The 43,884-nt window shown below is 52.5% G+C and carries 48 protein-coding genes, 1 other RNA gene and 1 other annotated feature (1 of these 50 cut by a window edge); of the genes, 27 read left to right on the forward strand and 22 right to left on the reverse strand.

Annotated features, from left to right (window positions below; all coding sequences use genetic code 11):
* The 8 genes from E0L16_RS18230 to E0L16_RS18265 all read left to right on the forward strand — a co-directional run.
* Positions 1 to 403: the final stretch of a methyl-accepting chemotaxis protein gene (locus tag E0L16_RS18230; protein ID WP_063865270.1), read on the forward strand. It extends 1,226 nt beyond the left edge of the window; 403 of the gene's 1,629 nt are visible here — the last part of the coding sequence; its start codon lies beyond the left edge, outside the window; its stop codon occupies positions 401 to 403.
* 169 nt (positions 404 to 572) lie between these two features.
* Positions 573 to 1,301 carry an RNA polymerase sigma factor FliA gene (fliA, locus tag E0L16_RS18235; RefSeq protein WP_063865326.1) on the forward strand — a complete coding sequence of 243 codons (729 nt, stop codon included), beginning with the start codon at positions 573 to 575 and terminating at the stop codon, positions 1,299 to 1,301.
* A gap of 356 nt (positions 1,302 to 1,657) precedes the next feature.
* Positions 1,658 to 2,008, forward strand: a complete 351-nt coding sequence (flhD, locus tag E0L16_RS18240) for a flagellar transcriptional regulator FlhD (protein ID WP_023295279.1) — start codon at positions 1,658 to 1,660, stop codon at positions 2,006 to 2,008.
* Between the two features lies 1 nt (position 2,009).
* On the forward strand, positions 2,010 to 2,582 hold the full coding sequence (gene flhC / locus E0L16_RS18245) for a flagellar transcriptional regulator FlhC (protein WP_063865269.1): 573 nt from the start codon (positions 2,010 to 2,012) through the stop codon (positions 2,580 to 2,582).
* Positions 2,583 to 2,666: 84 nt separating this feature from the next.
* Positions 2,667 to 3,563 carry a flagellar motor stator protein MotA gene (gene motA / locus E0L16_RS18250; RefSeq protein WP_063865268.1) on the forward strand — a complete coding sequence of 299 codons (897 nt, stop codon included), beginning with the start codon at positions 2,667 to 2,669 and terminating at the stop codon, positions 3,561 to 3,563.
* Positions 3,560 to 4,465, forward strand: a complete 906-nt coding sequence (gene motB / locus E0L16_RS18255) for a flagellar motor protein MotB (RefSeq protein ID WP_063865267.1) — start codon at positions 3,560 to 3,562, stop codon at positions 4,463 to 4,465. The genes motA and motB overlap by 4 nt, the downstream gene beginning before the upstream one ends.
* Positions 4,452 to 6,440, forward strand: a complete 1,989-nt coding sequence (cheA, locus tag E0L16_RS18260) for a chemotaxis protein CheA (RefSeq protein WP_131637704.1) — start codon at positions 4,452 to 4,454, stop codon at positions 6,438 to 6,440. The genes motB and cheA overlap by 14 nt, the downstream gene beginning before the upstream one ends.
* Entirely contained in the window at positions 6,437 to 6,940 is a 504-nt protein-coding gene (locus E0L16_RS18265) for a chemotaxis protein CheW (protein ID WP_063865265.1), read from the forward strand. The genes cheA and E0L16_RS18265 overlap by 4 nt, the downstream gene beginning before the upstream one ends.
* A 686-nt stretch (positions 6,941 to 7,626) precedes the next feature.
* On the opposite strand, the gene E0L16_RS18280 is transcribed toward E0L16_RS18265, so the two are convergent.
* From E0L16_RS18280 to E0L16_RS18300, 5 genes are read right to left on the reverse strand one after another with little or no spacing between them, the layout of a single operon-like run.
* A complete protein-coding gene (locus E0L16_RS18280) occupies positions 7,627 to 9,960 on the reverse strand; it encodes a primase-helicase zinc-binding domain-containing protein (protein ID WP_131637706.1) in 2,334 nt (777 codons plus the stop codon).
* Between the two features lie 14 nt (positions 9,961 to 9,974).
* Positions 9,975 to 10,295: a DUF5375 domain-containing protein gene (locus E0L16_RS18285; RefSeq protein ID WP_131637708.1), complete on the reverse strand. Its 321-nt coding sequence runs from the start codon at positions 10,293 to 10,295 to the stop codon at positions 9,975 to 9,977.
* Positions 10,292 to 10,519, reverse strand: a complete 228-nt coding sequence (locus E0L16_RS18290; protein ID WP_131637710.1) for a hypothetical protein — start codon at positions 10,517 to 10,519, stop codon at positions 10,292 to 10,294. Before E0L16_RS18290 ends, E0L16_RS18285 begins: the two co-directional genes overlap by 4 nt.
* The gene (locus E0L16_RS18295) at positions 10,516 to 11,064 is read right to left on the reverse strand and encodes a host cell division inhibitor Icd-like protein (RefSeq protein WP_131637712.1); all 549 of its coding nucleotides are present in this window, start codon (positions 11,062 to 11,064) and stop codon (positions 10,516 to 10,518) included. Before E0L16_RS18295 ends, E0L16_RS18290 begins: the two co-directional genes overlap by 4 nt.
* Positions 11,061 to 11,327, reverse strand: a complete 267-nt coding sequence (locus E0L16_RS18300; RefSeq protein ID WP_023304275.1) for a helix-turn-helix transcriptional regulator — start codon at positions 11,325 to 11,327, stop codon at positions 11,061 to 11,063. The genes E0L16_RS18295 and E0L16_RS18300 overlap by 4 nt, the downstream gene beginning before the upstream one ends.
* A 551-nt stretch (positions 11,328 to 11,878) precedes the next feature.
* Between E0L16_RS18300 and E0L16_RS18310 the strand changes: the two genes are divergently transcribed.
* Genes E0L16_RS18310 through E0L16_RS18320 form a run of 3 tightly spaced genes read left to right on the forward strand, consistent with a single transcriptional unit; the run spans position 11,879 to position 13,435 of the window.
* The gene (locus E0L16_RS18310; protein WP_131637716.1) at positions 11,879 to 12,622 is read left to right on the forward strand and encodes a capsid protein; all 744 of its coding nucleotides are present in this window, start codon (positions 11,879 to 11,881) and stop codon (positions 12,620 to 12,622) included.
* A gap of 2 nt (positions 12,623 to 12,624) precedes the next feature.
* The gene (locus E0L16_RS18315) at positions 12,625 to 12,843 is read left to right on the forward strand and encodes an ogr/Delta-like zinc finger family protein (RefSeq protein ID WP_023304273.1); all 219 of its coding nucleotides are present in this window, start codon (positions 12,625 to 12,627) and stop codon (positions 12,841 to 12,843) included.
* 28 nt (positions 12,844 to 12,871) lie between these two features.
* On the forward strand, positions 12,872 to 13,435 hold the full coding sequence (locus E0L16_RS18320; protein WP_131637718.1) for a phage polarity suppression protein: 564 nt from the start codon (positions 12,872 to 12,874) through the stop codon (positions 13,433 to 13,435).
* A gap of 371 nt (positions 13,436 to 13,806) precedes the next feature.
* Here E0L16_RS18320 and E0L16_RS18330 read toward each other — a convergent pair whose 3' ends face one another.
* The 5 genes from E0L16_RS18330 to smpB all read right to left on the reverse strand — a co-directional run bounded on the left by E0L16_RS18330 (position 13,807) and on the right by smpB (position 18,073).
* Positions 13,807 to 14,676 (reverse strand): SIR2 family protein, encoded by an 870-nt coding sequence (locus tag E0L16_RS18330; RefSeq protein ID WP_131637720.1) that lies wholly within the window; start codon positions 14,674 to 14,676, stop codon positions 13,807 to 13,809.
* A complete protein-coding gene (locus E0L16_RS18335) occupies positions 14,673 to 15,665 on the reverse strand; it encodes a ParA family protein (RefSeq protein ID WP_131637722.1) in 993 nt (330 codons plus the stop codon). The genes E0L16_RS18330 and E0L16_RS18335 overlap by 4 nt, the downstream gene beginning before the upstream one ends.
* An 87-nt stretch (positions 15,666 to 15,752) precedes the next feature.
* Positions 15,753 to 16,955 carry an integrase domain-containing protein gene (locus E0L16_RS18340; RefSeq protein ID WP_131637724.1) on the reverse strand — a complete coding sequence of 401 codons (1,203 nt, stop codon included), beginning with the start codon at positions 16,953 to 16,955 and terminating at the stop codon, positions 15,753 to 15,755.
* Between the two features lie 182 nt (positions 16,956 to 17,137).
* Positions 17,138 to 17,501: a transfer-messenger RNA gene (ssrA, locus tag E0L16_RS18345) on the reverse strand.
* Between the two features lie 89 nt (positions 17,502 to 17,590).
* On the reverse strand, positions 17,591 to 18,073 hold the full coding sequence (gene smpB, locus E0L16_RS18350; RefSeq protein WP_003863115.1) for an SsrA-binding protein SmpB: 483 nt from the start codon (positions 18,071 to 18,073) through the stop codon (positions 17,591 to 17,593).
* A gap of 156 nt (positions 18,074 to 18,229) precedes the next feature.
* Between smpB and E0L16_RS18355 the strand changes: the two genes are divergently transcribed.
* Positions 18,230 to 18,667 carry a type II toxin-antitoxin system RatA family toxin gene (locus E0L16_RS18355; protein WP_003863117.1) on the forward strand — a complete coding sequence of 146 codons (438 nt, stop codon included), beginning with the start codon at positions 18,230 to 18,232 and terminating at the stop codon, positions 18,665 to 18,667.
* Positions 18,657 to 18,944 (forward strand): RnfH family protein, encoded by a 288-nt coding sequence (locus tag E0L16_RS18360; RefSeq protein ID WP_131637726.1) that lies wholly within the window; start codon positions 18,657 to 18,659, stop codon positions 18,942 to 18,944. Before E0L16_RS18355 ends, E0L16_RS18360 begins: the two co-directional genes overlap by 11 nt.
* 60 nt (positions 18,945 to 19,004) lie before the next feature.
* Here E0L16_RS18360 and bamE read toward each other — a convergent pair whose 3' ends face one another.
* The 3 genes from bamE to nadK all read right to left on the reverse strand — a co-directional run bounded on the left by bamE (position 19,005) and on the right by nadK (position 22,107).
* The gene (bamE, locus tag E0L16_RS18365; RefSeq protein ID WP_063450054.1) at positions 19,005 to 19,343 is read right to left on the reverse strand and encodes an outer membrane protein assembly factor BamE; all 339 of its coding nucleotides are present in this window, start codon (positions 19,341 to 19,343) and stop codon (positions 19,005 to 19,007) included.
* Between the two features lie 138 nt (positions 19,344 to 19,481).
* Positions 19,482 to 21,143, reverse strand: coding sequence for a DNA repair protein RecN (recN, locus tag E0L16_RS18375; RefSeq protein WP_063450053.1), 1,662 nt, complete (start codon positions 21,141 to 21,143; stop codon positions 19,482 to 19,484).
* Between the two features lie 85 nt (positions 21,144 to 21,228).
* Complete coding sequence (nadK, locus tag E0L16_RS18380; protein WP_131637728.1) at positions 21,229 to 22,107, reverse strand: NAD(+) kinase; 879 nt, start codon at positions 22,105 to 22,107, stop codon at positions 21,229 to 21,231.
* Positions 22,108 to 22,229: 122 nt separating this feature from the next.
* Here nadK and grpE point away from each other — a divergent pair, with 122 nt between their 5' ends.
* Entirely contained in the window at positions 22,230 to 22,823 is a 594-nt protein-coding gene (gene grpE, locus E0L16_RS18385) for a nucleotide exchange factor GrpE (RefSeq protein ID WP_063450051.1), read from the forward strand.
* 51 nt (positions 22,824 to 22,874) lie between these two features.
* Here grpE and E0L16_RS18390 read toward each other — a convergent pair whose 3' ends face one another.
* On the reverse strand, positions 22,875 to 24,161 hold the full coding sequence (locus E0L16_RS18390; RefSeq protein ID WP_063450050.1) for an HlyC/CorC family transporter: 1,287 nt from the start codon (positions 24,159 to 24,161) through the stop codon (positions 22,875 to 22,877).
* A 19-nt stretch (positions 24,162 to 24,180) separates the two neighbouring features.
* Positions 24,181 to 24,972 (reverse strand): cytochrome C assembly family protein, encoded by a 792-nt coding sequence (locus tag E0L16_RS18395; protein WP_063865323.1) that lies wholly within the window; start codon positions 24,970 to 24,972, stop codon positions 24,181 to 24,183.
* 166 nt (positions 24,973 to 25,138) lie between these two features.
* On the opposite strand from E0L16_RS18395, the gene ffh reads away from it, so the two are divergent.
* From ffh to E0L16_RS18430, 7 genes are all read left to right on the forward strand, one after another.
* The gene (ffh, locus tag E0L16_RS18400) at positions 25,139 to 26,500 is read left to right on the forward strand and encodes a signal recognition particle protein (RefSeq protein WP_003863132.1); all 1,362 of its coding nucleotides are present in this window, start codon (positions 25,139 to 25,141) and stop codon (positions 26,498 to 26,500) included.
* Between the two features lie 137 nt (positions 26,501 to 26,637).
* Positions 26,638 to 26,886, forward strand: a complete 249-nt coding sequence (gene rpsP / locus E0L16_RS18405; RefSeq protein ID WP_022649067.1) for a 30S ribosomal protein S16 — start codon at positions 26,638 to 26,640, stop codon at positions 26,884 to 26,886.
* 15 nt (positions 26,887 to 26,901) lie between these two features.
* Complete coding sequence (gene rimM, locus E0L16_RS18410) at positions 26,902 to 27,441, forward strand: ribosome maturation factor RimM (RefSeq protein WP_006811638.1); 540 nt, start codon at positions 26,902 to 26,904, stop codon at positions 27,439 to 27,441.
* Between the two features lie 30 nt (positions 27,442 to 27,471).
* Positions 27,472 to 28,239, forward strand: a complete 768-nt coding sequence (trmD, locus tag E0L16_RS18415) for a tRNA (guanosine(37)-N1)-methyltransferase TrmD (RefSeq protein ID WP_014832949.1) — start codon at positions 27,472 to 27,474, stop codon at positions 28,237 to 28,239.
* A gap of 43 nt (positions 28,240 to 28,282) precedes the next feature.
* Complete coding sequence (rplS, locus tag E0L16_RS18420; RefSeq protein ID WP_002914145.1) at positions 28,283 to 28,630, forward strand: 50S ribosomal protein L19; 348 nt, start codon at positions 28,283 to 28,285, stop codon at positions 28,628 to 28,630.
* A gap of 132 nt (positions 28,631 to 28,762) precedes the next feature.
* Complete coding sequence (locus E0L16_RS18425) at positions 28,763 to 29,167, forward strand: DUF2946 domain-containing protein (RefSeq protein ID WP_131637729.1); 405 nt, start codon at positions 28,763 to 28,765, stop codon at positions 29,165 to 29,167.
* 38 nt (positions 29,168 to 29,205) lie between these two features.
* Positions 29,206 to 30,576, forward strand: a complete 1,371-nt coding sequence (locus tag E0L16_RS18430) for a PepSY-associated TM helix domain-containing protein (protein ID WP_131637731.1) — start codon at positions 29,206 to 29,208, stop codon at positions 30,574 to 30,576.
* A gap of 2 nt (positions 30,577 to 30,578) precedes the next feature.
* Here E0L16_RS18430 and E0L16_RS18435 read toward each other — a convergent pair whose 3' ends face one another.
* Genes E0L16_RS18435 through yfiR form a run of 3 tightly spaced genes read right to left on the reverse strand, consistent with a single transcriptional unit; the run spans position 30,579 to position 32,823 of the window.
* A complete protein-coding gene (locus E0L16_RS18435; RefSeq protein WP_131637733.1) occupies positions 30,579 to 31,061 on the reverse strand; it encodes an OmpA family protein in 483 nt (160 codons plus the stop codon).
* Positions 31,062 to 31,073: 12 nt separating this feature from the next.
* Entirely contained in the window at positions 31,074 to 32,294 is a 1,221-nt protein-coding gene (gene dgcN, locus E0L16_RS18440) for a diguanylate cyclase DgcN/YfiN (protein WP_063865220.1), read from the reverse strand.
* Positions 32,287 to 32,823, reverse strand: coding sequence for a regulatory sequestration protein YfiR (gene yfiR / locus E0L16_RS18445; RefSeq protein ID WP_131637735.1), 537 nt, complete (start codon positions 32,821 to 32,823; stop codon positions 32,287 to 32,289). Before yfiR ends, dgcN begins: the two co-directional genes overlap by 8 nt.
* Positions 32,824 to 33,302: 479 nt before the next feature.
* Between yfiR and aroF the strand changes: the two genes are divergently transcribed.
* The 3 genes from aroF to E0L16_RS18460 are packed head-to-tail and all read left to right on the forward strand — an operon-like array spanning position 33,303 to position 36,438.
* Positions 33,303 to 34,373 carry a 3-deoxy-7-phosphoheptulonate synthase AroF gene (aroF, locus tag E0L16_RS18450; protein ID WP_063450045.1) on the forward strand — a complete coding sequence of 357 codons (1,071 nt, stop codon included), beginning with the start codon at positions 33,303 to 33,305 and terminating at the stop codon, positions 34,371 to 34,373.
* Between the two features lie 10 nt (positions 34,374 to 34,383).
* The gene (gene tyrA, locus E0L16_RS18455; protein ID WP_063450044.1) at positions 34,384 to 35,505 is read left to right on the forward strand and encodes a bifunctional chorismate mutase/prephenate dehydrogenase; all 1,122 of its coding nucleotides are present in this window, start codon (positions 34,384 to 34,386) and stop codon (positions 35,503 to 35,505) included.
* Between the two features lie 60 nt (positions 35,506 to 35,565).
* Positions 35,566 to 36,438 (forward strand): SMP-30/gluconolactonase/LRE family protein, encoded by an 873-nt coding sequence (locus E0L16_RS18460; RefSeq protein ID WP_131637737.1) that lies wholly within the window; start codon positions 35,566 to 35,568, stop codon positions 36,436 to 36,438.
* Here the strand turns inward: E0L16_RS18460 and pheA are convergent.
* The 4 genes from pheA to bamD form a co-directional block, all read right to left on the reverse strand.
* A complete protein-coding gene (gene pheA / locus E0L16_RS18465) occupies positions 36,435 to 37,595 on the reverse strand; it encodes a bifunctional chorismate mutase/prephenate dehydratase (RefSeq protein WP_131637739.1) in 1,161 nt (386 codons plus the stop codon). The two genes, E0L16_RS18460 and pheA, sit on opposite strands and share 4 nt — an antisense overlap.
* A 30-nt stretch (positions 37,596 to 37,625) precedes the next feature.
* Positions 37,626 to 37,751, reverse strand: a sequence feature (Phe leader region).
* Positions 37,703 to 37,750 carry a pheA operon leader peptide PheL gene (pheL, locus tag E0L16_RS18470; RefSeq protein ID WP_100229775.1) on the reverse strand — a complete coding sequence of 16 codons (48 nt, stop codon included), beginning with the start codon at positions 37,748 to 37,750 and terminating at the stop codon, positions 37,703 to 37,705. It overlaps the preceding feature by 48 nt.
* Before the next feature lie 104 nt (positions 37,752 to 37,855).
* Entirely contained in the window at positions 37,856 to 38,197 is a 342-nt protein-coding gene (raiA, locus tag E0L16_RS18475; RefSeq protein ID WP_008502470.1) for a ribosome-associated translation inhibitor RaiA, read from the reverse strand.
* A 267-nt stretch (positions 38,198 to 38,464) separates the two neighbouring features.
* Positions 38,465 to 39,202 (reverse strand): outer membrane protein assembly factor BamD, encoded by a 738-nt coding sequence (gene bamD, locus E0L16_RS18480; RefSeq protein ID WP_063450041.1) that lies wholly within the window; start codon positions 39,200 to 39,202, stop codon positions 38,465 to 38,467.
* Between the two features lie 131 nt (positions 39,203 to 39,333).
* On the opposite strand from bamD, the gene rluD reads away from it, so the two are divergent.
* From rluD to clpB, 3 genes are all read left to right on the forward strand, one after another.
* Positions 39,334 to 40,314, forward strand: coding sequence for a 23S rRNA pseudouridine(1911/1915/1917) synthase RluD (gene rluD / locus E0L16_RS18485; RefSeq protein WP_063450040.1), 981 nt, complete (start codon positions 39,334 to 39,336; stop codon positions 40,312 to 40,314).
* The gene (gene yfiH, locus E0L16_RS18490) at positions 40,311 to 41,042 is read left to right on the forward strand and encodes a purine nucleoside phosphorylase YfiH (protein ID WP_063450039.1); all 732 of its coding nucleotides are present in this window, start codon (positions 40,311 to 40,313) and stop codon (positions 41,040 to 41,042) included. Before rluD ends, yfiH begins: the two co-directional genes overlap by 4 nt.
* A gap of 129 nt (positions 41,043 to 41,171) precedes the next feature.
* Positions 41,172 to 43,745: an ATP-dependent chaperone ClpB gene (clpB, locus tag E0L16_RS18495; protein WP_107533546.1), complete on the forward strand. Its 2,574-nt coding sequence runs from the start codon at positions 41,172 to 41,174 to the stop codon at positions 43,743 to 43,745.
* Positions 43,746 to 43,884 lie beyond the last annotated feature (139 nt).

The raw sequence follows: 43,884 nt of genomic DNA on the forward strand, positions 1-43,884 counted from the left end.
AGAGATTAATCAGCTGATTAATACCAGCGTGAGCAATATTGATACAGGTTCGCGTCAGGTAAGCCAGGCGAGCGGCGTCATGCAGGACATTGTGACGTCGGTTGCGGAAGTAACGCAGATTATGGGCGAAATCAGCTCAGCCTCTGACGAGCAAAGTGCGGGTATCAATCAGATATCGCAGGCCGTGAACGAGATGGATCTGGTGACTCAGCAGAACGCGGCGATGGTGGAAGAAGCGGCCATGGCGGCAGGCAAGCTGGAATCTCAGTCGGACGAGCTTGAGCAGCTTGTTGCCCAGTTTACCCTGCGAGATGAAAAAGTAGAAAAACGCCATACGCCCGCGCCGGAAAAAATGACGTTGCGTCACGTTGAAAATGATAATGCACAGTGGGAAACGTTCTGACACTTGCTGAAGGAGAATAATTGGCGTCAGGAGTGCCGCCAATTATTCTTATCAAGCTGCGAGATGATTAAATTAACAGTATGCGCATTTTTATAAAAGCTTATCGCACTTTTTGATTATGTGGTTTCAACTGATAATTGAGAATGTGAAGATTAGGTGGATGAAATGCGTGGACGGTATATACACAGCTGAAGGGCTGGAGAATAAAACGGCATTGTGGTCAAAATACCATTTTATCGTCAGGCAAGAAGCGCTGCGTTTGCATAAGAGACTGCCTGCCAATGTCGAATTAGACGATCTCATACAGGCGGGTTCCATGGGTTTTTTAAGTGCCATTGATAGCTTTGACCCTAAAAAAGGGGTGGCACTTAATGCCTGGATCTCACAGCGTGTGAAATGGGCATTAATGGATGAGCTTCGTGAAAGTGATTGGGTTCCACGGCGCGTGCGATCGCATTCGCGAGAAATTGTGTCACTCATTCAGCAGATCGAACAGGAAAAGGGAGGGGAAGCGACCGAAGCTGATATTGCTGAACGGATGGGCGTTTCGCTAAAGGAGTTTCAGCAGATGCTGGCTGATAATAATAGCAGCCAGATGTATTCCATGGATGAGCTTCAGGAGAACTATTCTGACAGTTGGGAGAGTAATGACGGCGAAAATGCACAGCTTAATCCGTTAAATGAGGCCATTCAGGAAAACTTGATAGCTAACATTGCTGAGCATATCCGAATGATCCCCAAGCGTGAACAGATGATATTGCAGTTTTATTATCAGCAGGATCTGAACATGAAAGAGATTGGATTAATTCTGGGGGTGACGGAAACGCGCGTTAGCCAATTGCACAGTTTAGCGATAAAACGCTTACGAAGCAGAATGGATTTGTTAGGAAATGAATAACATAGCGATAACATTAACAAGATTAACAATATTTCCTGAGTAAAGTTAATTACGTTACGTGATAATTAAGAATCTTTAATAATGTGTTTTTTGATAATAAAATCATCATGTTACGATGATTTTTTGCTGCGCGCCGTTTTCTTAAAGCTTGTTAGGAAAATTCTTAATGAATATGATTTCGTCAGATTTGTGATGTAGCCATCCTTTGGCATTGAAAAGTTTTTCGATAATTTATTGAATCAGCTTGGCTGTATTCAGCGATTATCAATGCCAAAAGACTCTCTGCATCGACCGGGTAAACATTTTGCCTTAACTATTTAGCCTTGTTTGTGGTTGAAAAACAGTGGGAGCTTTTTGTGTCCAATTTTGACGAGTATCTGCAAAACATTCACGATATTAACCTTTCTTATTTATTACTGGCTCAGCAGCTGATCAGACAGGATAAGTTTGCTGCCAGCTTTCGTCTCGGCTTATCCGAAGGCACGATTGATAATTTAAAAGAGTTGTCTTTACCACAGTTGATGAAACTGGCTGCGACCAATCAGTTGATTTGTCGTTTACGTGTTGATGACGAAGTGGTCATCGAAAATTTGACGAAAGATTCGCGTATTGAAGCTCTTCAGCAAATTCATACCGGCATCATTTTATCGACAAACTTACTTAATTCGTTAAGCGAGTCCGATGCTGCTGTGACGGGAGAAGCATAAAATGTGCGAGAAAAGTTTATTGCAAGAAATTGAAGAGGTAAATATTGCCATGGGGTTAATAAACCTCGGGGCAAGAATGCAGGTTCTGGAATCTGAAACCTCGTTAAGTCGTCGGCGTTTACTGCGCTTGTATAAAGAGTTACGCGGCTGTCCACCTCCAAAAGGGATGCTCCCTTTTTCTGAGGACTGGTTCATGTCATGGGAGCAGAATATTCACTCTTCCATGTTCTATAACATTTACCTTTATCTTCAGAAAACCGGGGGCGGGCGTCCAATTGAAATATTGATGAAAACCTACCGTCTTTATCTGGAGCAGTGTGGTTCCTGCTGCGACGATAAACCTGTTCTGGGGCTCACGCGTGCCTGGACATTATTACGCTTTATCGACTGCGGCATTATTTCCCGTAAGGCCTGTAGCGTGTGTTCCGGCGGTTTTATCGTCACGACGGAATTCATCAAAAACCCGTTCACCTGTAGTTTGTGCAGCCCTCCGTCGCGGGCATTTAAGAAATCGCAGGTCAACCTCAGCGGAATTGCAGGCAATTATGCCACGCCGGAAATTATGACAGCCTGACGGATGTTCGATGGCAATGCACAGGATGGCGTTTATTCGATGCCACGGCACTCGACATCGGTCAGCGAGTAAAAAGGAGAGAGTGTGTTAGTTATCTTTGGCTATCTTGTTGTTATTGCTACTGTATTTGGTGGGTTCGTGCTGTCTGGTGGTAATCTGCTCGCGCTGTTCCAGCCTTTGGAGTTGTTAATTATCGGCGGTGCCGGGGTCGGCGCTTTTATTGTTGGTAATAACATCAAATCCCTTAAGGCGACGGGTAAAGCCATCGTGAAGCTGTTCGTGGGGAAACGCTACAACAAAACGGTTTATATGGACCTGATGGCGCTTATGTTTTTGCTGCTGTCAAAAAGCCGTGTTCAGGGATTAATGTCACTTGAAAAGGACATTGAAGATCCGGCGGGCAGCGAAATTTTCAGCGCTTATCCTCGTCTGATGAACGATCCGATGTTAAGCAACTTTATCCTCGATTACTTCCGCCTCATGATCGGCGGGAGTATGAACTCGCATGAAATCGAAGCGTTAATGGACGAAGAGATTGAAACCTGCGAAGAGGAGCTTGAGGTTCCGGCCCACAGTCTCAATACCGTCGGCGATGCCTTTCCGGCCTTTGGTATTGTGGCTGCCGTCATGGGGGTAGTGAACGCGCTCGGTGCAGCAGACCGACCAGCAGCCGAGCTCGGAATGCTGATTGGCCACGCGCTGGTGGGCACGTTCCTCGGAATTTTGATTGCCTACGGGTTTGTTTTACCGCTCGCCACCCTGCTGCGTCAGATGAGTTCCGACCAGGTCAAAATCCTTCAGTGCATAAAAGTCACGCTGCTCTCCAGTTTAAATGGCTATGCGCCACAAATTGCCGTGGAGTTTGGCCGTAAAACCATTTTCACCAGCGAACGGCCTTCCTTTGAGGAGCTTGAAGAGCATGTGCGGGAAGTGAAGTCCAGCGCCAGCCTTAAGTCTAAGTCTGCGGATGCCGCCGCATGAAAAACGATTCTCCAATCATCATTTCGCGCAAGCGAAAGAAGAAAAAGCATGCCCATCACGGGGGTACGTGGAAAATCGCTTACGCCGATTTTATGACCGCCATGATGGCGTTCTTCCTGGTGATGTGGCTGATCTCTCAGTCCAGTACGGTGCAGCGGGAGATGATCGCCGATTACTTCCGCATGCCGCTTAAGCCATCTATGGCCAATGGAGACAAAACCAGCCTGAGTGACAGCGTCATCCCCGGCGGCGGTGACGATCTGATGAAGCAGGACGGAGAAGTGGCGAATCATAAGCGGGCGCAGGGCGAGCGGCAGCGCTGGATGGAGAGCCTGAAAAAGGCCAGAGATAAATTGCAGCAGATGATCGAAACCGATCCGCGGCTCAATAACTTTAAATCCAACATTATGCTGCGTCTTACCAACGACGGGTTGCTCATCCAGATCACCGACAGTCAGGATCGCCCGATGTTTAGGGTAGGCAGCGAGCTGCCGGAATCCTATATGAACGGCATCTTACAGGCACTTGTGCCGCTGTTGCAGGAGTTGCCCAACAAGATCAGTCTTACCGGCCACACCGACTCGCTTCCCTATGCGGGCGGCACCTCCGGGTACAGTAACTGGGAACTCTCTTCCGGACGCGCCAACGCTGCGCGCCGCGTGCTGGTTAAAGCAGGTCTCGACGATGAGCGTTTTCTTCGCGTGATCGGCACCGGAAGCCGTATGCCTCTGGAGAACAGCGATCCCTCAAGCCCGGCGAATCGCCGTATTAGCATTTTGGTATTAAGTAAAACCAAAGAACAGGATATCCGTCTGGAGGACACGCGCATGCATCGCCCAGAAAACGTCCTGAACGACACTACGCAGCAGGAGGTAAGAGGGTATACCGATGGACATGAATGATTTCACCGAGATCTTTTTTACCGAAGCGGAAGAGCTGCTGGCCGAGATGGAGAAGCATTTGCTGGAGATTGATGTCGCATCGCCGAACCCTGAACAGGTAAATGCTATTTTTCGCGCAGCGCATTCTTTAAAAGGCGGGGCAGGAACCTTCGGCTTTAATGCGTTGCAGGAGACCACGCATCTTCTTGAGAACCTGTTTGATCAGGTGCGAGCCGGAGAGCGCTCGCTTAACCGCACAACCGTTAATCTATTTCTGGAATGTAAAGACATTATGCAAGCGCAACTGGAAGCCTATCAGTCTTCGCAGGAACCTGATGAAGCGAGCTATCGCTATATTTGTGAAGCCCTGCGCAAGATTGCTCTGGAAGACAAACATGCCCAGATGGCAGTCGAGTTGCAAGAGCACGCCGCGACGCAGCAGGGTGCTGCTGAGAGTGAGTCTTTACTCTGCGTGACGTTGAAAAAAATTCCTGAAAGCGAGCGGGCAATGCTTCAGGAAGAGTTATCCCACATGGGAGAGATTGTCGCGACCGAGAAGGCTGATGATGGCCTGGTGGTTCAGCTGCGCACGAGTGCCTCTGCCGACGATATCTCCGCGGTGCTGTGCTTTGTGCTTGAAGAGTCGCAAATCCTTATCGAACATGTCGGTCATCCAGCGTCCGTTGAACCGACTCCTCCTGTTGCGCAGAAAGCCCCTGTAGAAGCGGAGCGGTCAGAACCTGCGGCGCGACCTGCCGCACCGGCACCAGCCCGCAGTAATAGCCAGGAATCAGGCAGCATTCGCGTGGCGGTCAGTAAAGTCGACCAGATCATTAACCAGGTGGGTGAGCTGATTATCACCCAGGCGATGCTATCTCAGCTTTCCAAAAAACTTGATCCAGCAAGCTACGATATGCTCTCCAGCTGCGTGGCGCAAATGGAGCGCAATACGCGCGAGCTTCAGTCCTCAGTCATGTCGATTCGAATGATGCCAATGGATTACGTGTTTAGCCGCTTCCCGCGGCTGGTGCACGATCTGGGTTCACGCCTGAACAAAGAGGTTGAGCTAACCCTCCGCGGCGGTTCGGCCGAGCTGGATAAGAGCCTGATCGAACGAATTATCGATCCGCTGACCCATCTGGTCCGTAACAGTCTCGATCACGGCATTGAGCAGAAAGAAGAACGCGCCCTCAAGGGGAAGCCGGTGGTGGGCAATCTTATCCTCTCAGCGGAACATCATGGCGGCAATATCATCATTGAGGTGACGGATGATGGCGCCGGACTGAACCGGGAAAAAATCCTCGCCAAAGCCCGCTCCCAGGGAATGAATATCAGCGACACCATCAGTGATGAGGATGTATGGATGCTGATCTTCGCCGCTGGATTTTCTACCGCTGAAAGCGTGACGGATGTTTCCGGGCGCGGCGTGGGTATGGATGTGGTTCGTCGTAACATTATGGCCATGGGCGGCCATGTCGAAGTCCTTTCAAAGCCGGGAGAGGGCACGACGATACGCATTATTCTGCCGCTGACGCTGGCAATCCTTGATGGCATGCTGGTGAAAGTTGGACAGGAGATCTATGTTCTGCCGCTCGGCGCGGTAATGGAATCGCTAAGGCCCGGCGAGGATATGCTCTGCCGCTTCGTTGGGCAGGAGCGCCTGCTGCAAATTCGTGGCGAATATCTTCCGCTGGTGATGCTGCGTCAGCGGCTATCGGTGCCCGGCGAGACCACACCTGAAGATGGCATTGTGGTGATCGTCCAAAGTGCTGGATGCCGCTACGCCCTGTGGGTCGACCAGCTTATTGGTCAACAACAGGTTGTGGTTAAAAACCTTGAACAGAATTATCGCAAAGTACCGGGCGTTTCGGCCGCGACCATTCTCGGTGATGGCAGCGTTGCGCTAATCCTCGACGTGGTTGAACTGTCGACGATGAACGGACAACAGGAAAACCATGTCAGGCCGACGTTCGGCAAACAAGGAGTAACAGCATGACCCAAACAACGACAAAGCCTGCTGGCGCGGACGCCATTGCGCAGGAGTACCTGGTTTTTCGTCTCGGTAACGAAGAATATGGGATCGACATTCTGAAGGTGCAGGAAATACGTGGATGCGATAGCGTTACCCGCATCCCGAACGCGCCAGGTTTTATCACCGGCGTGACCAACCTGCGCGGTGTGATAGTGCCAATAGTTGATCTCCGTGTGCGCTTCAGTCTGCCTGACGTTCAGCAGGATGACAGTACGGTGGTGATCATTCTTAACCTCAATAATCGCGTTGTGGGAATTGTGGTAGACGGTGTGGTTGACGTGCTGTCGATGGAAATGGACCAGATTAAACCGACGCCGGACTTCGCATCCATGCTATCAAGCCGTTATCTTCTTGGGCTTGGTGTGATGGAAAACAGAATGATCATCCTGGTCAATATCGAAATGCTGCTTAGTCGTGAGGAGATGGATATGGTGGATTCGATGCTGGAAACTAGCATGGCCTAGCCAGACGTTTAGCCACCGCCATCATAGAGAAGGGTATCCGCTTGCCTTGCGTGAGCGGATTTCAGCGTCAAGGGATTTATTGAAGACACAAAAAAGCCCGCAGGGCTTGCGCCGTGCGGGCTTTCAGGACTTCATCGGATGACTCTGGTAATCACCGATGGAGAATTTTGGTGGGCTGGCGGAGTCTGAATAAATTTCTCAATGTATTAAATATAAAGGACTTTTTCGTATTCAACTTTCAGTTGTGTACCTAAACGTGTACCAATTATGAAATGTCATAGTAATACGATCCCTCTTTAGAAATGTGTCACCTTTTTCATGTGGTCTTTTTTTTAAACAATAAGCACAGAAAAAAAAGTTTTTTTGCATTTAACTGTTCACACTGTTCACCTTGATTATTTTTCATTTAATATCAATTTGTTAGGTGGTGATGGGTTGGTGAAGAGTGAACAGTCGACTCTTCACCTTTGTGATTTTTGCTCGTTCTGGATCCGTCCGCTCAGGCGATGCGCAGGGTAATAAAAAGTTTTTTCAGGTTTTATTGTTCACACTGTTCACCTTTGGTTTTTTTTCAATGATTTCATGTTGATACAGGGTGAATATACGGTGAAGGGGGAACAGTGGATTGTTCACCTTGTGGCAATGGCCAGAAAGGAAAAGACCGGCTGTTGCCGGTCTGAGTGAGGTTATGTTGCTGCGGGTTCGTCGCACTTCGGCAGCCAGTCGCCGTAGCTTTCCTCTTTCAACGATAGATTGGTTTGTATCCCCTGCTTTGTGTGTCGCTTCTCATAATTCAGGCCGTACTCTTTCAGCATCATGGGCAGCCCCAGCCCGAACATTTTCAGGCTGAGTACGTTCCTGTACCCGTTAGCCTCCATATAGGCCAGATACGCGTGATAGAGATATTTACGGTAATTACGCGGGATGATGCTGGCATTCCCCATAAACATCCCGTTGCTCTGCGGGAGCATTTCCAGATAGCCGCAAAAATCAAACGTCGGGTCAGCATCGCGCTTAATGCTGAGTGCCTCGTCGGAGTTCTGCTGCGACTGGAGCAGTGCGCGTGCAGTCATCGGGTCGCTGAATTTCTGCATAAGCTGGCGCACAATCACGGCCAGCTCGCGGGCGATTTTATCCCTGAGCTGCGGGTCGCGTTCCTCCGGGGCAATCTGCTCCGGGAAGTGAATAATTACCCGGCGGCGCGACACACCGCCGCTGCGGTCTGTGAAGCGCATAGGGTTGTTGTTCACGGCCAGAATCACCGCCGGAATATGTGTTGAGTACGGGTTCTGGTATTTCGGGTCAACCGAGACCGCATCACCGCCGGTGATGGCCTTGAGTCCTGCCCCGTCACCGCTCCATTTTTCCTGGTCTGGCAGACGGATAAGCGAGAAGCCAATCAGGGATGCACGCTTGCGCGGGTCTTCCAGTGTGTCGATATCGGCTGACGTGGCGTTATCTTCCCCGGCGAGCAGGGTCGCGATTTCAGCCAGAATACTTTTACCGCTCCCGCCGGGACCGGTGACTTCGAGAAAGAGCTGCCAGTCGTAACGGTTCGCCAGTACCATAAACAGCGCAGCCAGAATCACGTCGCGTTTTTGGGGATTTTTACCGGCCGCCCGGTCGAGCCAGCGCCAGAAGTTCGGCGCGTGCGTCTCCAGCGTTTCCCCCTCCACCGGTGGGGTAAAATCCACGTCGCACAGTGTGCGCAGCCAGTGCGATTTACTGTGCGGGCTGAACAGGCCACTTTGGGTATCGAGTACGCCGTTTCGAAAACCAATCAGACGGCGTGCCGGTGTATCCTGCTGCGGAATAATCAGTTTCAGGGTCTCCACCACCGAGGCAATTTTCCCGGACGAGAACGGGGCGCGCAGACGCTGGAATAAATCAGCCACATTCCGTGAAAAAGTGGCGGCAGGGATATTTTTCCAGATGCCGTTTTCATAGCGGGACAGGAGCTGGCCGTTCGCATCCACCGCCAGCGCTTCGCCGTAATGCTCATGGACCCGCAAAGCCTTGTCGCTGGCGCTCATGGCGGTAAATTCCGCCTCGCTCATGGTGTCGAACGGACTTTGCGCCGGTGGCCGGATAGCGTCATAAATGGCTTTCCGGGTGGCTTCTTCACCTTTCTGCATAAACGCATCATTCCAGTCACCGAACACCGGCGGCAGGGCAACAATACCCTCACAGGCATCTGCGGCCGCAGCGGCTTTACTCTGGCCGTCGCCGTTCAGGTCACGGTCGGCGGCGAGGACAATCTGACAGGCCGGGGACTTCTGACGGGCAAGGCTCGCCAGAGAAAGGAGGTTCACGGAGGACAGCGCCACCATGACGGTTTCGCCGGTCAGGTGATGCACGGTGAGTGCGGTCGCATAACCCTCCGCAATCCACAGGCGTTTTCCGGCCTGTTTTTTCCCTTCGATGATATGACATGACCCTTTGACCTGACCGCCTTTCAGGGTGCGTTTGAGACCGTCTGCATTGATAAGCTGAAGGTTAACCAGTGCGCCGCTATCGTCATACAGCGGGACAACCACATCACCGGCGCGGAACGTCACGCCGCCGGTTTTATGCATGACGGTGAGTGTCAGACATTCCAGAGCGGGGAAACCCTTGCGGGTGAGGTAGGCATGGCCGGTGGCCGGTCGGGTTTTCTCCATGATCCTGACGGCCAGCGCGGCCGCCGCTTTGCGGTCGGCCTCCGTTTCAGCCTCTGCGGCCGCAATCACTTCCGGGGCAACCGGTGGCAGGTTGCCGGTCACGGCGTTCACCTTCCCGGCGGCCTCAGAGGCTGATACACCGAACACCTTCTCGACCAGTTTCAGTCCGTCACCCGCGCCGCACTGATTGCAGAACCACGTCCCGCGCCCCTCTTTATCGTCAAAGCGGAAACGGTCAGAGCCGCCGCACACCGGACAGGCCTGATGCCGGTTTTTAATCACTTTCACACCCAGCGCAGGGAGAATGCGCGGCCAGTGGCCGCATGCCTGTTTTACCGTTTCTGTTACGTTCATTTTCATCGTTGTTTTCTCCCTCAGTGCAGTACCGGTGCGGTGATATGACGTGCGCAAAGCTCATCCATCACGGCCAGCCCGAGAAAAGACAGTGACGGGGCGGCTTTGAGTGGTCCGGCTTCCATTAAATCTTCCAGCAGGGCACAGGCAATCTGGCGGCCTTTTTCCTCGCCGTGCTGGCGCAGGTAGAAGCCCTCCAGCTCGGCGGCAATGGTGCTTTCCAGCGCGTCGAGGGTGAGGTGCGGGTAGCGGTGCTGGCGTTCGCACAGGGTCAGCCAGGCACATGCGACCGCACGGCGATAGAGCGCGGCGCGTAATACAGGCGGTAATGGATTTTTCATACGTTACCCTCCCCGGTCAGCCAGTGCTGATTGCAGCGTTCTACCACGCCGTCGAGCTGGGCAGTCATGAGATAAATCACGGAGGTGAGCTGTAACTGCTGCGCCGGGTCACGCCTAACGGTCGCGCAGTCCTGCTCCTGAATCAGGTCGCCTATGAGCTGGCCGACATTGCGCATATGCTCCAGACATTCGAGGTCACGGGCGGTAATGGTGGTGTGTCTCATGCGCACACCTCCGCAACCGGCAGACGGCCAGCGAACGAGAGAACGTAATCGCGAACGAGAGAAAGGCGAGCGGCGTGCTCATCACCGGCAACGGTGCGGAGCATACAAATACGGGGGGTACGGTCTGCGCGACGAACAGCGGCAAACACAAAGACAAACTGCGGGTGTGACGGGGTGAGGGTCGTAGCCATAGTGGCAACCTCCATAGTTAGCTGATTACAGCTACCACCGAAGTTCTCACGCAATGGTGGTAGCCCAGACGGGGGTGAGAAACCGGCAACTATGGAAACCGGCCAGCCCGAAAGCTGCCCCGCCTGAGCCACCATTATTTTGACGGCGCAACAGACAAAGAACCGTTGCCCGATAAATGGGTGTGCAAAAGCATAGACACAAAAAAAGACGCATGGCGCGTCCGGTGTCGCCACAGTTAAACTCGGGTTCTCACGCCCGGCTGCCGATTTTGCGACAGCGGGAAAACTATACCTGGAAACGGCGAAAAGAAGCAAGCCAGAAAAAGGGGGTGTTTGCTGAACGGTCATCATCATGCGTCATAGCCCCGGTTACGTTCGGCAATGCGATCCGCCATCCATGCAGTGATTTCAGACTGCGCCCACGCCACATTTTTTCCGCCGAGGGAGATTTGTTTCGGGAATGCTTCCCGGCTGATGAGGTCGTAAATGGTCGAGCGGGACAGGCCGCACAGATGCATCACTTCGGGCAGACGGATAAAGCGCTCCTGAACGACATCAGAGACCGGCATCAGCGGCGCGGCAGGGGCAGAAGACGGGGAAGAAAAAGCGGTGTGCATCGGGCTACCTCACAAAGTCCATACAGTGCCGGTCGTGTCCATCCGGCTTCGGGTAGCTCTCTATTTTGTGAATATTTTCCCTCAGGGCAACAAGTCATTTTGTAATGGCTCACCACACTACAGGCTAATTTTTATACAGCAGCAAACATTGGCAATGTTTTGGTACAACGTGGACATTTTGTGGCACATTCTGGCTCATTCACATATATCTGTTACATCTAATCCCACAGTTTAAATATAAATAAAAAGTCTAAGCAAGCAGCCCAGTCAAAATCAGAAGGGTGAACAGTGGTGAACAGACGGTGAACAGTCAGACCCTCAACTGTTCACCCTTTATCTTACTGTATTACTTATCTTTTTATTTAAGGTGAACAGTGGTGAATAGTTATAAGTAAAAAAACAAACGGTGAGTAAGGTTTTGCTGAGACCTTTCTCTGGCAAGCCGGGTTTTAAGTGGTGTTTGTGCCAGAACTGCCACAACTGCAATGAATCGAGATGTTGTGTGATGAAGAGCAGAATCATTTCATGTTGAATAAACGGAGAGCCTGAACATGAAACCCGAAACACTCATCACCGCCCTGCAAGATGTTGCCGCCAAGCAGTCCGCAGAGAACAGCCAGCACATCACCAACAAGCTGAGCGCATTCACTGCGGCCAGAGACACCCACGCGGCCAGCATGCAGGTACTGAAAGAGATTGATAAGTCCATTGAACGCTGTAAGCAGGAGCGACAGACCGCCCTCAATGAGAGCGCAGAGGCTGAGCAGGACTGGCGCAGCCGCTTTCGCACCCTGCGCGGCAGTCTCACCCCTGAAATGAAAGCTGAGCACAGCAGGCGTATCGCCAGTCGCGAGCTGGCCGACGAGTTCACCGGTCTGATAGCGGAGCTGGAGAACGACCGGACACGCGCCATGCTGAATGCCTGCTCCACCGGCAATAAATACCTTTCAGCGCATGAAGATGCCTTTACCGCTTACGCCGGTGCGGAATGGGCTCAGGCTGTCAATGCGGTTCCTGTCGCCCTCATCCGCGCTTTCCTGCTGCGCATTCGTGCCCTCGAAATGAAGGGAGAAAGCGCCCCGCAGTCCGTGGCCACTGGCGAACTGCGCGATGCGCTGAGCCGTCAGGGCAGCCTGTATCACTTCGATATTACGCAGGAGCCGGTGTTGTCCGTGACGGGCATGCACCGGCCGCAGATTACTGACGTTGATACGGAGCTGTTACGCAGCCCTGCGAAGAGAATGATGCTCGCCAAAAAACTGGCTGAAAATGGCGAGGCAAAAGCGGAGGAGTAAGCATGTTTCACTGTCCGTTCTGCAAAACCAGCGCACATTCCCGCACAAGTCGGTATCTGTCCGATAACGTCAAACAGCGCTATCACCAGTGCATGAACATCGAATGCTCGGCCACGTTCCGCACGCTTGAATCCATCGACGGGGTTATTCGTTCACCGGCAACAGAGCCGGTTATCCCTGTACCCGCACCGGCGGCCATCGTTAACCGTGCCGGTGCGTAAGCACGGCCAGTCATCAGGAGAAACATACGTGACCACACTGACGCTACAGAAAGCCTTTGAGGCCTGTCAGGCAAACAAATCCGCCTGGCTGCAACACAGGGAAGAACTGACGCAGGCCGAGCAGGCATACCGCGAACAGCTTGCCGGCAGCGGCCACAGCGGCCGGAGCCTGCAAACGCTGCGCGAGATTATCGACGTGAAAAAGTGGGAAATTAATCAGGCTGCCGGTCGCTATATCCGTTCGCATGAGGAGGTGCAGCGCATCAGCATCCTCGACCGTTTAAATGATTTTATGCAGGTACACGGCGCGGAGCTGGCCGCCGCCCTTGCCCCTGAACTGATGAATTATTCCGGGCAACACTCCGCCGTTCAGCGCTGCGCCATGCAGCACTCACTCGACTATCTGCGTGAGGCGCTACAGCTCTGGCTGGTCGCCGGTGAAAAAATTAATTATTCGGCGCAGGATAATGACATTTTAACGGCCATCGGATTCAGACCTGACGCGGCTTCGTGCGATGATAGTCGTGAAAAATTCACGCCTGCACAGAACCTGAATTACACCCGCCGCCGTGCAGAACTGGCCGTGCAGTAGTCCGCTTAAAAATCCCCGAAAATCCCGCCATTTTTACGTATAAAAGCCATGCATGCATAGGTGCATGGTTTTGCATGCGTTTTACAGACACTGAATCCCCCGCCAGCGCCAGCACTGGCGCGCCCTGAGGCCGGTCATGCACCTGCATTAAAAGCGCCCCCTTAAGCGGGCAGGCGTGGCGGGGAGAGCATTGCGCGCTGACGTTAGTTCCAAATTTATTTAATTTTAGAAAGCTCAGTGAATATGTTGAAATATAATTGTCGTTCAAGGGGGGTAGCATAGATGGGATGTGTTAGGTTTACGGGGTAATAATTAATTTAATCATAGGAGGCATGAAAAGCCTCCTGAATATATGGCTTTGGTATTGTGCTTTACCAGTTTTGCGACTCTTTTAAGTTTTCTATCCTATGCTCTTCAACCTTTTCAACCAAAAGTCTCAATGATTCAGTTAACTCTGAATGACCATTATCAGGTGAATAGGGTAAGAATTTTATTCTCATAGACTTTGATGCAATATCCAATAAATCATCATGTACTTCCCCATTTGGAAGCGTCATGTAATGATAAGGCATTCTGCCATGGGCAAATTGAATATCTTCGAATAACATTCGGATGTCAGGGTCGTCCGTACCACAACCAAGGAATAAAAAAGTATGGGTCAATGCTAATGCTTTTATTATTTCATAAAATAAAACATGTTTTGTTCTGGCTTCAGCATAGTCGCGACGAGTAAATATTATATTTTGAGGGTCATTTGCAGAACCATGAGTTTTGAGTAGCAGTCTTGTGTCACCACCATGCAAATAGTTGGCTGTATCTATGCTAGTATGATCTTTTATTATTAGAGTACCATCTGAGACGACACGGGCATAGGAATCATAAATAGTGTCAAAATTCGGGCTGGCGACTATCGATGCGTCAAGATTATATATGTGCTCATGGATTTCAGCATGCCTGTAACCTGCTCTTTGATACTCTGTTTGAACCTTGTCGATAAACACGTCTCTTGTGAGTTTTTCTTTAATTATCTCACACGCACTTAAATAGTCTTTTTGATCTAATAATTGAGTGATACAACCTTGATCTTGAATCTCATCTAAACATGTCCTGAGAAACTCTTCCCAAGTTGCAGGTCTTTTCCCAGTATTATTGGCTGAGTTTTTTGAAACTCCAGCACCTATCATAATCACGCTGCGGCGTCGCGCTATAGTGTCAATCAAAGACTCTGGCCATGAAATCATTTTTCGAAACGCTCCAGGAGATTAGATGCAATATTATGGAAGAATGCCGCAGCTTCCGATACACGAGTATACTGAGATCCAACAATACCATCTTTTGCAGATAATTCAAAAATAGGGGCGTGAGCTTGTTGGGATAGAGGTACCACACTACTGAGGGTCGGAATTTCACCTAGATTAAGTTTATTAATATCTGAGCTGAAGAAATTACAAAGCTCAACTAACTCATCTTTTTGTTTGCTAATTATTCGCTCAAAGGCAGCAACTGGCTCACGTACTCCGCCTTTGCTTTTAGCTCTATATTGTTGCATGACATAGCCAGCAAAGTCTAAATCCCATTTGACTGGTTTGTCTGAGATTGTGAATTCGTTACCCTCTTCATCTTTATATTTTTGAATGGCATCACAAAGTGCAGACTTCCAGTTGTTGAAGGATTTAATAATATTCTCAACGGCCATCATACTAAATATATCTACTGAAAGAGGCATTAAGAATGTATCAACACCAAGAATTACAGCTCTGTTCAACGCTCCCAGAGATGGTCCCATGTCAATCAGGATTATATCGTAAGCATCTAACCTAGAAATTAATTCTTTGAATACATAGGTAGTTTGGAAGCCTCGGTGTTCACCGTTTCTTGTTGCAGCCCAATCTGTTGCTAAAAGGTCCTCTCTGATTGACAGTTTTGGGCTTCCTACAATCAAATCAACATTAAATCTTTGACTTCTGACGATTTCAGGCATTTGCTGAGGATAGCCTTGTCCTCTTCGCACTGGATCAAAAAAAGAATCGATGCTGTAAAAATCGGTATTTAAGAAAATCTTTTCAAGATCGTCTTCACCAAGTAGGTAAGCAGAGGCATTGCATTGTGGATCAGCGTCAATAACTAAAACTTTTTTTCTGTGCTGGATAGCCAATGAAGCAGCAACATTACACAATAGAGTTGTTTTACCAACGCCGCCTTTATTATTGAAAAAACCTATACTTTTCACAGTAACTCCGGATATGGAATGATTTTTTATAGTATCAGCTTACCTTTGCAAGGCTGATGTCCAAACTACCTAAAGATTTCTGCCTCACTACTTAACTAAGGCGCTGCTTTTAGAAACTATACCCCACCAGTTCATTAGTTCAACTCTCTTATCAAGGTAGGTAGAGCGATTATAAGCTCTTCGCACTTCATCCTTGTCGGAATGTGCAAGGGCTGATTCAATAACATCAGCATTAAAACCCGCCTCGTTCATAGCTGTGCTGGCTATTGAACGTAAACCATGTGCTACTAATTTACCACCATATCCAATACGCTTTAAAGCAGCATTAGCAGTCTGGCTATTCATCGGTTGTTTTGGATCGTTCCTGCTCGGGAAGACATGTTCTCGATGGCCACTAACGGCTTTCATCACTTCAAGAATATCCAATGCCTGAGTAGACAAAGGCACTATGTGCTCACGTTTAGCCTTCATTCGTTCGGCAGGAATCGTCCAGAGCTTTGCATCCAAGTCGATCTCAGTCCAGCGAGTGCCTGAAGCCTCTGACGGGCGAACGAGCGTCAGAAGTTGCCATTCAATTAGGCAGCGAGTCGAAACAGATAGATTCGACATCACCAAAGAGCGCATTAGTTTTGGCAATTCTTCTGGCCGCAGTGTCGGCATATTTTGCTTCTTGGGTTTCTCAAAGGCCATACCTACACCTGATGCTGGGTTCGCATCAATCAGGCCAGTGTTGACGGCGTAGACCATGATTTCGTTAATCCGTTGTACGAGGCGGCGAACCGTCTCTAATGCACCACGCGCTTTAATTGGCTCCAATGCTTCAACAATCATTCTCGCCTTAATCTCCTGAACAGGTATCGCGCCTATTGCGGGGAACACGTCCTTATCAAGAGAGCGCCAAATATCTTTCGCGTAGTCCTCTGTGACGCTTTTGCTTTTCATTTTGAACCAGTTGGCAGCCACAGTTGAGAAAATACTATCTAGCTCAATCTGACGTTGCTCTGAAGCTTGTTCTTGTTGCTGTTGTGGATCTATCCCTTGCGCGAGCACAGCTAAATGTTGGTCGCGTATCTGGCGAGCTGCAGCGAGAGTAAGAGCAGGGTATGAGCCGAGACTCAGATTCGTTCGGCTATTACTTCCCGGACGTTGGTATCGGAAGCGCCATAGCTTTTTTCCAGATGTTTTGACGAGCAAGAACAGGCCATCACCATCATGAAGGGTGAAGTCTTTTTCACGAGGTTTAGCTTTGAGGATTTCGTTGTTAGTGAGAGGGCGTGTGATGCGCGCCATGTCTGGATCCCTTCCGTAATTGGTACACGTTTAAGGGCCACAGTATAGCGTGTACCTAAATGTGTACCAATTTTCTCTGGATTTAGCCGGATGTTCTCGGACAACGACAAACACAAAAAAGCTCGCAGGGCTTGCGCCATGCGAGCTTTCTGTACTTCACCGGACGTATCCGGATCATGATTTGGTGGAGCTGGCGGGAGTTGAACCCGCGTCCGAAATTTCTACATCCTCGGTACTACATGCTTAGTTTGTCTTTACATTCGCACGTCAGCTGCGGACAAACACGCCACTAACGAACTAGCCTGATTAGTTTTAACGCTTCAACCCCAGGCAGGGCTTCCACGCGATCTCTTTTGGGTTTGACCTCTCTTTGATCCCCGTCTTAAGAGCGGAAGCTAGGGAGAGAGGGCTCTTAGCAGGTTATTAAGCTGCTAAAGCGTAGTTTTCGTCGTTTGCGACTATTTTTTTGCGGCTTTTAACGAGGCAAACCGCCCCTCGGCATGCACCTTGGGTTTCGCAAATCCCGTCGAATCCAGAATCAGCCCCAATAGTGTTGAACTCAGTATACCAGATTTTACTTCCTCGATACCAGCCCGAAACGCTAACTTATTGAATAGTACAATAAGTGCGCAGAATCAACGTCCTGCATTTTTCATGATACGTGCTTTGTCGAGCTGCCACTCGCGTGCTTTCAGGTCAGTACGCTTGTCATGCTGTTTCTTACCTTTCGCAACGCCGATTTTCACTTTGCACCAGGCGTTTTTCCAGTACAAAGAGAGCGCAACCACGGTAAAGCCTTCCCGGTTGATGCGTCCGTAGAGGGATTCCAGTTCGCGCTTGTTCAGCAGCAGCTTGCGGGTGCGGGTTGGATCGCAGACGTAATGTGAAGAGGCGACGGTCAGCGGCGTAAAGTTCGCGCCGAACAGGAAGGCCTCACCGTCTTTCAGGATCACGTAGCTGTCGCCAATGTTGGCTTTCCCGGCACGCAGCGATTTTACTTCCCAGCCCTGCAACGCAAGGCCGGCCTCGAATTCTTCTTCGATGAAATACTCGTGGCGAGCACGCTTGTTGAGCGCAATGGTCGCCGAACCAGGTTTATGTGCTTTTTTCTTCGTCATAAGTGTCGTAAAGCCGTCGGTAATCTGATTTTAAAAAGTCACCTCATTGCGTCCTGTGAGGTCTAACGCGCTATCTTAGCACGAGATAAGGCTTAGCGTTTTTTTAACAGGTGATAAATGTTATTATTTGTCTGTTGTGTGACCATGGAAAATGCTATGCCTCAGATTAGCCGTACTGCGCTTGTACCCTACAGCGCGGAACAAATGTATCAGTTAGTGAACGACGTTCAGTCCTATCCGGAATTTATACCGGGATGCACCGGGAGCCGGGTGCTGGAATCCGGCCCGACGCAGATGACTGCGGCCGTGGATGTCTCCAAAGCGGGGATCAGCAAAACGTTCACCACGCGCAATACCCTGACGAGCAATCAGAGTATTTTGATGCATCTGGTGGATGGTCCGTTTAAAAAACTGATGGGAGGGTGGAAGTTTACGCCGCTGAGCGCGGACGCCTGCCGCATTGAGTTCCATCTGGATTTTGAATTTACCAATAAGCTGATCGAACTGGCGTTTGGCCGTATCTTCAAAGAACTGGCCTCGAATATGGTTCAGGCGTTCACCACGCGCGCCAAAGAGGTTTACAGTGTCGCATAAGATTGCTGTTGAGGTGGTGTATGCGCTGCCGGAGAAGCAGTATTTGCAGCGCGTGACGCTTGAGGAGGGGGCCACCGTTGAGGCGGCTATCCTGGCGTCCGGCATTCTTGAGCTTCGCAGCGACATTGATCTGGCGAAGAATAAAGTCGGCATTTATAGCCGTCCGGTTAAGCTCGGTGATGTGCTGAAAGAGGGCGACAGGGTTGAAATCTATCGTCCGCTGATTGCCGACCCGAAAGAGTTGCGCCGTCAGCGAGCAGAGAAATCCGGTAAATAGCCAATAAACGTATACAAAAAAGGTGCTCATTGAGCACCTTTTTGCGTTGCTGACGCCTGATTATTTGGTTAGGGCAGGCTTGTTGTCGATATTGGTCAGCACACCAGCGCTGCTGAAGGTCAGCGTCAGGGTTTGCTGGCTCACGTCTTCATGACCAGGCTGCTGGCGGAATACATAGAACCAGGTATTTGTACCGAACGGATCGGACATCATCGGGGTTCCCAGTGCATAAGCGACCTGCTGTTGTGTCATTCCCACACGGATTTTGGACACATCGTTAGGGGTAAGGTAGTTCCCCTGGTTGATGTCAGGACGGTAAACCACTTTCTCCAGAGTGGAACAGCCTGCGGTCAACATCAGAAGAACCGCTGCGGCAGCGGTCAGCGTTTTACAGCGCATAGTGATTTGATTCCTTTTCGGGCCCGAGCAGTACGCGGCTCATATGTAATATGCCGATGATAATAGACCTTGCCCCACTTTGAAACCGGTCTGGCGGCGTTTTTGTTGTTCTGTATGACCCTGAGATCCCGAAAAAGTTTATGCCGCCAGCAGTTCTTTCGCATTCGCGAGCGTATTGCGCGTGACTTCACTGCCCCCGAGCAGGCGTGCCAGCTCCTGCAAGCGTGCGCGTTTATCCAGCGGCTTCATGTGTGTTTCCGTCATTTCGCCGTCGGTTTCTTTACTGACGATAAAGTGATGATGACCACAGCCGGCTACCTGAGGCAGGTGTGTCACACACATGACCTGCGTCGATTCACCCAGCTGACGCAGCAGTTTGCCGACAACGGCCGCCGTCGGGCCGCTGATACCCACATCCACTTCATCGAAAATCAGCGCCGGGGTTTCCATTTTACGGGCGGTGATCACCTGGATGGCCAGGGCGATGCGCGACAGTTCACCGCCGGAAGCCACTTTCGAAATCGCCTGTAAAGGCTGGCCCGGGTTGGTGGTGACGCGGAATTCAATGCGGTCTGCGCCTTCCGCCGTCAGGTGATTCTCTTCAAAGCGAACGTCAATGGTGAACACCCCGTGCGGCATCGCCAGCGTATGCATGCTGTCGGTAATGTGCTGGCTAAGCTCCAGCGCATAGTGTTGGCGCACGTCGTGCAGCCGTTTCGCCGTTTCCAGCGCCTGCTGGTGATGCAGATTTACCGCCAGAGACAGGGTTTCGAGGGAATCGGCCTGGTCGTCCAGCTGTTGTTGTTCTTCCAGCAGAGACTGATAGTAATTCGGCAGTTCTTCCGGAGTAACGTGATGCTTACGCGCCAGTGAAATCTGACGGGAGATACGTTGCTCAAGTTCGAACAGACGGTTCGGGTCGAGATCCAGCCGTTCACAGTAGTGGCGCAGTTCATCCCCGGCCTCTGAAATCTGAATCGCGGCCTCTTCGAGCATCTCCAGTACGCCAGACAGCTTATTGTCCATGCCGGTCAGCTCGGTAACAAGCTGGCGAACGTTGTACAGCTGGCTCTGCAAGTTCACATCCTCGCCATCCGCCAGCATGTTCAGGGCATTCTGGCTGGTGGAAAGCAGCTGACCGCTGTTGGCCAGACGCTTGTACTCCTCGTCGATTTGCTCAAATTCCCCCGCCTGCGGGTTAAATTCGTTCAGCTCTTTCAGCTGATATTCCAGCAGTTCGGCGCGGGCGGTACGCTCCTGGCTTTGCTGCTGATGCTGCGCAAGTTCGCGGCAGCTTTGATGCCACTGACGATAGTGCTCCGCCATCAGTTGAGTAAGCGCATACTCACCTGCGTAGCCATCAAGCAGGGCTTTCTGTTGTTCGGGTTTGATTAACTGCTGATGCGCATGCTGACCATGGATCTGGATGAGCAACTGGCCCAGCTCGCGAAGCTGGGAAAGAGGGACCGCCGTGCCGTTGATAAAACCACGGGAGCGGCCATCACTGCTGATGACGCGGCGAAGTAAACACTCACGTCCGTCTTCCAGCTGGTTTGCTTCCAGCCAGCGCAGGGCGGCAGGCGTGTCTTTTAACGAGAAGCGGGCGCACAGGTCTGCACGGGCTGCGCCTGTGCGCACCATATCGCCCTCTGCACGACCACCGAGGCACAAGCCGAGGGCATCAATGGCAATGGATTTACCTGCGCCGGTTTCACCGGTAATCGCCGTCATTCCGCTATGGAAGTCGATCTCAAGCTCACGAACAATGGCAAAGTTGCTGATGGTCAGTTGTGCCAGCATAATTGTTTTCCTGTATGAAAAACCATAACTGTGTTTGCATACAGTATAAACTGGTTTTATATACAGTAAAGTGCTGGATACAAAATCAGAACAATTTTTTTGACCAACCAAGCTTGGAGCTTAATGTATTGAAATAGCTGTAATCTTTCGGGTGAATGAGGTTCAGGTGGTAATCGCAGCGGCGAATGAGTACATTTTCACCTTCCTGAATAGGAAGCGCAATCTGGCTGTCGCAGCTGATCTCCAGGTCGCTGCGGCGATGGGAGAAACGCAGGCGGATGGTGCTGTCGCCGTTGATCACCAGCGGACGCGCCGAGAGCGTGTGCGGGAACATCGGCACCAGGGTTATCGCATCCAGCGATGGCGTCAGGATTGGGCCTCCGGCTGAAAGCGAGTAGGCGGTTGAGCCGGTCGGTGTTGAAATAATCAGCCCGTCAGACCGCTGCGAGAACGCGAAGATTTCGTCGATATAGACTTCGAACTCGATCATGTGCGCCACTTTACCGGGGTGGAGAACCACCTCGTTAATGGCGGTGCTGATGCGCTTCTGGCAGTCCTGTTGACACACCTGGGCTTCCAGCAAAAACCGTTTTTCACTGATGTAGTGGCCTTCCAGCACGTCCGCCAGCTGCTGCTGCGCATTGTCCGGGTCGAGGTCGGTCAGGAAACCGAGATTGCCACGGTTAATACCAATCACCTTAATATCATAGCGAGCCAGCGTTCGCGCCGCGCCCAGCATATTACCGTCGCCGCCGACCACCACGGCGAGATCCGCCTGCTGACCAATTTCCGCCAGCGTGCCGGTTCTGACGCTTTTAAGCTGCAACTCCTGGGCGATTTGCTGTTCGACCATCACTTCATAGCCTTTACCACTCAGCCAGCGATACAACATTTCATGTGTCGTCAATGCGGTAGGGTGACGCGGATGGCCGACGATCCCAATACACCTGAAATGATTATTCATGTTCTGGAGGTCCTTGTGCCTGATGAATGATGACAATCTGCCTTGTTCCCTTGAATCCAGGAAACTGATCCCCATAATAAGCGAAGTTAGCGAGATGAATGCAGAAAAACGCGGAGAAATTCATGAGTAGTAAAGAACAGAAAACGCCTGAGGGGCAAGCCCCTGAAGAAATTATCACGGAACAGCACGATGAAGTTGAGGCAGTAGAGCCAGACGCGTCTGCTGAGCAGGTGGACCCGCGCGATGAAAAAATTGCCAACCTGGAAGCTCAGCTGGTAGAAGCGCAGAATCGCGAACGCGATGGCGTACTGCGCATCAAAGCGGAAATGGAAAACCTGCGCCGTCGTACCGAGCTGGACGTTGAAAAGGCGCACAAATTTGCGCTGGAGAAATTCGTCAACGAACTGCTGCCGGTGATCGACAGCCTGGATCGCGCGCTGGAAGTGGCGGATAAAGCTAATCCGGATAACGCGGCGATGATTGAAGGCATCGAGCTGACGCTTAAATCCATGCTGGATGTGGTGCGTAAGTTCGGTGTTGAAGTGATCGCCGATACGGATGTTCCGCTGGATCCAAACGTTCACCAGGCCATTGCGATGGTTGAGTCAGAAGACGTTGCCGCGGGTAACGTGCTGGGCGTGATGCAGAAAGGGTATACTCTGAACGGTCGTACTATTCGCGCTGCGATGGTCACCGTGGCGAAAGCGAAAGCCTAATTTGCTACCTGTAGTGCCGGGTGGCGGCGTTCGCCTCACCCGGCCTACCTTCTATTCGGCAATACTTTCCCGAAGTGGCGTAACGGGCAGGACTTTCACCTGCTTAATCATGTTGTCCTGAACGTCCAGAATATCAATATCATACTGTTCAATACGCACACGCGTACCTGCCGCCGGGATCTCTTCCAGCGCTTCCAGAATCATGCCGTTCATCGTCCGCGCTTCGTCTTCCGGTAAATGCCAGTTGAACGCTTTATTGATTTCACGAATGTTGGCGCTGCCGTCGATAAGCACTGACCCGTCGTTTTGCGGGGTAACCTCTTCTGCAAGGGAAGGCGACATCGACGTGGTAAAGTCCCCGACAATCTCTTCCAGAATATCTTCCACCGTTACCAGCCCCTGGATGTCACCGTATTCATCCACCACCAGGCCGACTTTCTTCTTGTTGCGCTGGAACTTCACCAGCTGCGTGCTGAGCGGCGTGCCTTCCGGTACGTAGTAAATTTCGTCGGCGGCGCGCAGCATTACCTCTTTGGTGAACTCGTTTTTCTCAGTCATCAGGCGATAGGCCTCGCGCACGCGCAGCATGCTGATGGCATCGTCGAGGGAATCGCGATAGAGCACGATGCGCCCGTGCGGGGAGTGCGTCAGCTGGCGGACGATCGCCTTCCAGTCGTCGTTAATATCGATTCCGACGATTTCGTTTCGCGGCACCATAATGTCGTCAACGCTGACCTTTTCCAGATCCAGAACCGACAGGAGCATGTCCTGATTGCGGCGGGAGATCTGCGAACGGGATTCGTTCACGATGGTACGCAGCTCGTCTTTACTCAGCGCGCTGCTGATGGTGACGTCGGCCTTGATACCGACCATGCGCATCAGGACGCGGGTCACCATATTCAGCAGCCAGACCAGCGGCATCATCAGAATAAGCAGCGGCGCTAGCAGGAAACTGCTCGGGTAGGCGACCTTCTCCGGATAAAGCGCCGCGATGGTTTTGGGCAGCACTTCCGCAAACACCAGCACCACAAACGTGAGCACCCCTGTGGCAATCGCCACGCCGGCGTTGCCGTACAGACGCATCCCGACAATGGTGCCCAGCGCAGAGGCGAGAATGTTGACCAGGTTGTTACCGATAAGCACCAGGCTAATCAGGCGGTCTGGCTTACGCAACAGCTTTTCGACACGACGCGCGGCACGGTTACCCTGCTTGGCCCGATGACGCAACCGGTAGCGGTTCAGCGTCATCATGCCGGTTTCAGAGCCAGAGAAATAAGCGGAGATGACCACCATGATGACCAGAATGACGATCAGCGTGGTGGTAGAGATGTGTTCCAGGGGGAACTCCTTTTGTTACTTAGCCAGCAAATTGCTGTATGAAGCGGCTACCAAAATAGGCAAGCGTGAGAATGCCGGCACCCGCAACGTTGAACCAGACCACGCGACGACCGCGCCAGCCTTCATGATAATGGCCCCATAACAGGACAATATAGACAAACCACGCAATGATGGAGAGGACTGCTTTATCGATATTCTCCACGCTGAACAGGTTCTTCATATAAAACAAACCCGTGCACAGCGTCAGCGTCAGCAGAACCACGCCGACCTGGGTGATGTGGAACATCTTACGCTCAATCACCATCAGCGGCGGCATTTCGTGGTTAAACGCCAGCTTTTTATTTTTCAGCTGGTAGTCAATCCAGGCGAGCTGCATGGCGTAAAGGGCGGCAATGATCAGCGTCGCGTAGGAGAAAAGCGACAGGCCAATATGCACCAGCATCCCCGGCGTGGCTTCCAGATGGGTAATAAACTCATTAGGCATGAACGTGGCTAACGCCAGGTTGATCAGCGCAAAGGCGTAGATTATCGGCAGCAGCAGCCAGCCGCGGTTTTTAGACGCGACAATGGTCATGACCGTACAGATCATCAGGCTGACCAGCGAGCCGACGTTCAGCACGCTCAGGTTTTGCACGCTGCCGTCGCCGGGAATGATGCGTGATTCCAGCGCAAACGCGTGGCTAATCAATGCGATCACCGCCGAAAGAATAGCCATGCGCCGCCAGCCGCTGTTTTTTTGCAGCAGGCCAGGAATGATCAGCGCGAGGCTGACAGAGTAGGCAACAAGGGCGATCAGTGCGAAAACAGGCATATAGGCGTCGACAGTTGTCTTAATAAGAAAGAGAAGCAGTATAACGTTACGTGACGCCTGCTCCAACCGTTGCATAACAACAAAGGCGCCTTCATGTTATACTCCGGCAAAATTCTGTGTATGTGTCGCCCAGGCGACCTAACGTTTCTACCCCAGGCGAGAGACAATGTTTGATAATTTAACCGATCGTTTGTCGCGCACGCTGCGCAACATCAGCGGCCGTGGACGCCTCACCGAAGAGAACATCAAGGAAACGCTGCGCGAAGTGCGCATGGCGCTGCTGGAAGCAGACGTTGCGTTGCCGGTCGTCCGTGATTTTATCAACCGTGTGAAAGAGAAAGCGGTTGGTCATGAAGTTAACAAGAGCCTGACCCCGGGTCAGGAGTTCGTCAAAATCGTTCGTAACGAACTGGTTTCGGCGATGGGCGAAGAGAACCAGGTGCTTAACCTGGCGGCCCAGCCGCCTGCCGTGGTGCTGATGGCGGGTCTGCAAGGTGCAGGTAAAACCACCAGCGTCGGTAAGCTGGGGAAATTCCTGCGCGAAAAGCACAAGAAAAAGGTGCTGGTGGTTTCGGCGGACGTCTATCGCCCGGCGGCGATCAAACAGCTGGAAACGCTGGCTGAGCAGGTTGGCGTGGACTTCTTCCCGTCCGATGTGGCGCAGAAGCCTGTCGATATCGTGAATGCCGCGCTGAAAGAGGCGAAGCTGAAATTCTACGACGTGCTGCTGGTGGATACCGCCGGTCGTCTGCACGTCGACGAAGCGATGATGGACGAGATCAAGCAGGTGCACGCCTCTATCAACCCGGTAGAGACCCTGTTTGTCGTTGACGCCATGACCGGTCAGGATGCGGCGAACACCGCGAAAGCGTTTAACGAAGCCCTGCCGTTGACCGGTGTGGTGCTGACCAAAGTGGACGGTGACGCCCGCGGCGGTGCGGCGCTGTCTATTCGCCACATCACCGGTAAGCCGATTAAATTCCTCGGCGTGGGCGAGAAAACCGAAGCGCTGGAGCCGTTCCACCCGGATCGTATTGCTTCCCGTATCCTCGGCATGGGCGACGTGCTGTCGCTGATCGAAGATATTGAGAGCAAGGTCGACCGCGCGCAGGCGGAAAAACTCGCCAGCAAGCTGAAAAAAGGCGACGGCTTCGATCTGACCGACTTCCTTGAGCAGCTGCGTCAGATGAAAAACATGGGCGGCATGGCCAGCCTGATGGGCAAGCTGCCGGGCATGGGGCAGATCCCGGACAACGTTAAATCGCAGATGGACGACAAAGTGCTGGTGCGTATGGAAGCCATCATCAACTCGATGACGCTGAAAGAACGTGCGAAGCCAGAAATCATCAAAGGGTCGCGTAAGCGCCGTATCGCAGCCGGCTGCGGCATGCAGGTGCAGGACGTTAACCGCCTTCTCAAACAGTTCGACGACATGCAGCGTATGATGAAGAAAATGAAGAAAGGCGGCATGGCGAAGATGATGCGCGGCATGAAAGGCATGATGCCACCAGGATTCCCTGGGCGTTAATCGGCCTTTTACAGCAGACTGATCAACTGCTGATTGCATTTTCCCCAAAAATCAGTAAAATTTTCGGGCTTTTAATATGACACCCGGGCTCCGTTCCTCGATGGGGCCCGGTTGTTTTATTCACACAAGAGGATGTTATGGTAACTATTCGTTTAGCACGTCACGGCGCTAAAAAGCGTCCGTTCTACCAGGTTGTTGTGACTGACAGCCGTAATGCACGCAACGGTCGCTTCATTGAGCGCGTTGGTTTCTTCAACCCACTGGCCTCTGGCGCAGAAGAAGAAACCCGTCTGGATCTGGATCGTATCGCTCACTGGGTTGGCCAGGGCGCTACTGTTTCCGATCGCGTTGCTACGCTGATCAAAGCAGCAAACAAAGCAGCTTAATCTGTCACGGTGGTCATGATGAGCAATAAAGCACCTGTTGAACCGATCGTATTGGGAAAAATGGGTTCTTGCTACGGTATCCGTGGTTGGCTCAGAGTGTTTTCCTCCACTGAAGACGCTGATAGCATTTTTAATTACCAGCCCTGGTTTATCCAGAAAGCCGGTAAGTGGGAAGAGGTCGAGCTGGAAAGCTGGCGTCACCACAATCAGGACATCATCATCAAGCTGAAAGGCATTGACGATCGTGATGCCGCGAATGCGCTGACTAATTGTGAAATTGTCGTGGATTCGTCGCAGTTGCCGCAGCTGGAAGAGGGCGACTACTACTGGAAAGACCTTATGGGTTGCCAGGTAGTGACCACTGAAGGCTACAGCCTGGGGAAAGTCATCGACATGATGGAAACCGGGTCAAATGACGTTCTCGTCATTAAGGCAAACCTGAAAGATGCATTTGGCATCAAGGAGCGGCTGGTCCCGTTCCTCGATGGACAGGTTATCAAGAAAGTCGATCTCGCTACTCAAACCATTGAAGTAGATTGGGATCCTGGTTTTTAATTCTCCGGATAAACGGTAAAAGACGGCGCTATGTGGATTGGCATAATTAGCCTGTTTCCTGAAATGTTCCGCGCGATTACCGATTACGGGGTAACTGGCCGGGCAGTAAAGAATGGCCTGCTGAGCATCCAGAGCTGGAGTCCGCGTGACTTCACGCATGACCGGCACCGTACCGTGGACGATCGTCCTTACGGCGGCGGACCGGGGATGTTGATGATGGTGCAACCCTTACGGGACGCCATTCACACAGCAAAAGCCGCGGCAGGTGAAGGCGCGAAGGTGATTTATCTGTCACCTCAGGGACGCAAGCTTGATCAAGCGGGCGTGAGCGAACTGGCGACGAATCAAAAGCTGATTCTGGTCTGTGGTCGTTACGAAGGGATAGATGAGCGCGTAATTCAAACCGAGATTGACGAAGAATGGTCTATCGGCGATTACGTTCTCAGCGGTGGTGAGTTACCCGCAATGACGCTGATTGACTCCGTTGCCCGGTTTATTCCGGGTGTTCTGGGCCATGAAGCTTCGGCAACGGAAGATTCCTTTGCCGATGGATTGCTGGACTGTCCACACTATACTCGTCCTGAAGTGTTAGAAGGGATGGAAGTACCGGCAGTGTTACTGTCAGGAAACCATGCCGAGATACGTCGCTGGCGTTTGAAGCAGTCGCTGGGCCGAACCTGGCTTAGAAGACCTGAACTTCTGGAAAACCTGGCTCTGACTGAAGAGCAAGCAAAGTTGCTGGCCGAGTTCAAAACTGAACACGCGCACCAGCAGCATGAACATGATGGGAATGCGTAATACGCTCCCGAATATCAGTTTACCCAGGATAAGAGATTAAATTATGAGCAACATTATTAAGCAACTTGAACAAGAGCAGATGAAGCAGGACGTACCTTCCTTCCGTCCAGGTGACACCGTGGAAGTGAAAGTATGGGTTGTTGAAGGTTCCAAAAAACGTCTGCAGGCATTCGAGGGCGTGGTTATCGCTATTCGTAACCGCGGTCTGCACTCTGCATTCACTGTTCGTAAAATTTCCAACGGCGAAGGCGTTGAGCGTGTCTTCCAGACTCACTCTCCGGTAGTTGACAGCATTGCTGTTAAACGTCGTGGTGCTGTACGTAAAGCTAAACTGTACTACCTGCGTGAGCGTACTGGTAAGTCTGCTCGTATTAAAGAGCGTCTGAACTAAGATTCGCTTAAGCGACATCCTGTTAGAAAGGGCTGGCCGAAAGGCTGGCCCTTTTTTTATCCCATCGCACCTCTCGCGTTAACCCTTCCGTTATAAATCATTTACAATATGCGCCTCTTGGATGGAGGGTAAGTGGATAACGTACTGCATCAGCATAGCTGGAAACGCGCAGCGGCATTGACCGCGCTGTTTGCGATCCTGCTGATCGTCGTGGCGCCGCTGATCTCCGTCTCGCTGCAAAAAGATCCCATGAGCGCGATGCCTGGCATGCATCATGACATGAGCATGATGTCGATGGACGAGCATCACGACGATATGCCACACACGATGCCGGTTGACCATGCGGAGGCGTGCGGCTACTGCGTGCTGCTGGCGCACGTGCCGGGCGTGATGCTGGCGCTTATCGTTCTGCTCAGCGTGGTGTTGCAGCGGCTGCGGCTGAAGCCGCCACGTCAGGCGGTCAGCCACTGGCACTTCTTCCCCTGGCTTTATCCTGATACCCGCGCGCCGCCGCGGCGGTCTGCTTTCTCCCTTTAAAACAAAATCACTCACTTTTTGCCTTAAAAAGGAAAAGTATGACTACCTGCACTCCGCGCGCGGCATGGGGAAACCTGCTGCGTCGCCTCCATTTCTACATCGGGCTGTTTGTCGGTCCGTTTATCTTCTTCGCCGCGCTGACCGGTACGCTGTATGTGGCAACGCCGCAGCTTGAAAATGCGCTGTACCGTAACGCACTCCATACGGATGCCGTGGGTGATGCGCAGCCTCTTGCTGAACAAATTGCCGTGGCGGAAAACGCCGTGGGTTCAGCGCTGCGTTTACATGCCGTTCGTCCGGGGCTGGAAAAGGGCGAAACGACCCGCGTGATGTTTGTCGACCCGAAGCTTGGTCCCTCCGAGCACCGGGCGCTCTTTGTTGATCCTGTCAGCCTTGAACTACGCGGGGATATGACCGTGTACGGCACCAGCGGGATTTTACCGCTGCGCCAGACAATCGATTATCTGCATACCTCGCTGATGCTGGGCAACTTCGGGCGGCTCTATAGCGAGTTAGCCGCCTCCTGGATGTGGGTTGCTGCCCTGGGCGGTATCGCGCTGTGGTTCTACACCCGGCCAAAGCGCCGCATTAACAACCGTTTCCAGAATCGTCGTCGCCTGCATGTGATGTTAGGCTGGACGCTGCTGGCGGGAATGCTGCTGTTCTCAGCCACCGGTTTAACCTGGTCACAATGGGCCGGGGGTAACGTTGACAAGCTGCGGGCAGAGATGAACTGGCTGACGCCGCAGGTTAATACCCAGCTTTCCGGTGCGCCGGAAATGATGGATGAACACGCCGAACACCGTGGCCATCACGGTGCAATGACGATGCCTGACATGCCGGTCGAGCTGTCGCTTTTTGACAGCGTGTTGCAGGCTGCTCGCCAGTCGGGGATTGATGCGAACAAAGTTGAGATCCGCCCGGCAAAAAGGGCTGACCAGGCATGGACGGTGACGGAAATCGATCGCCGCTGGCCGACGCAGGTTGATGCCGTTGCCGTGGAGCCCCACTCTCTGAAGGTGCTGGACAGCACTCGCTTCGAGGATTTTCCGCTGATGGCGAAACTCACCCGCTGGGGCGTGGATTTCCATATGGGGATCCTGTTTGGTCTGGTAAATCAGCTGGTGCTCATCGCGTTTGGTGTTGCGCTGTGCGTGCTGATTATCCTGGGATACCGGATGTGGTGGATGCGTCGGCCTGCAACGTCAGCCGCGAACCCGGTCCAGACGCTCTGTCAAAGCTGGCTGGCATTGCCGCTGTGGGGAAGGGGAGTGACCTTGCTGATAAGCGTTCTGCTGGGGCTGGCGTTGCCGGTGATGGGCGTCAGCGTGGCGGTATTCATTGCGATCGACTGGCTGCGCTGGCGAGCGGCTTCAGGCGTGTCGCTCGCCGGATCATCCGTTAAATAGCCTTATGGCGTGCTGATGACCACCGCAACCCGGCGGTTTTCAGCACGCCCTTGCGCAGTGCGGTTGCTGCTGACAGGGTATTTTTTACCTAAGCCCCGCGTGGTGAGGTTGCTGCGCGGGATGTTCGCGCCCTTCGCCCAGGCATCCGCCACGACGTTGGCGCGTTTTAACGAAAGCGCTTCGTTGTAGCGCTCTTCACCATAGTTATCCGTATGTCCGTCCATCCGGGCGTGATTCAGACCGGTTGCCGCCAGACGTGAGGCCATAGTCTGGATCTGCGTTTCACTTTCCGGGCGCAGTCTGGCGTCATTTTTATCAAACAGGATCTTATCCGACAGGCCCAGAGACCAGTCGCCGTTCAGTTCGTTAAAGCCGTAGGACTTCATGGCCGCAATTTGTGCTGGTGTGAATTTACCGTCCGGCGTCTGACACCCGGACATAGCCAGAGATGCCATTAATAACGGCGCAAAGTATCGCTTTAACATATCGTCTTCCTTTCAGGATATTGTTTTCGAACGCTGGTTCTTGACCAGATACATATTGCGATCGGCTTGCTCCAGTAATGCCTCAACGGAGCCATTTTCCCACGCCAGAGCAAAGCCAATGCTGAGTGACATTGATGCTGTGTGCCCGTTATGCAGATCAAACGGACGAATAAATTGCTGCGACAGCGCGGCGCAAATATATTCCACCTCACGCTCGGTATGGACGCCGTACAGGATCATGGCAAACTCGTCGCCGCCGAGACGGTAAGACTGATGACGCTTTTCGCCAAACTCGACCATCCTTTTTGCGGCTTCGATCAGGACGCAGTCACCCGCGGCATGACCCCAGGTGTCGTTGATAAACTTGAAGTTATCACCGTCCAGGAAGAGCAGGGCAGAATTGGTTTTTGCCGAAGCGTCATTCATCAAGGCCGCAATGTTGTTGCGAAACGCGGCGCGGTTTGCCAGCCCCGTGAGCGGATCGTGCATAGCGGTACGCAACAGCTGCGCGTTTTTGGCCTGTAGCTTGAGCTGCCACTCCTCCATTTCATCCAGCAGGCTGTTGAAGTCTTCTCCAAACTGGTGGAACTCTTCAATCCGGCCTTCCGTTACCCGGCGAGAGAAGTTGCGGTTGGTGCGGACATCATGCACAACGTCAGTAATGTTTTGCATTTCAGCGACCATGCCATGGTGTAGCGAGCGGGTGATGGTCAATGCGACGGCAGAGGCAATAAGAATGCAGCCGGTGAGAACCGCAAATGACAGCCAGATAAAGTGGCTAATCAGGCTGTCTCGTGCGGTAAGTCGAATTTCGCCAATCACATTGCCGTTATGCATGATGGGCTGTGCGACAGGAAGAGGGAACAACCAGCGGCTGACCAGCGCGCCCAGCGTGTCGGTATTATCCGCCGGGTTCCATGACCACCAGGCAAACCGTTTATGATGCGCGTTAAGCACTTCCGCCACGGCAAACTGCCCCTGCTTACCGAGGGTCGCGAGCGTTTCGTTTGCCGCCACGGCATCGTTGAACACCAGAGAGGCTTCAAGGCTGTGGCTCATGGTGGCGCCGGTGAGCTCGAGGTTTTTTTGCGCGTATTGCTTTAATGTCACTACGGAAGCGAAACACAGCAGCAGCCATATAAACGTCATCGTTATAACGACGCTTATCATGCTGATTCGCCGCAACGTTCTTTTAAACGTCGGACGCGGTGTTGATATGACATCCTTATTCATGCTTCTTATTCCGCGCGAGCATTAATACATCCGGATTGACTCTTACGCCACTGCGCGCCAGCGCGTCCAGATTGACGGAAAACCTGACCTGGTTGAACTCTATTATCAGACAAAATGCGCTGCCAATAACGCATTCAGGATTTTGCTCTGACATTAATAGCAACGCATGGCCTTGATATTGATTTATTATTTCCTGTTGAGTTGCCGGCGACTCACTCCCGAAATAGAGGGCATCACACCTTGCCGCGAGCGCTTCCCGATCGCTATGCACAATGACAGGAGTATAGGGCAACGGGTTATTTACATCTTCACTGCTGAGCGCCTGTCTGTAACGGGAAGAGGCATAAATACAGAGCTTCGGCTGGCCGGACAGTGCTGGCCATCGGGTGTAGCTCACAATACCGGAAACAATCGAACGTACCGATTTATCCGTTTCCGTAAACGAGCCTGCCCTTGCAGGACTCACTAAAATGAACAGCATTAGCGCCAGGGGGAGGTGAAGCAAAGCGATCAAGAATGTATTTCTCATCAGAATCCGCCAAACCGCCCCGGAAATAGATGTCCTTAAGAATTTCCGGCAGAATACCATTGTTTCTTAAAGCCGTCATTATGTCAGAAATATCCCTGTATTGACCTAAGCTAAATCTTAGGGCGAACTATATTCCCGAGAATAAAGCCAGTTTCGATTAAGTCTGCTGGAATTCATAATTTCCTTCATTCTTTGTTGCCTGAATACATGTGCCACGCAAGTTTCCCTTCGATTCATCAGAGAGTTATTAAGCTCACGGCCAGCGCCTGGATAGTGTTCCTTGCGTGAGCGTAGACGTGCAGTAAATGCGCATGTGTAATTTTATGTTTACGTTTTCAACCTGAGTTTTTGGCATTAAAATGGCTTCTGTAAATTAAAGTGTACGTTTTTTGGATTGAAATCTTTACTTGTTGTGGTATCGTTGTGTCACCTCCTTGAGGAAAACCACTATCGCAAACGAGTTTTACAGGATCGCAATCATGCAAAAAGACGCGCTGAACAACGTACATATCACTGACGAACAGGTTTTAATTACCCCGGATCAACTGAAGGCGGAGTTTCCGCTGAGCGCCGCGCAGGAAGCTCAGATTGAGCATTCTCGCCAGACCATTTCTGACATTATCGCTGGCCGCGATCCGCGTCTGCTGGTGGTATGCGGCCCTTGCTCTATTCACGATCCTGAAACCGCCATTGAGTACGCACGTCGATTTAAAGCATTAGCGGAGGAGGTCAGCGATAGCCTCTACCTGGTGATGCGCGTCTATTTTGAAAAGCCACGCACGACGGTTGGCTGGAAAGGATTGATCAACGATCCGCACATGGATGGCTCGTTTGACGTGGAAGCAGGGCTGAAAATTGCGCGTCGCCTGCTGGTGGAACTGGTCAGCATGGGCCTGCCGCTGGCAACCGAAGCGCTGGATCCGAACAGCCCGCAGTACCTTGGCGATCTGTTTAGCTGGTCCGCGATTGGCGCGCGCACCACCGAATCACAAACCCACCGCGAGATGGCGTCTGGCCTGTCTATGCCGGTTGGTTTTAAAAACGGTACCGACGGCAGCCTGGCGACGGCGATTAACGCCATGCGCGCCGCCGCAATGCCGCACCGTTTTGTTGGGATCAACCAGGCGGGCCAGGTATGCCTGCTGCAAACCCAGGGCAACCCGGACGGTCACGTGATCCTCCGCGGCGGTAAAGCACCGAACTACAGCCCGGCGGACGTTGCGCAGTGTGAAAAAGAGATGGAACAGGCAGGACTGCGTCCGGCACTAATGGTAGATTGCAGTCATGGTAATTCGAATAAAGATTACCGTCGCCAGCCAGCGGTTGCAGAATCTGTGATTGCACAGATTAAAGATGGCAACCGTTCAATTATCGGCTTGATGATTGAAAGTAATATTCATGAAGGCAATCAGTCATCGGAACAGCCGCGCAGCGCGATGAAGCCCGGCGTCTCCGTTACGGATGCCTGTATCAGCTGGGAAACCACCGATGCGCTGCTGCGTGAGATCCACAAAGATTTAAACGGCCAGCTGGCGACGCGTCTGGCTTAAGAGGGTAGTTATGGTTGCTGAATTGACCGCACTGCGCGATCAAATTGATGAAGTGGATAAGGCGCTGCTGGATCTTCTGGCGCGCCGCATGGCGCTGGTTGCTGAGGTCGGCGAAGTGAAAAGCAAATACGGCCTGCCGATTTACGTTCCGGAGCGCGAGGCCTCTATGCTCGCCTCCCGCCGTAAAGAGGCGCAGGCTCTGGGCGTTTCACCTGATTTGATTGAAGACGTCCTGCGCCGCGTGATGCGCGAGTCCTATTCCAGCGAAAACGACAAGGGCTTCAAAACCCTCTGTCCGTCGCTGCGTCCGGTGGTTATCGTCGGTGGCGGCGGGCAGATGGGGCGTCTGTTTGAAAAAATGCTGACGCTCTCTGGCTATCAGGTGCGTATTCTGGAGAAAGAGGACTGGCCGCACGCGGCGGAGCGGATGAAAGACGCCGGTATGGTTATCGTCAGCGTGCCGATCCACGTGACGGAGCAGATCATCGGTAAACTTCCTCCCCTGCCGGAAGATTGCATTCTGGTGGATTTGGCCTCCGTTAAAAATGGTCCGCTACAGGCCATGCTGGCGGCACACACCGGCCCTGTGCTTGGGTTACATCCGATGTTTGGCCCGGACAGCGGCAGCCTGGCGAAACAGGTCGTGGTTTACTGTGACGGACGGCAGCCGGAAGCCTACCAGTGGTTCCTGGAACAAATTCAGGTCTGGGGGGCGCGTTTACACCGCATTAGTGCGGTAGAGCATGACCAGAACATGGCGTTTATTCAGGCGCTGCGCCACTTTGCAACTTTCGCCTACGGGCTGCACCTGGCGGAAGAGAACGTTCAGCTTGAACAATTGCTGGCGCTTTCCTCGCCAATCTATCGTCTCGAGCTGGCGATGGTCGGGCGACTGTTTGCGCAGGATCCGCAGCTTTATGCCGACATCATTATGTCGTCTGAAAACAACCTGGCACTGATCAAACGTTATTATCAGCGTTTTGGCGAAGCGATCACCTTGCTGGAGCAGGGCGATAAACAGGCCTTTATCGACAGTTTCCGTAAAGTGGAGCACTGGTTCGGTGATTACGCCACGCGATTCCAGAGCGAAAGCCGCACGCTGTTGCGCCAGGCAAATGACAGTCGCCAGTAATCGGATGATGTATATACTGAAAGCCAGCAATGCTGGCTTTTTTCATTTTGGGGATCTGTTATGGCTGAACCGCAGCTGCTGTTGAACTATACCGGGCATCTGCCCGAATGCCCGACGTGGAGTGCAGAAGAAAATGCGCTCTACTGGGCAGATATTCTGGAAGGGGAGATCCATCGGTATCATCTGCCCACCGCGGAACACTCGGTGCTCTCATTCCATGAAGAAGTCGGGTGTTTTGCCCTGCGTGAACGCGGCGGATTTATCGTCGCGATGCGTAACGCCATCTGGCTGGCCGATAAACACGGCCTGCTCCAGCGTAAGGTTTGCGATAACCCGTCTAATCCGCTGCTTGCACGCTTTAATGACGGTGGCACCGACCATCAGGGACGGTTTTACGCGGGCACCTTCTGGGGACCGGGAGATTATAACGGCGCCATGCTGATGCGTATCGACAACGACCTGACGCCGAAAGTGATCCAGTGCGATATTCAGGGGCATAACGGTTTAGCGTTTAGCCCTGACAAACGGTGGATGTTTACCTCTGATACGCCGAACGGCGTGATCTACCGTATGCCGCTTGATGAGCAGGCTGAACCCGGAACGCGCGAAGAATTTCGCCGTTTTAGCGAGGGAGAAGGTATTCCCGACGGTGCGGCAATGGATGAAGAAGGCTGCTACTGGAGCGCGCTGTTTGACGGCTGGCGTATAGCGCGGTTTTCCCCGCAGGGAGAACAGCTGGAAGAGCACCGGCTGCCGGTACGTTGCCCGACAATGGTCTGCTTTGGCGGCGACGATATGAAAACGCTGTTTATCACCACCACGCGGGAAAACATGGAGGCGGAGGAACTGGCAAAATTCCCGCTTTCCGGGGCTATCTTCACCCTGCCCGTAAATGTGGCAGGGATGAAGAAAAGCCGCTTTATCGAACGTTAAGCAGGATCGACCGGGACCACGTTTTCGCTCGGATAGCATCCCAGCACTTTCATGGAGCGGGTGATCTCGCCCAGCTCGCGCAGGGCTTTCTGCATGGATGCAGATTCCAGGTTGGCCTGAACGTCGAGATAAAACATCTCTTCCCACGGATTGCCGTGGATTGGGCGGGACTCCAGCTTCGTCATGATCAGGTTGTGATTACGCAGCACCAGCAGCGCTTCAACCAGCGCGCCCGCCTGCTGGCCGGTCGCCATCAGCAGGGTGGTTTTCGCCGGTACCTGATCGGACACGTTGATGGCCTTGCGGGCCAGAACCACGAAACGGGTGATATTCTGCGTCTGGTTAGCCAGATTGCGCTCCAGCACCTGTAAGCCATACAGTGCGCCGCCCGCTTCGCTACCGAGTGCCGCGACGGCAGGGGAGTTTGCCTGCGCCACTTTTTCCATCGCCGCCGAGGTGCTCTCGGTGTACTCAATTTTCCAGTGCGGATAACGGTTCAGGAACTGGCTGCACTGCTGGAACGGCTGCGGGTGGCTGTAAACCGTTTCTATCTGACTCAGGTCCGTTGAGCCGGCGACCAGCACGCAGTGATCGATAGGGATAGTCAGCTCACCGACCAGCGACAGGCTGGTGTGCTGGAGCAGATCGTAAACATCGTTGATGGCGCCGGAACTGGTATTCTCGATAGGCACCACGGCGTAATCCGCCTGGCCGGTTTCGACCTGGTTGAAAATGTCTACAAATTTCGCACAACCGCTCTCAATAAACTCTTCGAAATGGCGGGCGGCGTACTGGCGAGCCGCCAGATGAGAATAGGAGCCTTTCGGGCCGAGAAATGCGATGCGCGCAGAGTGCGGGTTAGTTTTGTTCAGATGCTGCTGGAGCAAGGCTTGCTGCGTCAGAACGGAATCTTCGATGATGAGCTGGAACAGGCGGGTGATGTAGTGGGCATCCAGATGATGCGCTTTACCGAGCTGAATCAACCGTTCCAGTAAATCACGTTCGCGATCGATATCGCGTACCGGCCGATGGGAATCCAGCTTGGCTTTGCCCACTTCAACGGCGAGGGCGCGGCGTTCTGCCAGCAGGGCCAGTAATTTTTCATCGAGAGCGCTGATCTTTACGCGCAAATCCAGGAGCGGGTTTTCCGGTGTCATAGTGTTGTCTGTCTCAATTTATCGTTATCAATAAAAAAGGCCTCCCGGTGTGGGAGGCCTTGTTGTTCGTCTTCGCATTCTTTATCACACGACGAAACGCCTCCCGGTCAGGGGAAGGTAAAAAAGAATGCGAAGAAAAACGGCGTCTGTTTCATAAGGTCGTCCTTAAATTGATAGGGTTAAAGTACCTGTACTGTTTTGATCCTGTCAATAAAAAACGCGCCCGGAGGCGCGTTGTCGGTACACTCAATTTTAGAGGATTACTCTTCTTCAACTTCTTCCGCGAAGCTGGCGTCTTTCACCGACGTTGTGGCGCGACGGGCTTCACCTTTGTGTTGCACTTTATTGAGCTGCCGTTCCAGCTTGTTGATCAAATCGTTAATTGCGGTGTACATATCCTCGTGTTTTGCGCTGGCGACCAGATGGCCGTTTGGAGTATTGATAGTTGCATCAGCGATGAAACCCTGCGGCTCCTTGGACAGGATGATATGTGGGTTAATCAAATGTGTTTGCCATTTATCCAGTTTGGCGAGACGGTCTGCGACGTGCTGGCGGATTGCCGGAGTAATTTCCATTTGTTTACTGGTAATGTTCATTGTCATAAATTTTACCTCTTGTCTTTCCGTCTTGGTGATTCCAGCATACCCGACCTAATGTCAAAATGTGTGATTTAGATCACGTTATTTTGTCGGTTTTTGTCAGGGAATCTTTTTTGTGAGGCAGGGCAGGAAGAGGTGAGATTTACCTTGTCGAAGCCAGCAATTGCGGTCATAGTTGACTGGATGTATTGAGGCTAAACCGCTTCAGCGGAAGTCTGGATGAATAAAAAAACGGCAGCCTGCGGGCTGCCGTTTTGCGTTGTAGCGGTATCAGGTATTGCTGCTGTTCGCGGCAATAATTTTCGCCACTTTGTCAGCCTGAGCCGTCATCTGCATCTGGCGATATGCATTCTCCATCAGCTTCAGGCCATCACGCGTGGCCTGTGTATCCGGATAATCGCGCAGCATGCCTTCTACACGGTTAACCACGGCAACCCATGCGCCGCGACGGGTGTAGTATTCCGCAACGGAGTACTCGTATTTCGCCAGACGATTTTTCAGGAACACCAGACGCTTAGTGGCATCGGTAATGTACTGGCTGTTCGGGTAGCTACGCACCAGTTTGGAGAAGTCATTGAAAGCATCACGCGCATGTTGCGGGTCACGGTCAGAACGATCCACCCCGAAGAAGCCCTGCAATGCACTGTCATCCAGCGCCATGTTAGTCAGGCCGCGCATGTACATCACGTAATCGATGTTAGGATGGGTAGGGTTCAGACGCATGAAACGATCGATGGTTGCCTGAGCCAGCGGCAGATCGGCGTTTTTGTAGTAGGCGTAGATGAGATCTAACTGTACCTGCTGCGAATACGGACCAAACGGATAGCGATTATCCAACGCTTCCAGTTGCGTTATCGCCTGTTTCCAGTTACCGTCCTGCAACTTTTGTTGTGCAGTCGCATAGATTTCATTCGGCGGATTGTCAGGGACCTGTTCATTCGAACCGGAGCAGCCCACCAAAGCCAGGCTCAACGTGGCCGCTGCCACCAGATATTTCATGCGCGTCATGACGTTTTGACTTTCCTCAAATGTTTGTCCGGGAGAAACTCAGTTCCTGCTCCCGATTAAGACCAGCTACAATAGCACACTATATTAAACGGCAAAGCCGTAAAACCCAACGTTAAACGAAGAAGCAGTTTATGGCACAACGAGTAGAACTCACCGCAACAGTCTCCGAAAATCAGCTCGGTCAACGCTTAGATCAGGCTTTGGCCGAATTGTTCCCTGATTATTCGCGTTCACGCATAAAAGAATGGATCCTTGACCAGCGCGTGCTGGTAAACGGCAAGATCTGGGACAAACCTAAAGAGAAAGTGTTTGGTGGGGAAGCTGTCGCCATCAATGCTGAAATCGAAGAGGAAATTCGCTTCGAACCGCAGGATATCCCCCTGGAGATCGTCTACGAAGATGACGATATTCTGGTCATCAACAAGCCGCGCGATTTTGTTGTTCATCCGGGCGCGGGCAATCCTGACGGTACGGTTCTTAACGCACTCCTTCATTATTATCCGCCAATTGCTGACGTACCGCGTGCCGGTATCGTTCACCGTCTGGATAAAGACACTACGGGTCTGATGGTGGTGGCGAAGACGATTCCCGCACAGACTCGCCTGGTGGAATCTTTACAGCTGCGCGAAATCACGCGTGAGTATGAGGCGGTGGCCATTGGTCATATGACCTCTGGCGGCACGGTGGAAGAGCCGATTAGCCGTCACCCAACCAAGCGTACGCATATGTCCGTGCACCCGATGGGTAAACCGGCGGTGACCCACTACCGCATCATGGAGCATTTCCGTATTCATACGCGCCTGCGTCTGCGTCTGGAAACCGGGCGTACCCACCAGATCCGCGTGCACATGGCGCATATTACCCATCCGCTGGTGGGTGACCCGGTTTACGGCGGTCGTCCGCGTCCACCAAAAGGGGCGTCGGATGAATTCATCTCCGTGCTGCGTAAATTCGATCGTCAGGCGCTGCATGCGACGATGCTGCGTCTTTACCATCCCATTACCGGAATTCAGATGGAATGGCATGCGCCGATCCCACAGGATATGGTGGAACTTATCGACGCGATGCGCGCAGATTTCGAAGAACATAAGGATCACGTGGACTGGTTATGACCAAGCTGATTGTCCCGGAGTGGCCGCTGCCTGAAGGCGTGGCCGCCTGTAGTTCGACCCGTATCGGTGGCGTGAGCCAGGGCGCATGGGAGTCTCTGAACCTCGGCGCGCACTGTGGCGATAACCCGGAACACGTCGAAGAGAACCGTAAGCGCCTTTTTGCTGCGGGAAACCTTCCTTCAAAACCGGTCTGGCTTGAGCAGGTGCACGGTAAAGCGGTGCTGACGCTGTCGGGTGAGCCTTACGCGTCTAAACGCGCCGATGCCTCGTACAGCAATACGCCGGGAACGGTTTGCGCGGTGATGACCGCCGATTGCCTGCCTGTGTTGTTCTGCAATCAGGCGGGAACTGAAGTGGCTGCTGCCCATGCCGGATGGCGCGGGCTGTGCGAAGGCGTGCTGGAAGAGACCGTCGCCTGCTTCCGGGACACTCCCGCGAATATCATTGCCTGGCTTGGCCCGGCGATTGGCCCGCAGGCGTTTGAGGTAGGCCCTGAAGTGCGCGAAGCCTTTATGGAAAAAGATCCGCAAGCGGTTGACGCGTTTGTGGCTTCCGGTGACAAATATCTGGCCGATATTTATCAGTTGGCCCGTCAACGTTTGAATAACGTTGGGGTGACGCAGATCTTCGGCGGCGATCGCTGTACCTTCACCGAAAAGGGTGATTTTTTCTCCTATCGCCGCGACAAGACGACAGGCCGTATGGCAAGTTTCATTTGGCTGATATAACCTAAAGAATCAAGACGATCCGGCACGCGCCGTTTTCTTTTCACATAATTCAGGTTATTAACCTTGAATAATTGAGGGATGACCTCATTTAATCTCCAGTAGCAAATTTGACCTGTTATGGGAGGAGTTATGCGTCTGGATCGTCTTACTAATAAATTCCAGCTTGCTCTCGCCGATGCCCAGTCCCTCGCACTGGGGCACGACAACCAGTTTATCGAACCTCTTCATTTAATGAGCGCCTTGCTGAATCAGGAAGGGGGATCGGTACGTCCTTTATTAACATCCGCTGGCATTAATGCCGGCCAGTTACGCACCGCCATCGATCAGGCGCTGAGCCGTTTACCACAGGTAGAAGGTACCGGTGGCGACGTCCAGCCGTCGCAGGATCTGGTGCGCGTGCTGAACCTTTGCGACAAGCTGGCGCAAAAACGTGGGGACAACTTTATTTCGTCAGAGCTGTTTGTTCTGGCGGCGCTTGAATCACGCGGTACCTTGACCGACCTGCTGAAATCCGCCGGTGCAACCACCGCCAATGTGACCCAGGCGATTGAGAAAATGCGCGGAGGTGAAAGCGTGAACGATCAGGGAGCCGAAGACCAACGTCAGGCCTTGAAGAAATTTACGGTCGACCTGACCGAACGTGCCGAGCAGGGCAAGCTTGACCCGGTGATCGGCCGTGACGAAGAAATTCGCCGGACTATCCAGGTACTGCAACGTCGTACCAAAAACAACCCGGTGCTGATTGGTGAGCCCGGCGTCGGTAAAACCGCCATCGTTGAAGGGCTGGCGCAACGTATCGTTAATGGTGAAGTGCCTGAAGGGCTGAAAGGCCGCCGGGTGCTGGCTCTGGATATGGGCGCGCTGGTGGCCGGGGCGAAATATCGCGGCGAGTTCGAAGAGCGTCTGAAAGGCGTGTTGAACGATCTGGCGAAACAGGAAGGTAACGTCATCCTGTTTATTGACGAACTGCATACCATGGTTGGGGCCGGTAAAGCTGACGGCGCAATGGATGCCGGGAACATGCTGAAACCTGCGCTGGCGCGTGGTGAACTTCACTGCGTCGGTGCCACCACGCTGGACGAGTATCGTCAGTACATTGAAAAAGATGCCGCGCTGGAGCGTCGTTTCCAGAAGGTGTTTGTCGCTGAACCAAGCGTTGAAGATACCATCGCTATTTTGCGCGGTCTGAAAGAGCGCTATGAACTGCACCATCACGTGCAGATCACTGACCCGGCCATCGTTGCGGCGGCGACGCTTTCGCATCGTTATATCGCCGATCGTCAGCTGCCGGATAAAGCCATCGACCTTATCGATGAAGCCGCGTCCAGTATCCGCATGCAGATTGACTCGAAGCCGGAAGAGTTAGACCGACTCGATCGCCGCATTATCCAGCTCAAGCTGGAACAGCAGGCGCTGAACAAAGAGTCTGATGAAGCGAGTAAGAAACGCCTCGATATGCTCAACGAAGAGCTGGATGAGAAAGAGCGCCAGTATTCTGAGCTGGAAGAAGAGTGGAAAGCTGAGAAAGCCTCCCTCTCTGGCACCCAGACAATCAAGGCTGAGCTGGAGCAGGCGAAAATTGCCATTGAGCAGGCGCGTCGCGTAGGGGACCTGGCGCGGATGTCCGAGCTACAGTACGGCAAGATCCCTGAGCTGGAAAAACAGCTTGAGATCGCCACGCAGTCGGAAGGCAAAACCATGCGTCTGTTGCGTAATAAAGTGACGGATGCCGAGATTGCCGAAGTGCTGGCGCGCTGGACGGGTATTCCTGTGGCTCGCATGATGGAAAGCGAACGCGAGAAACTGCTGCGTATGGAGCAGGATCTGCATCAGCGCGTTATTGGCCAGAACGAAGCGGTCGAAGCGGTATCTAACGCCATCCGTCGTAGCCGTGCAGGGCTGTCCGATCCGAATCGTCCAATCGGCTCGTTCCTGTTCCTGGGGCCAACCGGTGTCGGTAAAACCGAGCTGTGTAAAGCGCTGGCTAACTTTATGTTCGACAGCGATGACGCAATGGTGCGTATCGATATGTCCGAGTTTATGGAGAAACACTCCGTCTCGCGTCTGGTCGGTGCGCCTCCGGGATATGTCGGTTATGAAGAGGGCGGTTACCTGACGGAAGCGGTTCGCCGTCGTCCTTATTCCGTCATCCTGCTGGATGAAGTGGAAAAGGCACACCCTGACGTATTTAACATCCTGTTGCAGGTACTGGATGATGGGCGCCTGACGGACGGGCAGGGGAGAACGGTCGACTTCCGTAACACGGTGGTGATCATGACCTCTAACCTGGGTTCCGATTTAATTCAGGAACGCTTCGGTGAGCTGGATTACAGCCATATGAAAGATCTGGTGCTGGGCGTGGTCAGCCAAAACTTCCGTCCGGAGTTCATCAACCGTATTGATGAAGTGGTCGTGTTCCATCCGCTGGGTGAGAAACACATCGCGTCGATTGCACAGATCCAGTTGCAGCGTCTGTACAAGCGTCTGGAAGACCGTGGGTATGAAATCCACATCTCGGATGATGCGCTGAAACTGCTGAGCGAGAATGGTTACGATCCTGTTTATGGCGCGCGTCCGTTAAAACGTGCTATCCAACAGCAGATCGAAAACCCGCTGGCGCAGCAAATTCTCTCCGGGGAGCTGATTCCGGGCAAAGTTATCCGACTGGAAGCCAACGACGATCGCATTGTGGCAGTGCAGTAAGTCACAAAACGCAAAAACGGGCCGCTTGCGGCTCGTTTTTGTTTAAAAACTAGGCGAAAATTGAGGTCTGAAGAGTGATTTGCCTGGAAAGTGAGCGGTCAGTAAATAATTTTCACTTTACGCTTGCAGGTTCAGAATT

The organism is Enterobacter quasihormaechei (genome assembly GCF_004331385.1).
GTDB classification, from domain to species: Bacteria; Pseudomonadota; Gammaproteobacteria; order Enterobacterales; family Enterobacteriaceae; genus Enterobacter; species Enterobacter quasihormaechei.

Coding starts and splice junctions, on each gene's coding strand:
- flhC (WP_063865269.1), top strand. CDS start 2,010: ATGTGCGAGAAAAGTTTATTGCAAGAAATTGAAGAGGTAAATATTGCC.
- motB (WP_063865267.1), top strand. CDS start 3,560: ATGAAAAACGATTCTCCAATCATCATTTCGCGCAAGCGAAAGAAGAAA.
- cheA (WP_131637704.1), top strand. CDS start 4,452: ATGGACATGAATGATTTCACCGAGATCTTTTTTACCGAAGCGGAAGAG.
- E0L16_RS18265 (WP_063865265.1), top strand. CDS start 6,437: ATGACCCAAACAACGACAAAGCCTGCTGGCGCGGACGCCATTGCGCAG.
- E0L16_RS18280 (WP_131637706.1), bottom strand. CDS start 9,960: ATGAAAATGAACGTAACAGAAACGGTAAAACAGGCATGCGGCCACTGG.
- E0L16_RS18285 (WP_131637708.1), bottom strand. CDS start 10,295: ATGAAAAATCCATTACCGCCTGTATTACGCGCCGCGCTCTATCGCCGT.
- E0L16_RS18290 (WP_131637710.1), bottom strand. CDS start 10,519: ATGAGACACACCACCATTACCGCCCGTGACCTCGAATGTCTGGAGCAT.
- E0L16_RS18295 (WP_131637712.1), bottom strand. CDS start 11,064: ATGATGATGACCGTTCAGCAAACACCCCCTTTTTCTGGCTTGCTTCTT.
- E0L16_RS18300 (WP_023304275.1), bottom strand. CDS start 11,327: ATGCACACCGCTTTTTCTTCCCCGTCTTCTGCCCCTGCCGCGCCGCTG.
- E0L16_RS18310 (WP_131637716.1), top strand. CDS start 11,879: ATGAAACCCGAAACACTCATCACCGCCCTGCAAGATGTTGCCGCCAAG.
- E0L16_RS18315 (WP_023304273.1), top strand. CDS start 12,625: ATGTTTCACTGTCCGTTCTGCAAAACCAGCGCACATTCCCGCACAAGT.
- E0L16_RS18330 (WP_131637720.1), bottom strand. CDS start 14,676: ATGATTTCATGGCCAGAGTCTTTGATTGACACTATAGCGCGACGCCGC.
- E0L16_RS18340 (WP_131637724.1), bottom strand. CDS start 16,955: ATGGCGCGCATCACACGCCCTCTCACTAACAACGAAATCCTCAAAGCT.
- smpB (WP_003863115.1), bottom strand. CDS start 18,073: ATGACGAAGAAAAAAGCACATAAACCTGGTTCGGCGACCATTGCGCTC.
- E0L16_RS18355 (WP_003863117.1), top strand. CDS start 18,230: ATGCCTCAGATTAGCCGTACTGCGCTTGTACCCTACAGCGCGGAACAA.
- bamE (WP_063450054.1), bottom strand. CDS start 19,343: ATGCGCTGTAAAACGCTGACCGCTGCCGCAGCGGTTCTTCTGATGTTG.
- recN (WP_063450053.1), bottom strand. CDS start 21,143: ATGCTGGCACAACTGACCATCAGCAACTTTGCCATTGTTCGTGAGCTT.
- nadK (WP_131637728.1), bottom strand. CDS start 22,107: ATGAATAATCATTTCAGGTGTATTGGGATCGTCGGCCATCCGCGTCAC.
- grpE (WP_063450051.1), top strand. CDS start 22,230: ATGAGTAGTAAAGAACAGAAAACGCCTGAGGGGCAAGCCCCTGAAGAA.
- E0L16_RS18395 (WP_063865323.1), bottom strand. CDS start 24,972: ATGCCTGTTTTCGCACTGATCGCCCTTGTTGCCTACTCTGTCAGCCTC.
- ffh (WP_003863132.1), top strand. CDS start 25,139: ATGTTTGATAATTTAACCGATCGTTTGTCGCGCACGCTGCGCAACATC.
- rpsP (WP_022649067.1), top strand. CDS start 26,638: ATGGTAACTATTCGTTTAGCACGTCACGGCGCTAAAAAGCGTCCGTTC.
- rimM (WP_006811638.1), top strand. CDS start 26,902: ATGATGAGCAATAAAGCACCTGTTGAACCGATCGTATTGGGAAAAATG.
- trmD (WP_014832949.1), top strand. CDS start 27,472: ATGTGGATTGGCATAATTAGCCTGTTTCCTGAAATGTTCCGCGCGATT.
- rplS (WP_002914145.1), top strand. CDS start 28,283: ATGAGCAACATTATTAAGCAACTTGAACAAGAGCAGATGAAGCAGGAC.
- E0L16_RS18430 (WP_131637731.1), top strand. CDS start 29,206: ATGACTACCTGCACTCCGCGCGCGGCATGGGGAAACCTGCTGCGTCGC.
- E0L16_RS18435 (WP_131637733.1), bottom strand. CDS start 31,061: ATGTTAAAGCGATACTTTGCGCCGTTATTAATGGCATCTCTGGCTATG.
- dgcN (WP_063865220.1), bottom strand. CDS start 32,294: ATGAATAAGGATGTCATATCAACACCGCGTCCGACGTTTAAAAGAACG.
- yfiR (WP_131637735.1), bottom strand. CDS start 32,823: ATGAGAAATACATTCTTGATCGCTTTGCTTCACCTCCCCCTGGCGCTA.
- aroF (WP_063450045.1), top strand. CDS start 33,303: ATGCAAAAAGACGCGCTGAACAACGTACATATCACTGACGAACAGGTT.
- tyrA (WP_063450044.1), top strand. CDS start 34,384: ATGGTTGCTGAATTGACCGCACTGCGCGATCAAATTGATGAAGTGGAT.
- E0L16_RS18460 (WP_131637737.1), top strand. CDS start 35,566: ATGGCTGAACCGCAGCTGCTGTTGAACTATACCGGGCATCTGCCCGAA.
- pheA (WP_131637739.1), bottom strand. CDS start 37,595: ATGACACCGGAAAACCCGCTCCTGGATTTGCGCGTAAAGATCAGCGCT.
- raiA (WP_008502470.1), bottom strand. CDS start 38,197: ATGACAATGAACATTACCAGTAAACAAATGGAAATTACTCCGGCAATC.
- bamD (WP_063450041.1), bottom strand. CDS start 39,202: ATGACGCGCATGAAATATCTGGTGGCAGCGGCCACGTTGAGCCTGGCT.
- rluD (WP_063450040.1), top strand. CDS start 39,334: ATGGCACAACGAGTAGAACTCACCGCAACAGTCTCCGAAAATCAGCTC.
- yfiH (WP_063450039.1), top strand. CDS start 40,311: ATGACCAAGCTGATTGTCCCGGAGTGGCCGCTGCCTGAAGGCGTGGCC.
- clpB (WP_107533546.1), top strand. CDS start 41,172: ATGCGTCTGGATCGTCTTACTAATAAATTCCAGCTTGCTCTCGCCGAT.